Origin of the sequence: Geodermatophilus siccatus, from assembly GCF_900103785.1 — a bacterium.
GTDB lineage: Bacteria > Actinomycetota > Actinomycetes > Mycobacteriales > Geodermatophilaceae > Geodermatophilus > Geodermatophilus siccatus.
This window is the reverse complement of record NZ_FNHE01000003.1, coordinates 1-56,163: the sequence shown is the minus strand read 5'-3', so window position 1 is coordinate 56,163 and position 56,163 is coordinate 1. Positions and strand designations below refer to the sequence as shown.

Here is a 56,163-nt window from a genome sequence, read left to right as displayed (position 1 = left end):
CGGCGAACAGGTCGTCCTCCCAGCCCTCGGGGGTCGCCGCCGGCCCCCGCTGGCCGCGCACCAGCCGGTAGTACTCGGTGCCGAGGACCTCCTGGCCCAGGTTGTTCGACAGCGCGAAGAACGGGCCGTCGACGGTGATCTGGGTGGCGTGCGCGCGCATCGCGGCGTCCTTGCGCCCGGCGTGCGCCCGCCCGTCGACCGCCGCGGCGACCAGCTCGTCGGGGACGGCGAACGGCACGTCCTCCACCTCGCCCAGGAACTCGAACGGCGAGGCCTCCCCCAGCGCGGCCATCGCCTCGACGCCCCGCCGCAGCACCGATCGCGGCATGCAGCACCAGTAGACCTTCGCGACCTCCCACGCCCCGCCGAGGTCGGGACGGTAGGCGGGGTCGGCGGCGGCGTCCACGGCGCGCATGGCGACGCGGTGGGCCTGGATGTGGTCGGGGTGGCCGTAGCCGCCGTTCTCGTCGTAGGTGACCACGACCTGCGGCCGGACCCCGCGGACGACGGCGACGGCGTGCGCCACCGCCTCGTCGAGGTCGGCGTTCCAGAAGGCGCGTGGCTTCTCGTTGGCCGGCGTCCCCATCATCCCGGAGTCCCGGTACCGGCCCGGGCCGCCGAGGAAGCGCCAGTCGCTGACGCCGAGGGCCTCCATCGCCGCCCGCAGCTCGGAGATCCGGTACCCGCCCAGCTGGTCGGCGTGGTCGGCGGCCAGCAGCTCCAGCTCGGGGACGAGCACCTCGCCCTCCTCACCCAGGGTGCAGGTGAGCAGGGTGACCGAGGCTCCCTCGGCGACGTAGCGGGCCATGGTGGCGCCGTTGTTGATCGTCTCGTCGTCGGGGTGGGCGTGCACCAGGAGCATGCGGCGGGAGGGCGTCACGCACTCCATCCTGCAACGCCCGCGATCGAGGACGACGACGCCGTCCCACGAACCCCTCCTCGAGTCGATCATGGGGTTGGAGCAGGCGACGCGGCCGGACACGCCGCGGTGACCGGCGACATCTCCGTGATCAGCTGGGGGACGTCCGTCGTCCGGGGAGGACGACGGACGTACCCCACCTCACTCCACGTCGACGGGGACGACCGTGCGGGCCTCGGCGAAGTGGCAGGCCGAGGGGTGGCCCTGGCCGCGGTCGACGAGCGCCGGCGCCTCCTGGGCGCAGATGTCCTGGGCCTTCCAGCAGCGGGTGCGGAACCGGCAGCCCGACGGCGGGTTGGCCGGGCTGGGCACGTCGCCCTGGAGCAGGATCCGGTCCTTCTGCCCGCGCAGGTGCGGCTCGTGCAACGGCACCGACGACAGCAGCGCCTGCGTGTAGGGGTGCGACGGCGAGCCGTAGACCTGCGCGTCGGTGCCCTCCTCCACCACGCTGCCGAGGTACATCACCGCGACCCGGTCGGAGATGTGGCGGACCACCGACAGGTCGTGCGCGATGAACAGGTAGGACAGGCCGAACTCGTCCTGCAGGTCCTCGAGCAGGTTCACGACCTGCGCCTGCACCGAGACGTCGAGCGCCGACACCGGCTCGTCGCAGACGATCACCTCGGGCCGCAGCGCCAGTGCCCGGGCGATGCCGATGCGCTGCCGCTGACCGCCCGAGAACTGGTGCGGGTAGCGGTTGACGTAGTCGGGGTTGAGCCCGACGCGGTCGAGCAGCTCCTGGGTGCGCTGCAGCCGGCCCTTCTTCGGGGCGACGTCGGTGTGCACCGCCCAGCCCTCGGAGACGATGTCGCCGACGGTCATCCGCGGGTTCAGCGAGGCGTACGGGTCCTGGAAGATGATCTGGACCTCGCGCCGGTAGGCCTTGAGCGCGCGGCCGCTCATCCTGGCGACGTCGCGGCCCTTGTACAGGATCTGCCCGTCGGTCGGCTTCTCCAGCGCCACCAGCAGCTTCGACACCGTTGACTTGCCGCAGCCGGACTCGCCGACCAGACCGACGGTCTCGCCGCGGCGCATGGTCAGGTCGACGCCGTCCACGGCCCGGACGTGGCCGATGGTCCGCTTGAAGACGACGCCCTGGGTCAGCGGGAAGTGCTTCTTCAGGCCGCGGATCTCCAGCAGCTCCTCGCCGGGGGTGGACGCGGTCCGGGACGCGGCGGTCGCGCCGGTCGTGGGTTCAGACAGCGCCGACCGGTCCGACTCCGCGCTCCGGTCCGCTCCTCGCTCGTTCCTCGCTGCGATGCTCCCGGAGCTGTCGTCAGACACCGAGGACCTCCTCGCTGTAGTGGCAGGCCGCCTCGCGGCCCGGGGCGACCAGGCGCAGCGGCGGGACGTCGGTGGCGCACTCGCGACCGGGTGCCGCCGCGGCCCCCAGCCGGCGGCGCGAGCACCGCGGGTGGAACGGGCAGCCGCTGGGGATGGCCGCCAGGTTCGGCGGCTGCCCCACGATCGGCTGCAGCCGGCCGCCCTTGGCCTCCACCTGCGGCACCGAGCTCATCAGGCCGTCGGTGTAGGGGTGCGCCGGGTTGCCGAAGACGTCGTCGACGGTGCCGCGCTCGACGATCCGGCCGGCGTACATGACCGCCACGTTGTCGGCGACCTCGTTGACCACGCCCAGGTCGTGGGTGATGAGGACCAGGCCCATCCCGGTGTCGCGCTGCAGGTCCTTGAGCAGGTCCATGACCTGCGCCTGCACCGTGACGTCGAGGGCGGTGGTGGGCTCGTCGGCGATGAGCACCCGCGGGTCGAGGGCGATCGCCATCGCGATCATGACCCGCTGCCGCATGCCGCCGGAGAACTGGTGCGGGTAGTCGTCCACCCGGGACGCGGCCGCGGGGATGCGGACCCGGTCCATCAGCTCGATCGCGTGCTTCTTCGCGTCCCGCTTGGACATCCCGCGGTGCGCGCGGAACATCTCACCGATCTGGTAGCCGACGCTGTAGACGGGGTTCAGCGAGGACAGCGCGTCCTGGAAGATCATCGAGATCCCCGGACCGCGGACCTTCCGCTGCTCCTCGGGCGACTGCTTGAGCAGGTCCTCGCCCTGGAAGTAGATCCCCCCGCCGGTGATGACCGCGGGCGGGCTGTCGAGGATCCCCATGATCGCCTGCGCCGAGACCGACTTGCCGGAGCCGGACTCGCCGAGGACGGCCAGCGTCTCGCCCTCGGCGAGGCTGTAGCTGATGCCGTTGACGGCGTTCACCACGCCGGAGCGGGTGCGGAACTCGACGTGCAGGTCGTCGACCTCCAGCACCGGCGTGCCGAAGGCGGCGCCGGGGACGGGTGAGGTGGACAGGTCGGGACGGGTCATGCGCGCTGCCTCGGGTCGAGGGCGTCGCGCAGGGCGTCGCCCATCATGATGAAGGCCATCACGGTCAGGGTCAGGACGAGGCTGGGGAACAGCACCAGGTGCGGCGCGCTGCGGATCGAGTCCTCGCCCATGGCGATCTGCAGGCCCCAGGAGATCGCCGGCCGCTGCAGCCCGACGCCGAGGAAGGTCAGCGTCGCCTCCGCGGCGATGAGCACGCCGATCGTGATGGTCGTGTAGACCAGCACCGGCGCCACCGCGTTGGGCAGGATGTGCCGGACCAGGATCCGCCCGTTCGACGCCCCCATGGCCCGGGCCGCCGCCACGTAGTCGGAGCTCTTCACCGCGATGACCTGGGAACGCACCAGCCGCATCGCCGTCATCCAGCCGAACAGCGCCAGGGCCAGGGCGACCGCTCCTGGTCCGCGGCTGTTGATGATCGGGATGTCGGTGGCCGGCCCCACCCGCAGGAGCACCAGGGCGCCGAGGATCAGGGGCAGCGCGTAGAAGATGTCGGCGATCCGGGACAGCACCCCGTCGGTCACCCCGCCGAAGTAGCCGGCGACGGCGCCCACGACGACGCCCAGGACGAGGACGACCACGACGGCGAAGACCCCGATGAGCAGCGAGTTGCGGGCGCCGTGGACGACGTTGGCCAGGTAGTCGCAGCCCTGCACGTCGTAGCCGAACCAGTGGTCGGCCGAGGGCAGCGCCTTGGAGTTGGCCAGGTCGCAGGCCCGCGGATCGGCGCCCCGGGCGAACAGCTGCGGGACGATCGCCATGAGGACGAACAGCAGGCACAGCACGGCGCCGATCCAGAACAGCGGGTTGCGCTTGAGCTCGCCCCAGGCGTCGCTCCACAGGCTGTTCTGGCGGGACTCGGTGACGTCGACCGACGGGGACGCCAGTCCGGTCTGCGTACCGGCCTCGACCTCGTCGTGCCGGAGGTCCATCTGCTGCTGATCAGTCATAGCGGATCCTCGGGTCGAGGACGGCGTAGAGCACGTCGACGACCAGGTTGAAGAAGATGAAGAAGAAGACCATCAGCGTCACGATGCCGACGACCACCGCACCCTCCTGGGCGCGCACGGAGTCGAAGACCTCCCGTCCGATGCCGGGCAGGTTGAAGACCGTCTCGGTGACGATGGCGCCGCCGAGCAGCGTGCCGATGTCGGCCCCGATGAACGTGACGACCGGGATGAGGCTGTTGCGCAGGGTGTGCCGGACGATCACCGTCCGGTTGGGCAGCCCCTTGGCCCGCGCCGTCCGGACGTAGTCGGCGCGCAGGTTCTCCGCGACGCTGGTGCGCGTCAGCCGGGCCACGTAGGCCAGGGAGCCCGACGCCAGCACCAGGCCGGGGAGCAGGTAGCTGTAGAGCCCCTCCCGCGTGCCGGCGATGGGGAACCAGCCGAGCTTGAGGCCGAACAGCAGCTGGGCGACGAAGGCCAGCACCAGGATCGGGATCGAGACGATCAGCGTGGTCGAGACCAGCACCAGGTTGTCGAAGAAGCTGTTGCGCCGGATGCCGGCGAGCACACCGGCGACCAGACCGATGACGGCCTCGAAGACGATGGCCACCAGGGCCAGCTTGACGGTGACCGGCAGGGTCCGCTCGATCGTGTCGAGGACCGGCCGGCCGCGGAAGTCGGTGCCCAGGTCCCCCTGGAACAGCCCCTTGAGGTACTCCCAGTACTGCACCCACAGCGGGTCGTTCAGGTGGAAGCGCTCGCGCAGGACCTCGACGACCGCCGGCGAGACGGGACGGTCCCCGGCGAGCGCCCGGATGGGGTCGCCGGGCAGGGCGTACACCATCCCGAAGATCAGGAAGGACGCGCCGAGCAGTACCGGGATGGTGAGCAAGAGGCGGCGCGCGACGTAGCGGCCCATGTTCCCCCTCGGGTCGTCGTGCCCCCGGGATCCGCCGGTGACACGGGGTCAATCGTGCCCCGCTGGGGGGCACGCGCGCCGCCGGGGGCGACCGTCCTGTCCGGACGGGCGCCCCCGGCGGGTGGTGCGGTCCTGCTCAGCGTCAGCCGGTGACGGTGACCTCGGACCAGACCGGCCGCTGGAACAGGTCGATCCGGACGTTGTCCACGCGGTCGGTGTGCACGCTCTGGATCTCGGTGAAGAACAACGGGGCCATCGGCATGTCCTCGGCGATGAGGTCCTCGGCAGCCTGGTAGTCGGCGACGGCCTCGTCCTCGCTGGCTGCCTGGTCACCCCGGGCGATCAGCTCGTTGACCTGGGGGTTGTCGTAGAAGCTGTAGTTCGAGCCGATCGGCGGGAACGACGACGGCGAGAACAGCGGGGTCAGGTAGCTCTCCGCGGCCGGGTAGTCGAAGCTCCAGCCGTACCGGAACGGGCCGGTCCAGCCCTTCTGCTCTCCCAGCGGCAGGTACTGGGCGAAGTCCAGGTTGCCCTGGAGCGAGAAGTCCACGCCCAGGTTCTGCCGCAGCTGGTTGCCCACGGCCTCCATCCAGGCGTCGTGGCCGGCGCCGGCGTTGAACCACAGGTCGATCGGCTGGCTGCGGTCGAACCCGGCCTCGTCGAGCAGCTGGTTGGCCCGGTCGGCGTCGAACGTGCAGTACTCGCAGGAGCCCTCGCGGTAGCCGTCGACGACCGGCGAGATGAACGAGTCCGCCGGGGTGCGGGTGCCGGAGAAGATGGCGTCGGAGATGGCCTGCCGGTCGACGGCCATCGAGATGGCCTGGCGGACGCGCTTGTCGGCGAACCGCTGGTCGTAGGTCGGGAAGCCGAGGTAGGTGATCTGCGAGACCTCGGTCTCGATGAAGCCGTCCCCGAACGCGTCGCGGGCCGACTCGATGACGTCCGGCGGGATGACGTCGACGATGTCGACGTTGCCGTCCTGGGCGTCGGTGTAGGCGGTGGCGGAGTCCGCGTACACGACGAACTCCATGCCGTCGGCCTGGGCAGCGTCCTCGCCGGCGTAGTCGTCGTACTTGGTCAGGGTGATGCCCTGGCCGGGGACGTAGTCGGTCTCGGCCTGGAACGGGCCGTTGCCGATCGGGCGGGTGCCGAAGCCCTCCGGGTCCTGGAAGAAGGCGTCGGGCAGCGGGTCGAACGAGTTGTAACCGACGACCGCCGGGAAGAGCCGGAACGGTGTGCTCAGCTGCACCGTGAAGGTGCGGTCGTCGACCACCTTCAGCCCGCTCAGCTCCTGGGCGGCGCCGTCCTGCAGCTCCTGGAAGCCGGCGATGCGGGACAGGTAGGAACCGCCGTCCTGCGCGTTGGCCGGGTTGGCGGTGTAGTTCCAGGCGTCGACGTAGGACTGCGCGTCGACCGGCGTCCCGTCGTGGAAGGTCCAGCCGTCCTTGAGCGTGATCGTCCAGTTCTGGTTGTCGGCGGAGTCGATCGACTCCGCGACACCGGTGTACTCGACCTGGCCGTCCTCGGAGTACCCCACGAGACCGGTCCAGAGGGCGGCGATGACCTTGGCACCCTCGCTCTCGGTGGTGTTGCCGGGGACGAGCGGGCTCTTCGGCTCACCGATGTACGCCGTGAAGGTGCCGCCACCCTCGCCGCCGCCTCCGCCGGAGCCGCTGTCGTCACCGCCACCACCACAGGCGGACAGGACCATCGCGCCGGACAGGCCGGTCGCGATGAGCCCAGCGAAGCGCTTGCTCAACCTCACGTGCAATGCCTCCCTCGTCCCGCTGTGCGGGGGGAACGGACTGGTTCGCCGGCAGCCAGGCGTCCGCGGACGGGCGGCCGGGTCGTGCGGGCACACGGGGAACCCGGTACGAGCCGGGACCCTAGGCGCGCTCCGCGAAGGGCGTCCACGACCGTCACCGACTTGTGACCTCGAGTCAGCATCCCACAGGGTGGAATCGCGCTTGCCCACACCCGGGGCCACCCCGTTCTCAAGGACTTCCGCCCGGACGCGGGTCCCGCCGGACGTCTTCCGTCGTCACCGCCCCGGCGTGTCAGGTCCGTCGTCCGCGGGTACCCCGGTCGGACCGACGAGAGGAGTCGACATGAGCGGCATCGACAAGATGAAGAACAAGGCCGAGGAGCTCTCCGGCAAGGGCAAGGAGAGCGTCGGCGAGGCGACCGGCGACCGCGACCTGCAGGCCGAGGGCAAGGCCGACCAGGCCTCGGGCAACCTCAAGCAGGCCGGCGAGAAGGTCAAGGACGTCTTCAAGTGAGCCGTCGGTCCCGTCCGGGCGCCCGCCCGGACGGGACCTGCTCCCCCGCTTCCCAGCTCTCCGCGACCAGCTCCACCTCGAACCCGGCGGCGTCCTCCAGGTAGGCCGCGTAGTGCTCCGGGCCGCCGGCGTGCGGGTGCCGGTCGGCGAACAGCAGCGACCAGCCCCGCCGTCCGGCCGCGGCGGCGAGCGCATCCACCTCGGCGCCGGTCGGTACGCGGAAGGCCAGGTGGTTCAGCCCCGGCCGACGGCGCTCGTGCACCCCCTCGACGACGTCGGGCCCGCTCTCCAGGACGACGTAGGTCTCCCCCAGCCGCCAGGACCGCCCCCGCGGCCACGACCGCTCCGGCACCCAGCCCAGTTCCTCGAGCAGCCAGCCCAGCGACGCCTCCGCAGCGGCGAGGTCGGCGACCCACAGCTCGACGTGGTGCAGCGTCCCGCGCCCGGTCACGGTCCGTCCCCCCGGAGCCGGGCCAGCAGGGCGCGGACGGCGGGCAGCAGCGGCCGGTCGGCGGGGATCCAGTCCAGCGACTCGAGCTCGTCGGCGGCCAGCCAGCGCAGCTCGCTGTGCTCGTGCGCGGTCACCTCGCTGCCGGGCTGCACCCGGCCCCACCACACCCGCAGCGTCGACGCGCCGGGCAGCCCGCCGGCGACCACGCCGTCGAGCACCACCTCGCCGAGGAACGCCTGGGGGACGACGGCCACGCCGAGCTCCTCGCCGATCTCCCGGACCAGCGCGGTGAGCTCCTCCTCCCCCGGCTCGACCTTGCCGCCGGGGAACTCCCAGCAGCCGTCGTAGGGCCCGCCCGACCGCTGGGCCACGAGCACCCGGTCGCCGTCCACCAGCGCGGCGCCGACCACCTGGACGACGTCGAGTGCCCGCCGGGCCGCCGCGGCGGCGTACCCGTCGAGGTGGGCCCGCATCGCGCGGAGCACCCGCCGCCGCAGCAGGGGGTCCACCACCCGCCCCAGCGGGCGCGGCAGCGCGGTGGCCCAGTCGACCTGCTCCTCGACGAGGGTGCCGGCGCCGGTGGCGGTGAACCGGCGGGTGTGGGTGAGCCAGCGCCAGCCGCGGCCGGGTCCCACGGCGTACACGTCGCGGGTCGGACGGACCGACACGACCTCCTCCAGCGGCACCGGCCAGGGGCGCCCGAGGGCGCGCGCGACGTCGAACGCCACGGTCAGCGGCGCCTCCACCACGGTGGTGAAACGCAGCCGGGACACGGTGTCACCCTCCCAGACAGGGCAGACTGGCTGCCGTGCGCATCACCGCCCGGGTCGACTACGCCGTCCGGGCCGCCGTGGAGTTGGCCGCGGCGGCACCCGGAGCCCTGACCTGCGACCGCATCGCCGCGGCCCAGGGCATCCCCTCCCGGTTCCTCCAGTCGATCCTCGGCGACCTCCAGCACGCCCGGCTGGTCACCAGCCAGCGCGGCCGCGAGGGTGGCTACCGCCTGGCCCTGCCGCCCTCGGAGGTCTCCATCGCCCGCGTGATGCGGGTGGAGCAGGGCTTCCTCGCGGAGGTGCACGGCCAGCGTCCGGAGGACGTCGAGTACTCGGGCACCGCCGTCCCGCTGGCCGCGGTGTGGGTGGCCGCGCGGGAGGCCTACCGGCGGGTGCTCGAGCGGGTCACCCTCGCCGACGTGGTCGCGGGCTCGCTCCCGCCGGAGGTCGCCGACCTCGTGGCGCTGGAGGAGGCGTGGCGGTCGTTCGGTGACGCCGCCAACCCCGCCGAGCGTCGGTAGGCCGGCGAGGTGGCGCGCCACGGACCCGGCGTGGCCGCGAGCAGACCGACCGCCAGGAGCGTCACCAGCCCGTGGCCCACCCGCCCGGCCGTGAGCCCGTCCGCCGGGTCCAGCGCGTGGTCCGCCCACCCGTTGGCCACGGCGTCCGGCACCAGCACCGCACCGCCACCGCCACCGCCGGCTCGGGGGCGGGGCGGCGGGGCCGCGAGGCGCTGGGCGAGACTGGCGGCATGCCAGCACAGCCGCGCCCGGGCGTCACCGTGTTCCTCACCGGCCTCTCCGGCGCCGGCAAGTCCACGATCGCCGACGCGCTGGTCGCCGACCTGGAGGCCGAGGGCCGGCCGGTGACGGTGCTCGACGGCGACGTCGTCCGCACCCACCTGTCCAGCGAGCTCTCCTTCTCCCGCGAGGACCGCGACCTCAACATCCGCCGGATCGGCTTCGTCGCCGGCGAGGTCGTCAAGCACGGCGGCACCGTGGTCGTGGCGGCGATCGCGCCCTACGACGCCGCGCGCGAGGAGGCCCGGGCGCTGGTCGAGCGGCACGGCCGGTTCGTGCTGGTGCACCTGTCCACGCCGCTGGAGGTGTGCGAGGGCCGCGACGTCAAGGGCCTGTACGCGCGGGCCCGCGCCGGGCAGATCACCGGGTTCACCGGCATCGACGACCCGTACGAGCCGCCGGCGCGCGCCGAGGTCGTGATCGACACCTCGGTCACCCCGCTGACCGAGTCCGTCGCGCGCATCCGCAGCGCCATGGACGGCGCGACGGCTCCTGTCTCCTGAGTCACACTCCGCAGGTCCCGCCGTGTGTGGGACCATGGAGGGCGTGACCGTGCGCGCCCTGCTCCTCGTCGCGCGCCGTCACATCGACCTCGCGCTGGTCAGCAGCGCGGTCTGTCGCCCCGCGCGCTGACCTCGGTCCCCCGCAGCACCCGCTGCGCCTCCCGATCCGGCAGCGCCCACCCCGTCCGGTCCCGGCGCCGTGACGGTCGGCGCAGAAGGAAGTGCCATCGTGACGACCCCCCGCACCAGCAACAGGCCCCAGCGTGGCCAGGGCCAGTGGGCGCTGGGCTACCGGGAGCCGCTCAACCCCAACGAGCGGATGAAGAAGGACTCCGACGGGCTCGATGTCCGCCAGCGCATCCTCGACATCTACGCGCACACCGGCTTCGGGGGCATCGACCCGAGCGACCTGCGCGGCCGCATGCGGTGGATGGGGCTCTACACCCAGCGGGCCCAGGGCATCCCGGGCGGGAAGACCGCCGTGCTGGAGCCCGAGGAGCTCGAGGACTCCTACTTCATGATGCGGGTGCGCACCGACGGCGGGGCGCTGACCAGCGCGCAGCTGCGGACCATCGGCGGCATCAGCACCGAGTTCGGTCGCGACGTCGCCGACGTCACCGACCGGCAGAACATCCAGTACCACTGGATCCGCATCGAGGACGTCCCCGAGATCTGGCGCCGGCTCGAGGCCGTCGGCCTGACCACGACCGAGGCCTGCGGCGACACCCCCCGTGGCATGCTCAACTGCCCGCTGGCCGGCGTCCTCGAGGACGAGGTCCTCGACGCCTCCGACGTCATGGCGGAGACGGTGGCCAAGTACGTCGGCAGCCCCGAGTTCAGCAACCTGCCGCGCAAGTGGAAGACGTCGATGTCCGGCTGCGTCGACCACTGCACCGAGCCGGAGATCGACGACGTCTCCTTCGTCGGCGTGCGCAACGCCGACGGCGAGGCCGGCTACGACCTGTGGGTCGGCGGCGGCCTGTCGACCAACCCGATGTTCGCCAAGCGGATCGGCGTCTTCGTCCGGCCCGACCAGGTGACCGACGTCTGGGCGGCCTGCACCTCGATCTTCCGCGACTACGGCTACCGCCGGCAGCGCAACCGCGCCCGCATCAAGTTCCTCATGGCCGACTGGGGCCCGGAGAAGTTCCGCCAGGTGCTGCAGGACGAGTACCTGCACGCACAGCTCCCCGACGGGCCGGCCGCGGCGCCGCCCAAGCACGAGTCCCGCGACCACGTCGGCGTCGCCCGGCAGAAGGACGGCACCAACGCCGTCGGCTTCGCGCTGCGCACCGGCCGGATCAGCGGCAGCCTGCTCACCCGGATCGCCGACCTCGCCGACGAGCACGGGCAGGGCCGCACCCGGACGACGACCCAGCAGAAGATGGTCATCCTCGACGTCCCCGACGAGCGGGTCGAGGACCTCGTCGCCGCGCTCGCCGAGCACGACCTGCTGGTCCGCCCGAGCGCGTTCCGCCGCGGCACGATGGCCTGCACGGGCCTGGAGTTCTGCAAGCTCGCGATCGTCGAGACCAAGCAGCACGCCCAGGACCTCTACGCCGAGCTGGAGAAGCGGCTGCCGGACTTCGACGAGCCGATCGGCATCAACGTCAACGGCTGCCCGAACAGCTGCGCCCGGTTCCAGACCGCCGACATCGGCTTCAAGGGCTCGATGGTGCGCGACGACAGCGGTGAGATGGTCGAGGGCTTCCAGGTGCACCTGGGCGGCCACCTCGGCACCGAGGCCGCCTTCGGCCGCAAGTTCCGCGGCCACAAGGTGACCAAGGCCGAGACCGCCGACTACTGCGAGCGGGTGCTGCGCGGCTACCTCGAGCGCCGGGAGCCCGGCGAGCGGTTCGCCGCCTACGTGGCGCGGGCCGAGGAGTCCTGGCTGCTGTGAGCGAGGAGTCCGCGGACACGGGCGGAAGATCGCGGCAGCTGCCCGTGTTCTTCTGCCCGTACTGCGGTGACGAGGAGCTGACCCCGCACGGGGACGGCAGCGAGTGGCACTGCGCCGCGTGCCTGCGGACCTTCACCGTCCGGCTCACCGGGACAGGAGTTCACCAGCCATGACGACCGCCGTCCGGCCCACACCCGAGCTCGCCGCGGAGGCCGACGCCCGCTTCGAGGGGATCGCCGACCCCGTCGAGCAGGCGCTGGCCGTCCTGCGCTGGGCCGGGGAGACCTTCGGGGACGACTTCGCGGTCACCTCCTCCATGGCCGACGGGCTGCTCTCGCACCTGGCGTCGCGGGCGGTCCCCGGCGTCAACGTGGTCTTCCTCGACACCGGCTACCACTTCGCGGAGACCATCGGCACCCGCGACTGGGTCAGCGGGGTCATGCCCATCACGCTGGTCAACGTGCTGCCCGAGCAGACCGTCGCCGAGCAGGACGCCGAGTACGGCTCGAAGCTGCACGACCGCGACCCCGACCTGTGCTGCTCGCTGCGCAAGGTGCAGCCGCTGGCCAAGGCCCTCGCCGGGTACGCGGCGTGGGGCTCGGGCGTGCGGCGCGACGAGTCGCCCACCCGCGCGGACACCAAGGTCGTCGACTGGGACGCCAAGCGCGGCATGGTGAAGGTCAACCCGCTGGCCGCCTGGACCCAGGAACACGTCGACGCCTACGTCGCCGAGCACCAGGTCCCGGTCAACCCGCTGCAGGAGATCGGCTACGCCTCGATCGGCTGCGCCCCGTGCACCCGCCCGGTGGCCCCGGGTGAGGACCCGCGCGCCGGCCGGTGGGCCGGCCGTGGCAAGACGGAGTGCGGGCTGCACCTCTGAAGGACCCCGTCCTCCTCACTGCTCGCGAGCTCGCGGCGAGCCTCCGGACGGGGCCGGAGCATCGGGACGGGGCCGGCGCCGCGGGCCCTGGAACGAGGCCGTTCCAGGGCGGCAGGATGAGCCCGTGCCCCGACCGCCCCGCCTCTCCCCCGACGAGCTGACCGCCGCCCTCTCCGGGCTGCCGCTGTGGTCGGGGGACGGCGCGGGCATCCGCCGCAGCGTCGAGCTGCCCGGCTTCCCGGACGCCGTCGCCGCGCTCGTGCGCATCGCGTTCGTGGCCGAGCAGATGGACCACCACCCCGACGTCGACCTGCGCTGGCGCACCCTGCACCTGACGCTGGTGACCCACTCCGCGCGCGGGGTCACCGACCTCGACCTCCAGCTCGCCCGCCGGATCGACGACCTCTTCCCCGGCTGAGAGACGGCGGTGGCCCCCTGCAGGGTCCCGCCCTGGGCTCGCGAGGGGCGGGGGGCAGGGGGGTCCTTCGTCAGCTGCCGACGCGGCCGCCGTCCTCGCGGGCGACCACGACCACGCTGGGCCGCGGGAACGGTCGCTCGCTCAGCCGGTCGGGCCAGGTGCTCGCGGGGGTGTCCCGCGTCGAGCCGGTGGTCTCGCCCGGGTGCTGGACGGACACGAACACCGATCGTCCGTCCCGGGGGATCATCGGGCCGCTGCACTCGGCACCGATCGGCACGGTGAGGAACGCCTTGAGGTGCCCGCGCTCCGCGCCCTCGGTCGGGACGGCGAAGAGCCCGTCGTTCGTGCCCCCGACGGTGCCCGCCTCCTGGTTGCGGGTCGACAGCACGGTGCCGTCGGTGGAGATCCACAGGTTGCCCGCCGGGTCGAACTCCAGGTTGTCCGGACAGGACATGGCACTGACCTGGGACTTGTCGTAGCCGGCGAAGTAGGTCCCGGGGTCCTCCGGGTCGCCGGCCAGGATGAAGACCCGCCAGGTGAAGGTGTCCCCCGCGATCGAGCCGGTCTCCTCCCACTCGATGACGTGGCCGTTGCGGTTGCCGGGACGCTCCTCGTAACGGCCGTCCTCGGGGTCGAAGGCGAACGACCGGCTCAGCGGGTTGGCCTCGTCCGCCCCGGGCCGGCCGTCCTGGCCGGTCCGGTTCGAGTTGTTCGTCAGGGACGCGTAGACCCGCCCGTTGACCGGGTTGACCTGGATGTCCTCCGGCCGGTCCATCCTCGTGGCCACCAGCTCGGGGTCGACCACCACCGGGTTGGCCGGGTCGGGGAAGTCCCCGTTGGCGTCGAGCTGCTTGCCGAGGCGGTCGGCGGCCAGCCGGGTGAAGGTCAGCACCCAGGCGACGTCCTTGCCGGGGACCATCGAGCGGCCGTCCTGCACCAGCGGGACCCACCGGCCGGTGCCGTCGAACTCGCCGTCGGCGGGCAGGGTGCCGCTGCCGTCGATCTCCGCGGCCGGCGAGTCGCCGCTGAAGTGGGCGACGTAGAGGTCGCCCTCCTCGAGCAGCGTCATGTTGTGCGCCCGCGTCGCGCGGTCGTCGCCCTCCCGGTACCGCTTCCTCGACACGAACTTGTAGATGTAGTCGAAGCGCTCGTCGTCCCCGGAGTAGGCGACGACCCGGCCGTCCTCGGCGATGCGGACGTTGGCGGTCTCGTGCTTGAAGCGCCCCAGCGAGGTGTGCTTGCGCGGGGTCGAGGTGGGGTCGTACGGGTCGACCTCGACGACCCAGCCGAAGCGGTTGACCTCGTTGGGCTCCCGCGCCAGGTCGAACCGCGGGTCGACGGCCTCCCACCGGCGACCGGCGGAGTCCTCGGCGCTGACGCTGTACCGGCCCAGGCGGGGCTCCCGCGGGTCCTCGGTGATCGGCGCGGACGTCCCGAAGTACTGGTTGAAGTTCTCCTCGCCGTGCAGCGTCGTGCCCCAGGGGGTGATGCCGCCGGCGCAGTTGTTGAGCGTGCCCAGGACGGTGCGGCCCTCGGGGTCGGCCGTCGTCCGCAGGTACTCCGACCCCGCGGCGGGCCCGGTGACCCGGAAGGGCGTGGAGGCGGTGATCCGCCGGTTGCGGTCGCGCTCAGGGGTCGGCAGCCACACGCCCGAGTCGCCCTGCCGCTGGATCTGCACCACGGAGATGCCGTGGGCCATCATCGCGACGCGCTTCTGCTCGTCGGTGGTGGGCGCCTCCTCCTCGGCGACGCCCGAGAACATCAGCTGCTCGTTGGTGTACTCGTGGTTGACGACGAGCAGCGCGCGCCCGCGCCCGAGCGGCAGGAACCCGATGAAGTCGCAGTTGTAGCCGAACTGCTTGGCCTGCGCCTCGGCGGTCTGGGCGTCGACGTCGAACTCCGGCGCCCCCTCCTCCACCGGGTCTCCCCAGCGCATCACGACGGCGGAGCGGTACCCGGCCGGGACGACGAGCTCGTCGAGGAAGTTCTGCTCGACCGGCTCGAAGGTGAGGGCACCGTCCCCGGTCGCCCCCCGGCGTCCCGGCGCGGCCACCGCCGGCTCCGGGAACAGCGGGCCCGCGGCCACCACGAGGGCCCCGGCGCCGGCCGCCTTGAGCAGGGTGCGCCGGCTGAGGGCCGTCTGGACGACGGACTCGAACGTGGGGTTGTCCGTCCGGTTCGGGACGGCCGCGTCGCAGGCGTTGCCGCACTTGTAGTAGCAGGTCGTGTGGCTGCGGCTGCCGTGACGGACCGAGTTCAGCAGGGGCAGGAAGAGGCGGCGGCGGGAGTTGGCGATGTCCGTCATCGGGTCCTCGGCTCTGGGAGACGTCGGTGCCCGGACGCTAGTGGGGCGCATCGACGCCCGCATGACGCGCGGGCACGGGTCTCGTGAAGCCGCCCGTCACCTGCCGTTCACCAGCCCGGGGTACGGACGGTCAGGACCCGGTGACGGGCAGCACGAGCAGCTGCAGCAGCCGGTCGGCCTCGGCGTCCGGGTCCTCGGTCAGCCCCGTGTGCACCGGCCCGGCCTGGACCACGGTGCTGCGCGGCGCGGTCAGCCAGCGGAACCGCGAGCCCAGCGCCTCCCGTCCGGCGGCACCCGAGGCGGGGTCGGCGGCGCAGACGTCGGCGGCGGCCTGCAGCGCGCGGCCGATCGCGTCGGGGTCCGCGGTGGGGTCCAGGGCGCGCAGCCGGTCGGTGTCCAGGTGCACCCGCGAGCCGAGGTAGTCGCGCTGCCGGCAGTAGACGAGGACACCGGCGTTCAGCGACTCCCCCCGTTCCACCCGCGGCACCACCCGGAGGACGGCGTACTCGAAGGTCTCCCGGCTCACCGCTGGCTCATCCCCTCCGGCGGTGGCGGGCCCAGCCACGACGGCCGGTTCTCCCCCCGCGGTGCCCTGCGGCGCGACCCGCCCGCGGCCGCGGTGGCCAGCAGCGGCGGCAGCCAGGCGTCGCGGGCGGCCAACCGGGCCAGCAGCTGGTCGACGTAGCGGGCGCGGACCTCCTCAGGGGCAGCCGGCCCGTGCGTGGCCCCGGCCAGGGCACCGCCCCGAGCCTGCGAGGGGTGGGGAGGGCGGGGCCCGTCTTCCTCCAGCCAGTCGTCGGGCACCTGGCGGAGCACCTGCTCCAGCAGCGGACGGGTGACCCGCGGGCCGAGCGCGGCGTCGGCGGCGCGGACGTCGGGGGTGCACTCCGCCAGCGCGTGCTGCGCGGCGTCGTAGGGGCGGGACACCGCGGCGGCCGCGCCGGGCCAGTTGTGGTGGAAGGTCAGCGCGGCCCCGTGGTCGATCAGCTGCAGCCGGCCGTGCCAGAACAGCATGTTGGGGTTGCGCCAGGAGCGGTCCACGTTGCCGACCAGCGCGTCGAACCACAGCACCCGGCCGGCCAGCTCGGACTCGACCGACCCGACGCCGGCCTCGAAGTCCAGCGCCCCGGGCAGGTAGTCCAGCCCGAGGTTGACCCCGGCCGAGCGCTGCAGCAGCTCCTGGACCTCGATGTCCGGCTCCCCCACCGCCAGCTCCGGGGCGACGTCGACGGTCACCAACGCGGGCACCGGCAGCGACAGCGCGCGGGCCAGCTCGCCGCAGACGACCTCGGCGACGAGCACCTTCACGCCCTGCCCGGCAGCCCGCCACTTCACGACGTAGGTGCCCAGGTCGTCGGCCTCCATGAGCCCCGGCAGCGAGCCACCCTCGCGCAGCGGGGTGACGTAGCGGGTGGCGGTGACGGCGGGCAGCACAGTGGCCGCGACCCTACCGGCGGGGACGGCGGGCGGACCGGCGGCCACGACACTGGGGGGATGGGCCTCCTCCGTGCGACCGACCCGGCCGACCTCGCCGACGTCCCGTTCACCTACCCGGAGGTGGGCGCGACGCGGGAGCCGGTGCTGCCCACCGGCTACGACACCGTCGAGCGCTCGGTCGTCGTCGGTTCGGGGACGGCGGCCTTCGAGCGGGCCGCGGCCGCGGTGTTCGACTGGCGGATGCAGCGTGGCGTCGGCCTGCGGGTGCGGGCCACCGGGCCCGCGGGCGAGCCGGGCACCGTCGTCGTCCTCACGGCGGGGCTGCCGCGGCTGGGCTACGACATCCCCTGCCGCGTGGTGTGGGCGCAGACGACCGGCGACGAGCGCGGCTTCGCCTACGGCACGCTGCCCGGCCACCCGGAGAGCGGGGAGGAGGCGTTCCTCGTGCGGCTCGAGCCCGGCGGGGACGTCGTCTTCACGCTGCGCGTGTTCGCCCGGTTGGCCTCGCCGCTGGCCCGCCTCGGCGGGCCGGTCAGCACGCTGGTCCAGCGGCTGGCGACCCAGCGGTACCTGACCGCGGTCCGCCGGGCGGCCGCCGGGCGATGAGTCCGCGGCCCGTCGCCGGTCGGACGACCAGGGACGGGGACCGGGGAGGCGAGGTGGGGCTGGCAGAGGACGTCGAGGCCGCGGTGGCCGGTGCGGTGGCCGCCGGGGAGGTGCCGGGCGCGGCCTGGTGGGTGGCCCGCGGGCGCGAGGTGGCCCGGGGCGCGGCGGGGACGCACACGCCGGGCGCGGACGACCCGGTCCGGCCGGACACCGTGTTCCGCATCGCCTCGACCACCAAGCCCGTCGTGGCCGCCGCCGCTCTGTCCCTGGTGGACGACGGCACGCTGGCGCTCGACGAGCCGGTGGACGCCCACCTGCCCGAGCTGGCCGACCGGGTGGTGCTCGCCGACCCGGCCGACGCGCTCGCGGGCACCGTGCCGGCCCGCCGGGCGATCACCGTGCGCGACGTCCTGACGTTCCGGCTGGGCCTCGGCCTGGACTTCGCCGTCCCCTGGCCGTCGCACCGACGAGCCGGGCGGCCGCTCGGCCGGCTCGTACGGCTGGGACGGCGGCCTGGGCAGCTCCTGGTGGACCGATCCGGCGACCGGGACCAGCGCGGTCCTGCTCACCAACCAGATGTGGTCCTCACCCCAGCCGCCGGAGGTGTTCCGCGCCTTCCGCGCGGCCGCCTCCGGACCTCCGCTGGACGTCCGACGGCGAGCACGGTGACCAGGGCGGCGCGCATCCTCAGGCGCCGGCCGCGGACCGCTCGCGCTCGATGAGCTCCTTGCTGCGCACCAGCCGCAGGAAGGTGACGACGACCAGCCCGCCGACGACGTTGAGCAGCGTCGTGTACCAGAACCAGGCCAGCCAGTCGCCGTAGCCGTACGGGGCGCCGTGGTGGATCGCCCCGAAGAGGATCAGCGAGTCCAGGATCGAGTGGAACAGCACCAGGCCGGCGAGCAGGAACGCCCCGGCCACCGACGCGGCGAGCTTGCCCGCCTCGGAGTCCGCGCCGTGCTGCATGCGGGTCATCAGCGTGATGAAGGCACCGGCCAGCAGCGCCAGCGAGACGGCCTCGAGGTCCAGCGGCGCCTCCACGAAGGTCCGGCCCGACTCGACCGCGGTGGCGCCGAGCTCCGGGAGGCCGTGCACCACCAGCCACATGACCAGCCAGCCACCGACGAGGTTGGCGACCAGCGTCCCGGCCCACAGCTTGACCAGCTGGCCCGCGCTCGCCCGGCCGGCGACCACCGCGGTCACCGGCACGAGGAAGCCCTCGGTGAACAGCTCGCTCTTGGCCAGCACCAGGGCGATGAAGCCGATGCTGAACGCCAGCCCGGCCAGCAGGTGGCTGCCGGTCGCGGCGTAGGTGGCCAGCAGCGCCACCACGCCGGTGGCCACCTCGAGCCCGCCGGCCAGACCGGTGGTGAGCACCTCCCGCCAGCTGCGGTGCAGCCGCTGCGCCCCCTCGTCGACGATCCGGTCGAAGGCCTGCACCACCTGGTCCTCGACCGGGGCGTCGGTCTCGCCCAGCTCCTCGCGTGCGGTCCGCGCCACGGCGGGTCTCCTCTCGGGCGGCCCGCCGGCTCCCCCGGGTCCGAGGCGGAGGCGTGACCGGACGAGGGCTACCCGGGCCGCCCGCGGCTGTACACGTCGGCGCCTCTCAACCCGGCCGGGCGACGGCGGGTGCGTCATCGATGAAGGGGATCTTGGTGACGTACTGCTGGTAGAGCTTCACCCCGTCCTCGACGGAGAGGGTCCCGAACTCCAGCAGCGTGGCGAGCCCCTCGAGCTCGGCGTCCGCCGCTTCGACCGCGCTGAGCTCCGCGACGGGGTCGCGCGCCTTGCTGATGTTGGTCAGGACCGTGGCGCCGACCGAGACCAGCAACGCCAGGAAGCAGAGCGTCCGCCACACCGCCGACGTGCTGTCGAGGCCCAGCACGTTCTGGACCGCCTCGGCGAACGGGATGCCGCCGAGCGCGGGTCCGGCGGTGAAGACCGCCGACAGGGACGTGAGCACCAGCGTGACGGTGGCCCACCGCTGGACGCGGGGCCGCCGCTGGCGCAGGTAGGCCTCGACCCCCGCCCGGCGGGCGTTCACCCGCCGGAGCAGGTCCTGCCGGCGATCGACCTGGTCACCCATACCGGCCTCCCCCCGCTCTGCAGCACAGGAAGCACGCAGCGTAGCGACGATCGCGCCTCCGCAGGGGCCCGTGACGTCGGCCGCGACGCGGCACGGACCGTCCGCAACGGGGAGGATCGGACCCGTGACCACACGACGGCTGGCGACCTTGCACGTGTGGGGCGTGCCCGGCCGATCGGTCCCGGCCGCGCTGCTGCGGATGGCGACCGACCGGCGTCCGCTGCGCCGCAGCCCCGGGCTGCGGTTCGCGAAGCTGCTGGGCACGGGCAGCGGCCGGAGCTTCACCGTGCGCGACGCCGACCCCCGCCGCTGGGCCCTGCTCGCGGTGTGGGACGACGAACGCGCGGCCACCGCCTTCGAGACCGGCGACGTCGTCGCCCGCTGGCAGCGGATCGCCGACGAGCAGTGGAGCGCCCGGATGCGGCCGCTGGCCGCCCGCGGCCGCTGGTCGCGGCAGGAGCCGTTCGGGAAGCCCTGGCCGCAGCGGTGGGACGGCCCGGTCGCCGCGGTCACCCGCGCCCGGCTCACCCCGCGCAAGGCGGTCACCTTCTGGCGCGCCGTCCCGCCGGTCTCGGCCGACCTGCACGAGAGCCCGGGGCTGCGCGTGGCCCTGGGCATCGGGGAGGCGCCGCTCGGGCTGCAGGGCACCTTCAGCGTCTGGGAGTCCGCCTCGGCGCTGAACTCCTTCGCCTACGACCGCGCCCCGCACGCCGCCGTCGTCACCCGCACCGCACAGGAGGGCTGGTACGCCGAGGAGCTGTTCGCCCGGCTGGCGCTGCTCTCGGCGGAGGGGACGCTGGACGGCCGCGACCCGCTGGCCTGACGACGGTCGCGGGGTGCACCGGTCCCCGGGACGGCGGTGGCCGTGGGGGCGGGATCGGTCCGCGGTGGGTGCAGCACCTCCTCCGGCCCCCTCTGCTCACAGGAGGGAGGAGGGGCGGAGGCGCCGGCGGGACACCGGGCGACCCGCTGCGGGGTCCCGACCGGCGCTCGTGATCACAGCCGGCAGGTCAGGTGCAGCTCGTCGCGGTCGTCGCCGGGCGCCACGCGGATCGCTCCCGGCATCCGCCCGAACTCGCGGTAGCCGAAGTCCGCGTAGAAGGCCTCGAGCCCGGTGCCGCCGCGCACGGTGAGGTGCAGGAACTCCAGGCCGCGCGCCCGGGCGATGTCGTGGACGCCGGCCACCAGCACCCGGCCCAGGCCCCGTCCCTGCCACTCGGGGCGCACCTGCACCCGCAGCACGGTGGCCCAGTGCCGCCGCAGCGGGCTGACCGACAGCGACAGGACGGCGAACCCGGCGACCTCGCCCTCGACGCGCAACAACGCGATCAACTCGCGCCCCTGGTGCACCCGCTCGATGACCGCGTCGAGGTAGGGCGCGAGGCCATCCTCGGTCACCGGGGGGACGAAGCCGACCGACCCGCCGGCGTTGGTCACGTCGGTCCAGCAGGCGAGCAGCCGGGCCCGGAGCTCGTCGTCGACGGCCTCGACCGGGCAGACCTCGGTGTGCACGTCGCCATCCTCCCCGGGGAGCCCGCTGGCGGGCGCCCCCGGAGGAGCAGGTTCACCCGCTCGCGCCGAACCGCTCCACCCGGATGTCGGTGGCGGGGACGCCGAGGTCGACGAGCAGCTGGCTGGCCGCCTCGGCGAACCCGGCCGACCCGCACACGTACCCCGTCCGGCCCGGTTGCCACAGCGGCACGAGGTCGGCGGCGGTCAGCCGCCCGGCCGGGCGCACGCCGCGCGGCTCCCGGGTGGTGACGACGAGCGCGCCGGCCTCGAGCAGCTCGTCGGCGTAGGGGAGCTCGGCGAGCGTGCGCGTGGAGACGGCGATGCGCAGCAGGTCGGTGCGGCCGAGCTCGCGGGCGGTCCGCAGCATGGCCACCAGCGGGACGACGCCGGTGCCGCCACCGACCAGCAGCGCCGGCCGTTCGCCGTCCCACACGAACCAGCCGCCGATCGGGCCGCGCACCTCCAGCCGGTCGCCGGGCTCCACGACGTCGGCCAGGTGGGTGGAGACCTCCCCGTCGTCCAGGCGCTCGACGAACAGCTCCACCTGGGGCTCGCCCGGCGCGGAGGCGACCGAGTAGGACCGCTGCGCCGTGTAGCCGTCCTCGGCGGTCAGCCGGACGACGTAGTGCTGGCCGGCCAGGTGCTGCACCCGGTCGGGGACGTCGAGCCGCAGCTCCACGGCCCTCGGCACCGGCCGCCGCACGCCGGTGACCGTCGCCCACCGCCACCCTCGTGCGGCCCCGTCCCGGGACCCGGCCCCGTCCGGGTACCGCCCCGAGCGTGCGAGGGGTGGGGGGACGGGGTCCTCCTCCGAGGGGTCCGACGGCCTCGGTGCAGGGTCCCGCCGCGAGCTCGCGAGCGGTTGGAGGGCAGCGAGGTCCTCCCGGGGGTCCTCCATCAGTCGCCCTGGTAGCGCTGCTCGCGCCAGGGGTCGCCGCGGTCGTGGTAGCCGTTCTGCTCCCAGAAGCCGGGCTGGTCGCGTTGCAGCAGCGTCAGCCGGGTGACCCACTTGGCGCTCTTCCAGAAGTACAGGTGCGGGACCAGCAGCCGCACCGGGCCGCCGTGCTCGACCGGCAGCGGGCCGCCGTCGTACTCCCACACCACCCAGGCCCGGCCGCCGGTGACGTCCTCGAGCGGCAGGTTGGTGGTGTAGCCGGTCTTGGACGTGGCGACGACGAAGTGCGCGTCGGCGGTCGGGCGGGCGACCTCGAACAGGGTGTCGACGCTGACGCCGGCGAACCAGGTGTCGAACTTCGACCACGTGGTGACGCAGTGGATGTCGCCGCGGTACTCCGAACGCGGCAGCCGGTGGGCCTCGTCCCAGGTCCACGTCGTCGGGTTCTCCACCCGGCCGTCGACGGTGATGCTCCAGGTCTCGGGCGAGATGCGCGGCGTCGGCTCGGCGGTCAGCACCGGCCAGTCGCGACCGGCGTCGTACTGTCCCGGCGGCAGCCGGGGGTCGCGCTCCCGGCGGCGGCCGAGGAATCCTCGCGTGGGTCCAGCCATGTCCTGTCCCTCCCCCGTGCGGACGCCCGCCAACCCCGCAGCCGGTGTCGGGCGGCGCACGCGACCGCGCACCTTAACCGCCCGATCCGGTAAGGGCACCCTTACGAGAGCTGTGTCACCACGTGTTCACGTGGTCGTGGACCTGGTAGAGGCATACCTTCGGTGGCTGTGGTGACGGTGACGCAACCCGGCCAGCGCAGAGCGCCCAAGGCCGCGAAGACGAGCTCGGTCTTCAAGAAGGTCGTGATGGCGGTCAGCGGCATCATCCTGGTGCTGTACCTGATCGCGCACATGATCGGGAACCTCAAGGTCTTCGCGGGCCGGGAGTCGTTCAACGGCTACTCCCACTGGATCCGCACGATCGGCGAGCCGGCCGTGCCCGCGCAGACGACCCTCACGATCATCCGCATCGTGCTGCTGGCCGCCGTGATCGCCCACATCTGGGCGGCGATCGCGCTGTGGCGGCAGGCCAAGCGGGCCCGGCCGAACGGCTACGTCACCAAGAAGGCGGTGGCCCAGAGCTACGCCTCGCGGACCATGCGCTGGGGCGGCGTGATCGTCGGCCTGTTCGTCGTCTACCACATCCTCGACCTCACGATGGGCGTCGCCAACCCCGAGGGCCCGGGCACCACGCCCTACGACCGCCTGGTCGCCGGGTTCTCGAACCCGCTCATCACCGCGGTCTACGTGATCGCCCTGATCCTGCTCGGCATGCACCTGCGGCACGGCATCTGGAGTGCCACGCAGACCCTCGGGCAGAGCAACAAGCGCCGGGAGAGGACGGTCAACCTCTTCGCCCTGGTCTTCTCCGTGGTGCTGATCGGCGGGTTCCTGCTCGTCCCCTTCAGCGTCCTCTTCGGGCTCGTCGGCTAAGGAGCTCAACGCGATGCCTCTCGACCTCTTCACCGTCGGCGACCCGATCGCCGACACCAAGGCGCCGATGGACGTGCCGATCGGCGAGCGGTGGAGCACCCGCCGGTTCCGCGCCCGTCTGGTCAACCCGGCCAACCGCCGCAAGCTGACCGTCATCGTCGTCGGCACCGGCCTGGCCGGCGGCTCGGCCGCCGCGACGCTCGGCGAGGCCGGCTACAAGGTCAAGAACTTCTGGTTCCACGACAGCCCGCGGCGGGCGCACAGCGTCGCCGCGCAGGGCGGCATCAACGCCGCGAAGAACTACCGCAACGACGGCGACAGCGTGCACCGGCTGTTCTACGACACGGTCAAGGGCGGCGACTTCCGCTCCCGCGAGAACAACGTCCACCGCCTGGCCGAGGTCAGCGTCAACATCATCGACCAGTGCGTCGCCCAGGGCGTGCCCTTCGCCCGCGAGTACGGCGGCCTGCTCGACAACCGCTCCTTCGGTGGCGCGCAGGTGTCGCGCACCTTCTACGCCCGCGGCCAGACGGGCCAGCAGCTGCTCTACGGCGCCTACCAGGCGCTCGAGCGGCAGATGGCGGCCGGCACCGTCGAGCAGTTCGCGCGGCACGAGATGCTCGACCTGATCGTCATCGACGGCCGGGCCCGCGGCATCGTGGCGCGCAACCTCATCACCGGCGAGGTCAGCACCCACTTCGCCGACGCCGTCGTCCTGGCCACCGGCGGGTACAGCAACGTCTTCTACCTGTCCACGAACGCCAAGGGCTCCAACGCCACGGCGATCTGGCGGGCGCACAAGCGGGGCGCGTACTTCGCCAACCCCTGCTACACGCAGATCCACCCGACCTGCATCCCGGTCAAGGGTGACTACCAGTCCAAGCTCACGCTGATGAGCGAGTCGCTGCGCAACGACGGCCGCGTGTGGGTGCCCAAGGAGCGCGGCGACACCCGTGACCCGCGGGACATCCCCGAGGGCGAGCGCGACTACTACCTCGAGCGGATCTACCCCGCGTTCGGCAACCTGGTGCCCCGCGACATCGCCTCGCGCCAGGCCAAGAACGTCTGCGACGAGGGCCGCGGGGTGGGCCCGGGTGGGCTGGGCGTCTACCTGGACTTCGGCGACGCGATGAAGCGGCTGGGCCGGCCGGCCATCGAGGCCAAGTACGGCAACCTCTTCGACATGTACGCCCAGATCACGGGCGAGGACCCCTACGAGACGCCGATGCGGATCTACCCGGCGGTCCACTACACGATGGGCGGGCTGTGGGTCGACTACGACCTGCAGTCGACCATCCCCGGCATGTTCGTGATCGGCGAGGCCAACTTCTCCGACCACGGCGCGAACCGCCTGGGTGCCAGCGCGCTGATGCAGGGCCTGGCCGACGGCTACTTCGTCCTGCCGAACACCATCAACGACTACCTCGCCGACGGCCCGTTCGAGAAGGTCGACGACAGCCACCCGGCCGTCGCCGAGGCCCTGCAGGAGGTGCAGGGCCGGGTGCAGAAGCTGCTGTCGATCAACGGCAACCGCACCCCGGCCTCGTTCCACCGCGAGCTCGGCCGCCTGATGTGGGACCTGTGCGGCATGGAGCGCTCGGAGGAGAGCCTGCGCAAGGCCCTGGACCGGATCCCCGAGATCCGCCAGGAGTTCTGGACCAACCTCAAGGTCTCCGGCGACGAGAACACGATCAACCCGACCCTGGAGCACGCCGGCCGCGTCGCCGACTTCATCGAGCTCGCCGAGCTGATGTGCGTCGACGCCCTCCACCGCGCCGAGAGCTGCGGCGGGCACTTCCGGGCCGAGAGCCAGACCCCCGAGGGCGAGGCGCTGCGCGACGACGAGAACTTCGCCTACGTCGCCGCGTGGGAGTGGACGCCGGAGGGCGCTCCCCCCGTCCTGCACCGCGAAGCCCTCGAGTACGAGTACGTCCACCTCGCCCAGCGGAGCTACAAGTGACTGCGACACGTGAGGGCGCGACCTTCGCGTCCGGCACGGCGACCGACCCGGCCATGGCCCCTCACAACATGACCCTGACGCTGCGCATCTGGCGGCAGAGGGGCCCGGCCGACAAGGGCCGCATGGTGACCTACCAGGTCGAGGACATCTCCCCGGACATGTCGTTCCTGGAGATGCTCGACGTCCTGAACGAGAAGCTGATCCTCGCCGGCGACGACCCGGTGGTCTTCGACCACGACTGCCGCGAGGGCATCTGCGGCAGCTGCGGCCTGATGATCAACGGGACGGCGCACGGCCGTGGCACGTCGGGTGGTCCCACGACCACCTGCCAGCTGCACATGCGCAAGTTCAAGGACGGCGACACGATCGACATCGAGCCGTGGCGCGCGACGGCGTTCCCGGTGATCAAGGACCTGTCGGTCGACCGCAGCGCCCTGGACCGGATCATCCAGTCCGGCGGCTACATCAGCGCCCCCACCGGCACCGCGCCGGAGGCCCACTCGATCCTGGTGCCCAAGAAGGACTCCGACGCGGCCTTCGACGCGGCGACGTGCATCGGCTGCGGCGCCTGCGTGGCGGCCTGCCCGAACGCCTCCTCGATGCTGTTCACCGCGGCCAAGGTCAGCCACCTGGGCCTCCTGCCGCAGGGCCAGCCCGAGCGCAACGAGCGGGTGGTCAACATGGTCGCCCAGCAGGACCGCGAGGGCTTCGGCGGCTGCACCAACATCGGCGAGTGCTCGGCGGCCTGCCCCAAGGGCATCTCGATGGAGAACATCTCCCGGCTCAACCACGACCTGCTCGGCGCGCTGCGCGCCGGGGCGCGGCCGAAGAGCTGACGACGGACCGATGACATCGTCGTCCTCCGGATGACACCGCGGCCACGTGCCGTCCCCGACGAGGGCTGAGCATCCAGAGCCCTCGTCGGGGAGGCCTCCGGCCCCCCGCTCCGCGTGCTCAGTCGCCGGCGGCCTCGACGTCCTGCCGGCCCAGCGCACCCGCCTCGACCAGGACGTCGAGCGCGGGCTCGAGCCCCTGCAGCGCCCGGGCGAGGTCCTCGGGCCGGGCGATCGTCCAGGCCTGGCTCTCCACGTAGCAGCGCACCGCCGCGTCGAACGCCTGCTCGCCGGCCGCCTCGCGGGCGGCCGCCAGCGCCGCGGCGCCCTTGCCGTACACCAGCGCCTCGTACTCGTCCTGGTCCGCGAAGTCGGCCATCGAGCCGCCGACGGCACCTGCCCGGTCCAGGTCGTCGGTGTCCCCGTGTCCCTGGGCGTACGTCGCGAAGGCCTCGTCCAGCCAGGGGTCGCGGAACTGCGAGTTGCCGACCATGCCGTAGAACCACATGTGCGCCACCTCGTGGACGAGGAGGTCCTCGTCGGCGTCCCCCATGAGGATCGCCGAGGAGTACTCCTCGCCACCGCCGTCGTCGGAGACGAGCGGCACGGCCAGGGTCGGGTACGGGAACGGGCCGAACCGGCCCTCCAGCGCCCGGACCGCCTCGGCGGTGGCCTCGGCGAGCTCCTCGGCGGAGGTGTCGGCGCCGGCCAGCACCCCGGCCGTGACCCTCGTGCCGCCGACGTCGACGGTCGCGGTGTCGAACTCGCCCACCGCGACGGCCACGTCGCGGGCGACCGGGTCGTGCGACTCCCAGACCCGGCGGCCACCCGGCTCCTCCCGCGGCGGCGCCTGGTCCCCCGACATGAGGACGACGAGGTCGCCCGGTGCCGAGATGTGCAGCGTGGTGTCGGCGGCGGGCGCGGCGGTCGTCTCACCGCTGACCTCGACCATCGGGTCCCTCCCCCAGCCGTGCCCCGGCTCCCACGTCAGCAGCGGGACCCCGCTCCCCCACCACGTCACGTCGTCCGCGGCACCGAGACGGTCGAAGCCGGCCGGCGTCCACTCGTCGGTGAGCCGCAGCCGCAGGTCCAGCTCCACCGTGACGGTGCGGCCCGCCGGCACGGGTTCGCGCAGGTCCACCCGGTAGAGGCCGCCCGGCGTCCCCGGGGCGGCGCCGGCGTCGACGTACCCACCGCCGGCCACCAGGTCCCCGCGCACCGCCTCGACGGTGAGCCGGTGCCCGGCCGACTGCGGTGCGTTCGGGACCAGCCGGAACCACAGGTCCTCCACCGGGAGGTCCGGGGTGAGGACGACGGTCTCGGTGCCGGTCACCGTGCGCCGGTCGTCGGCGAGGCGGAGGTCGAGGTCGACGACCGGCCGGTCCGGGTCGGGAGCGGCCCGTTCGGTCACCGGGCAGCCGGCTCCGGGCTCGGGCGCCGCCGTCGGCCCGTCGGCGGACGTGCAGCCGGCGAGCAGGACGAGCGCGCCGCACACCGCGGCCGCGCGGACCGCCGCAGCGCGCACCGGCCACCCCCGTCCGGCAGGTCGGCCCGCGCCCGACGGGTCCCGTCCCCGGCCGCTCCGCTCGCGGCGACCCTAGGGAAGCGGGGTCGTTCCGCAACAGGCCCCGGCGTGCGGCGTCAGCCGACGGGGGCGGCGCTGCGAGCCTCGAGCCACGCCTCCAGCTGCTCGGGCGGCAGCGCCCGGCTGAGGTGGTACCCCTGGACGACGTCGCAGCCCAGCGCGGCGAGCGCGTCGACGGTCGCCTGGTCCTCGGCACCCTCGGCGACGAAGACCAGGCCGAGGGCGTGCGCGAGCTGCAGCGTCGAGGTGACGATCGACGCCGACCGGTCGCTGCCGGTCATCGCGCCGACGAAGGCGCGGTCGAGCTTCAGCTCGGTCACCGGGAGGGTGGCCAGGTAGGCGAGGCTGGACCAGCCGGTGCCGTAGTCGTCGATGGCGATGCCGACGCCGGCCTCGCGCAGTCCGGCGAGGACGCGGACGGCGCGCTCCCGGTCCTCCATGAGCAGGCTCTCGGTCACCTCGAGCACCAGTGCGGTCGCGGGGACGCCGTGCCGCGCCAGCAACCCGGCCACCTCGTCGGGGAAACCCTCGTCGACCAGGTTCGAGGGGCTGACGTTGACGGCGACGGTCAGCTCTCGCCCGCGGTCGGACCACGCCCGCCGCTGCGCCAGGGCGGTGTCCAGCACCCGCCTGGTGAGCGCCGCCATGAGCCCGGCGGACTCGGCCAGCTCGACGAAGGCGTCGGGGAACAGCAGCCCGCGCTCGGGGTGCCGCCAGCGCACCAGCGCCTCCACGCCGTCGACCCGGCCGGTCGGCAGGGTCAGCTTCGGCTGGTAGTGCAGCACCAGCTCGCCCTCGTCGACGGCTCGCCGCAGCTGGGCGACGGCCTCGAGGCGGTGCCGGCCCGAGCCGTGGCGCTCCTCGTCGTAGACGACCGGACCGCTGCGGCCGGCCTTGGCCGCGTACATGGCCAGGTCGGCCATCTGCAGCAGCTCCTGGGCCTGCCGGGAGTGCCGCGGGCCCAGGGCGATGCCCACGCTGGCGTCCACGCTCAGCACCATGCCGGCGAGCTGGAACGGCCGCTCGAGCGTGGCGCAGAGCCGCCGGGCCAGCGCCAGGGCGCCGTCCTCCCCCAGCCCGTCGGCGAGGACGACGAACTCGTCGCCGCCCAGGCGTGCGAGCAGGTCACCGGAGCGCAGGTGTCCGGCCAGCCGCGGCCCGACCTCGCGCAGCAGCGCGTCGCCGACGCCGTGGCCGAGGGAGTCGTTGATCTCCTTGAACCGGTCGAGGTCCAGCACGAGGACGGCGGTGCCGCCTCCGGACGCCATCCGCGCGTCGGCCTCGGAGAGGGTCTCGAAGACCTGGCGGCGGTTGGGCAGGCCGGTGAGCTCGTCGGTGCGCGCCTGGTGCCGGCTGTCGGCCAGCGCCCGCACCTCGCGGAAGGTCAGCGCGGTGCGGGTGAGGGCGGCCACCACCGCGCCGAAGGCCAACCCGCCGGCCAGCGGGTCGCCGTCCTGCAGGTAGCCCCGCAGCAGCAGGACCAGCGCGCCGATGGCGCACAGCCCCGGGACGACGAGCGCGCGGACGCCACGCAGTGGGGCGGAGGTGCGCGGCCGGGGCGCCTGGCAGGCGGCCAGGCCGTAGCAGAGGAACGCCAGGCCCCAACCCACGTCCAGCGGGCCGCCGACGACGTAGGTGCCGTGCGCGACCTGGTAGGCGTAGAGGGTGTCGGTGACCACGAACAGCGCCGTCCCGGCGGTGAGCCACCACCAGGCGGCGCCGGCCCCCCGGCCGATGACGACGAGGGCGCCGGCGATGAGCACGAGCAGCAGCAGGTCGGCGACCGGGTAGGCGGCGATGAGCACGGCGCCGCGCAGCGCGAGGTCGAGGTAGGCGCCGAACGCGAACGCCGCCGCGAAGGCCGCGGCGGTCAGCCCGGTGACGACGGCGTCGAGCCACATGCTCGACGTCAGCCGCGGCGCCCGTGCCCGGAGCAGCCGGAACAGCGCGGCGCAGGCGAGCGGGTGGAAGCCGACGAAGGCGAGGTCGAACCAGTCGGGGCGGACGATCGGCCCGGGCGCGGCGTCGGCGATGGCGTAGCCGAGCGAGCCGACCGTGTAGGAACCGACCGCGGCGGCGAAGAGCAGCCAGGCGCCGCGGTCCTCCCGCACGGTGACCCCGCGCAGCACCAGGAGTGCGGTCAGGCCGACGAGGAACACCCACTTGCCACCGACGGCGAGGGCGCCCAGCACGCCGGAACCCCCGAGCGCGTGCGCCGCCAGCGAGAGCACGTAGGCCGACGCCAGGACGGCCGCGCAGACGCGGACGACCCGCAGCGGCCGGTCGACCGGCTGCCGGGTGCGGCCGCGCCGGGCGCGCGGGAAGACCTGGACCACGGGGACAGCATCGGCCACCCGGCGGCGGAGCTTCAGCCCTCGGCCGCGAGCACCGGGCCTGCCTCACCGAGCGGAGGGGAACGGTCACAGGGCGTCCGGGCTGCCGCACTGCCCGCGTGCGGCCCGCCCGCCCCTCCTCCGAGCCCTGCCGCACGGCGTCCTGGCCTGGTCGTGGTCCGGGTGCTCGCCGCGCTGGTGGGGCCGGCAGCGTGGCCGTCGTCGCCGTCCCGCGGGCCGGTCGCCGCAGCGCACCGGCACCGACCTGCTGTGGACCCCCTGCCTGCCGGCCGACGGCGCCTCCGGCCCGGTGCTGTGGCTGTCCCGCCAGGGCGACACCGGGATGCCCCCGACCCGTGCACGGCCACGGCGCTCTGGACGCCGGAGGGCGACCAGCCGACGACCGCCTGCACCCGCGTCGACGGGGACCGCGGGCTGCGGACGGCCGGCCGCTGGCAGGAGCTGCTGCCCCGGCGGGACGGCGTCCGGGTCGGCGTGACCGCGCCGCGCGACGTCCCCCGGGCGCTGCTCGACCAGGCGCGGTCGCGGGCGCCCGCAGCTCCCCGAGCACGAGTGCCGGGGCTCCCTGCTGCGGCGCGACCGGCTGGCTATGCTCCCCGGCAGTCCAGTCAGGCGTCGAACACCCGGCACCAGGCACCAGGCACCAGGCCGACGAGCGACGACGACTGGCATCGGGGGATCGATGACGACCGGCACACCCAGGCCGGGGCAGCGGGGGTCCGGAGCAGCTGAGCCGCGGGACACGGCGACCCGGCACGCCGACGCGATGCGCTCCCTCGCCTCCGAGGTCGACCGGCTGCAGCGCAACCTGGACACCGCCAGCCGGCAGTCGGAGAACCTGCAGGCGGCACTGGAGAGCAACCGCCGCATCGGCATGGCCATCGGCATCCTCATGGTCACGCGGCAGCTCACCGACGACGCCGCGTTCGACTGCCTGCGTCAGGTGAGCAACCAGCGCAACGTGAAGCTGCGCCTGGTGGCCGAGGAGGTCATCTACAGGGGCGCGCTGGACTAGCGGCTCTGCAGCGCGTCGAGCGCGACGGCCATGGACGCCGCGACGCGGAAGTCCAGCCGCGGATCGGGCACGCTGACGGTGTAGCGGTCCCGGATGGCCTTCTGCCGCTCGCTGCTCATCACCGGGGCGCCGGTCGCGGTGTCGACGAAGTCGAAGTGGAAGACGAACGGCACCCAGACGTCCCCGAGGTAGGGGATGAAGTCCCAGACCCGGCGCAGGATGGCGATCGACTGCCGGCGCTCCCGCCCGACGGCGTTGACCGTCGGGGTCGACAGGGCCCAGGTCGAACGCAGCAGGCTGGCGCCGAACTCCTTGCGGAAGTACCCGATGACGTTGCCGTACTCGTCGAAGACGTCGTGCTCGGCGGCGACGTCGAGCCGCTGCCGCGCCTTGAACCGGAAGACCGCGCGGCTCTTGGCGGTGTCGGCGTAGAAGACGACCTCCTCCTTGAGCTTCATGCGCTTCTGCTCCGCGAACGCGAGCAGCGGCCCCTCGGAGCCGTCGGGGTTCATCCCGACGACCTCGTAGCGGTTGACCATCAGCGTGATCCGCTGCCGCACGAAGAAGGCCGGCACGACCATCGGGGCGGGCGGCTGCTGCGGTCCGGGCGGAACGGTCACGTCGGGTCTCCCGTACGGGTCTGAGGTCGGTGGTCGGGCGTCATCGTGTCCCATCGCAGGCCGTCTGCGCTGGTCGACGGTGCGGGGCCTCACGCGTGGTCGGTCGGCGCGGGGCCGGACCGGGTGCCGACGAGGGCCGTGTGCAGCCGCTCGACGAGCCCGTCGAGCACCGAGGGACGGCGATCGGGGGGCAGCGGAGCCGACGGCACCAGCACCCACAGCAGCAGGTAGACGACGACGCCGGCGCCCCCGGCCACGGTGAGGCCCACCATGCCGACCCGCCAGAGGACGGCGTCGATGCCGCTGTACTCGGCGAGGCCGCCGCAGACGCCGCCGAGCAGCCGGTCGGTGCCGCTGCGGCGCAGTTCGGGTCGGGTGGGCGCGGGGAGCGGGGAGGGAGTGGTCATGGCACGAGCCTGGCCCCGCCAGGACGGCGCCGGAACCCGGGAAAGCCCGGATCGCTCCCGGGTTCCGGTGGTCCGGGTGGTCCCCGGTACGGGCTCCGGGTCCGGGGACCGAGCCGCTGCGCGCGGGTCAGGAGCCGGCGGGCGTGCGGCTGCGCTGCTCGGCGCCGACGTCCCCGTACGGGTAGTCGGCGCGGCCGGGGTCGCTGACGGCGTCCAGCCGGGCGACGTCCTCGGGCGCCAGCGTCACGTCGACGACGCCCAGGTCGTCGCGCAGCTGCTCGGCGGTGCGGGCACCCAGGATGACCGAGGTGACGGCGGGCCGGTCGACCAGCCAGGCGAGCGCGACCTGCGGCATCGAGGCGCCGCGGGCCTCGGCGACGTCCTGGACGACCTCCAGCACGTCCCAGGTGCGCTGCCGGGAGCCGACCCGGTCGTAGGCCTCCATGCCGCGGCCGGGGTCCTCCCCCAGCCGGGTCGCCCCCTCGGGGCGCTGGTCGCGGGTGTACTTGCCCGACAGCCAGCCGCCGCCGAGCGGACCCCACGGCAGCATGCCCAGGCCGTTGTGCAGGCACGCGGGGACGATCTCGAACTCGATGTCCCGGACGAGCAGGCTGTAGCTCGGCTGCAGGGTGACCGGGACGGCGAGGTGCTGGTGCTCGGCGAGGTCGACGGCCTTCTGCACCTGCCAGGCGGTGAAGTTCGACAGGCCCGGGTAGCCGATCTTGCCCGCGGAGACGGCGTCGTCGAGGAAGCGCAGCGTCTCCTCGAGCGGGGTCAGCGGGTCCCAGGCGTGCAGCTGGTAGAGGTCGACGTGGTCGACGCCGAGCCGGCGCAGGGAGTCGTCGAGGGCGCGCCGCAGGTGGCGGCGGGAGGTGCCGAGGGCGTTGGGGTCCTCGCCCATCGGGAAGCGGCCCTTCGTGGCGAGGACGACGCGGTCGCGCACGTCGCCCGGGCGGGAGGCCAGCCAGCGCCCGGTGATCTCCTCGGCCGCGCCGGCGGAGTAGACGTCGGCGAGGTCGACCAGCGTGCCGCCTGCCTCGACGAAGAGGTCGAGCTGCTCGTGCGCACCCGCCTCGTCGGTCTCGGCGCCGAAGGTCATCGTGCCCAGGGCGAGGGCCGAGACCGCGCAGCCGCTGCGGCCGAGCGTGCGGTACTCCACGAGGTGCTCCTGTTCGTCGGGGTCCGGGAGCACGGTGCCCCACTCGCCGGGCGGTCACCACCGCAGCGGCCGGGTGACGCACGAGCCGAGCGCGGCGTCGGTCCGCGGTTCCGGGCCCCACCGGCCGGGCACTCCCGCCAGTCCTGCCCCGTTCGCCTCACGCGGGCCGGGACCGATCCCCGCGTCCCGGGTGACCGACGCCGTTCCGCATGCGGTCCGGGCATGGAGTTGACGGTGGACCAGCTGATCCAGCTGTTCGGCCAGCAGGTGGCCGGGCTCTACGGACGGTCCTTGCAGGACATCGATGACGAGCGGCAGCGGGCAGCGCTGCGCAGCACCGCGGCCTTCGTCGAGCAGCACATGCCGCGCGCCCGCTCGTTCACCGGCGCCTCCGCCTACGACGCGAAGATCGAGCTCCTCGAGGCCGCGGTCGACCTGGCCCCGGCGGAGGGCCTGGTCCTGGAGTTCGGGGTCGCCACGGGCGACACCCTGAGCCGCATCGCGGCGAAGCGGTCGCCCGCCCACGGCTTCGACTCCTTCGAGGGCCTGCCCGAGGACTGGCGGACCGGTTTCACGAAGGGCGCCTTCGCCCAGGTGGCGCCCACGGTTCCCGGAGCCACCCTGCACGTCGGCTGGTTCGAGGACACCCTGCCCGGCTCCTTCGCCGCGCACCCCGGGCCGATCGCCTTCGCGCACATCGACGCGGATCTCTGCAGCTCGACGGTGACCATCTTCCGTGAGGCGGAGGACCGCTTCGTCGCGGGCTCGGTGCTGCTCTTCGACGAGTACTCCCACTTCCCCGGCTGGGAGCAGCACGAGCACGAGGCGTTCACGGAGTTCATCGAGCGGACCGGTCACGGCTTCGAGCACCTGGCCTACGACTCCCTGCACGAGCAGGTGCTCGTCCGGCTCACCAGCTGACCCGCCGGCTCCCCGGGCTCGCCCGAGCGGGCCGCGGGCGCTCGCCCGGTCGGTCTCGACGCCCGGTCGGCGTCGTCAGCGGCCCCGGGGGTCGGCTGCCGCCCTGAGGAGGTCGGCGACCTCCGGCCGGGCGGCGTACGCGCCGGCGGCGAGGAAGGACAGCTGGATGACCCCGTTGAGGTCGTGCCGCGACATCATGTCGTTGCCCATGGCGCGCTGCTCGTCCTCACCCGGCGCGAAGACGACCGTCCGGGTCCCCGCCCGCTGCAGTGCCCTGACCTCGTGCTTCAGCAGGCGGGCGGCGTGCCGACGCGAGGCCGCGTAGACGTCGGGGAGCCAACCCGCGGGGCCGCTCATCGGCGAGATGACGATGACGAGGTCCAGCCCCCGACCGCGGAGGACCGCGGCGTTGGTGGGCGAGTGCACCCCGCCGTCGACGTACTGGTGACCGCCGATCTCGACCGGGGCGAAGTACCCGGGCACGGCACAGGACGCCGCGACGGCCAGGTGGACCGGCACCTCGGGCGTACCCGGGCGACCGAACACGACCCGGCGCCCGTCGCGCCGGCGGACGGCGCAGATCCACAGGTCGGGGTCCGGCCACCCCGGCCCCTCCAGCTCGCGGAGGGCGGCCAGTTGTTCGGCGATGTCGTGCCGTCCGGGCGCGATGAGGGCCATGCCGGCCGCCAACGGCCGGAACCGCCACGGCCGGGTCAGCGCCCGCTGCACCATGTGCCGCCCCGGCAGCCGCAGGGGCCGGCGCAGGACGTGCAGCGGGTTGAAGGGCGCGAGGTCGGGGACGGGGGTGCCGGCCACGTGACGCAGGACCTCGTCCTCGTCCGACAGCGGGGCCTTCACCGTCCAGGCGGCGAGGTCCTCGGCCGAGACGCCCAGCCGCAGCAGCGTGCCGGTGATGGAGCCGGCCGACGTCCCGACGATCACGTCGACCGTGCGGGCGTCCAAGCCGAAGTCGTGCTCGAGCACCGCCAGCACGCCCGAGTGGTACGCCTGGCCCACGACGCCGCCACCGCCCAGCACCACGCCGACGCGCATCACGCAGCGAGCCTGCCAGCCCCCCGGTCCGGTGCGCGACCGACTCCGCGGTCCGGCCCGCTCAGCGTGCCGGTCGGTGGAGGCGGTGCTGCGCCCGCCTCCACCGGCCGCTGCGGGTCAGGTGCGGCTGCCGCCACCGATCATGGGGTCGTCGCCGCCGTCCCGGACACCCTTCTCGACGCCCTCGGTGGAGGACGGCGCGGTGTAGCCCGCCGGGTCCGACTCCGTGGTCAGCGCGTCGTCCCGCACCACGTCCGGGGGCGGCTGCTCGACGACGGTGACCTCCTGGGGCTGGCGCACGCCCGCCTCCGGCTGCTGCTCCTGCTCCCTCCCCTGCGACGCGGCCACGGCGGCACCTGCCGCGGCGACGCCGGCCACGGCCGCGACACCGGCGGCGACGGCCTTCCCCGACACCCCGGCCTTGCCGCTGTCACCGTGCGAGCCGACGGCGTCCCCGACCCCGGGCGTGCCGACGTCGAGGTCCTCGTTGATCGAGCCGCGCCAGGCACCGGTGGCGTAGCCCTCGTCCTCGATCAGCCTCTTGAACCTCTCGAGGTCGGAGTTGACCTGCCGCTCGACGATGCCGAGCTTGTCGCCGACCTGCTCCACGACACCCTCGGGCTCGTACTCCAGGGTCAGGTACACGATCGTCGAGCTCGGGCCGGCGGCCTCGAAGCGGACCGCCCCGGCGTTGGTGGCCCCGCTGGTCGCGGCCCAGGCGACCTTGCGGTCCGGTTCCTGCTCGAGGACCGAGGCGTCCCACTCCCGACGGACGCCGGCGATCTCGGCGACCCAGTGCAGGCGCCGGTCGTCGAGCTGGCGGACCTCCTTGACCCCGCCCATGAAGTGCGGGAAGTCCTCGAACTGGGTCCACTGGTTGTAGGCCTGGTTCACCGGTACGTCGACCTGGATCGACCTCTCGACCTTGGTCGTCATGGCTGGTCCTCCCTCGTCGCGGGCAACGGAACACCCCCGCTACCCCGGGGTGCGACAGGTGATGCACGTCACCGCTGGGCGTGCTGCGACGGGCGAGGCAGCTGTGACGTGCGGGTTCGCGCCGGCACGTCGTCCGCCGATGAGGCGGGCATGCGCGCCAGCCACGTCGCCACCGCCCTCGCCGCCTTCCTCGCCGGTTCGACCGCCGCCACGGTCCTGCACCGCCGGGCCGCCCGCCCGACCCCGACCCCCACTGCCCTCCCGGCCGCCCCGGTCGAGGAGCAGGACGCCGTCGTCCTGCCCTTCCCCCGCCCCGTGGTCGAGCAGCCGGCGCCGGCCGTCGTGGCTCCGGCCCGCTGCGGTGAGAGCGGCGGCCGCACCAGGGCCGGTGCGCCGTGCGCCGCCCGTGCAACCGTCGGCGGCCGCTGCCACCACCACCCGCTGGCCGCCTGAGCCGGTCCACGTCCCCGCGGGGGCGTCTCGTCGGCGGACGCAGGGTCGGAGGAGGACCACCCGGCCCGTCTCGCCGACCCCGCGGCACCGGTGTGCGCGGGTGCTCAGTTCCCGGGCCCGTGGGCTGCACATCCGCGCACACCGTCGAGCCGTGTCGGCCCTGTCCGACCGACGAGGGCGGATTGCCGCGCCACCTGCTGGGTAGCTGCGGGCGACGGCCGTCGACGTGGCGGCCTGGTCGCTGACGACAGGACGCAACCATGACACTGCCGGATCGGGACGCGGCGAGGGACTGGATCGGCCGCACGGTGCTCGACCGCGACGGCGCCGAGATCGGGGTCTGCGCCGCCCTGCTGGCCGACGAGGCCACCGGGCTGCCGGAGTGGATGTACGCCGAACGCGACGAGGGAACGGTCGTGGTCCCGCTCCTGGACGCGACCGACAGCGGTGGCCGGGTGCAGGTCACGGTCACCCGGGCCGACGCCGACCGCGCGCCACGCTTCGGTCCCGCGCGTGAGCTGTCCCAGGACCAGGAGGCGGAGCTCTACCGCCACTACGGGATCGAGTACTCGACGGCCACCTCGGACAGCCTGCTGCCGGCCGCCGAGCCCGAACCGACCGGGGCCGCGCCGACCGGGGCCGCGCCGACCGGGGCCGATGCCGGCGTGTCCGAGCCGGCCGCGCCGGAGCCGACCGAGGCCGCGCCGATCGAGCCTCCGCCGACCGGGTCCGCACCGACCGCGGCCGTCGGTCAGCTGGCCGCGAGCGGCGACGCGCGGCGCGGTCGCGGGGTGGCGGCCGCCGTGGCCCTGCTCGCGGGCCTGGCAGCAGCCGTCGTCGCGGCGGCACGCCTGCGCCGGGGCTCGTCCCTCGGGTCGGTGCGCCTGCTGCGCCGCCGCCCTCCCCCGCCGAGGTCGGCCGCGCAGCGGGCCCTCGCCGGAACGTCCGCCGTCCGCGCCCGGGCCGTGCAGGTCGCGGCGGCCGCCGGACCGGCACTGGAGGCCTCGAGCCGCCTGGCGCAGCACGGCGCCGCCGCGGGTGCTCAGGTGGTCGGCCGTGCGGCCGTCGACGCCGCCCAGCGCGCCCGCGAGGCGTCGACGGCGGCCAGGACCTACACCGACGCGGCGGCGACCCGGCTCACGCCGCTGCTCACAGCGACGGGACAGGCGGCCTGGCAGGCCGCCCGCGCCCGGACGGACTCGGCCCTGCGGGCGACCGATGCAGCCACCCTGGCGGTCGCGGCAGCCGTGCCGCGGGTGACCGCCGGCATCGGCCGTGCCGGGACGACCGTCCTGCACGCCGTGCTCACCGTGGGCGCGGCGGCCGAGGCGGCACCCGAGGCGATCGCCGAGACCGCAGAACGACTGGAGAAGGGCTGGAGGAGAGTCATGGGCAGGTTGTCGTTGGGGCTGGGCTTCGGTGTCGGGTACGTGCTCGGCGCGCGCGCCGGGCGGGCCCGGTACGAGCAGATCAGGCAGGCCGCGGCCGGCGTCATGGAACGGCCGGAGGTCCAGCAGGCCGTGGACCAGGTCAGGGCCGCCGCGCCGGCTCCCCTGCAGGGCAGCATCGACAAGCTGTCCGGGCGCGGGTCCGCTCGCCAGGACACCAGCGCCGACACGGTCGACGTCGAGGCGCTCGTCGTCGAGGAGGTCGACGTCGTCGTGACGCCGCCCCCGGTGTCCGGCACGGGCGGCCCCGTCGGGACGGGCACTCCCGTGCCGGACCCGCTGGTCCCGCCCGCCAAGTCGGACGACGACCCCACCGGTCGGCCGTGACGTCGGCGTAGCCGCACCGCCCACTGCGGGTGCCGGCCGCTGGGTCGGATCGCCAGGGGCGGGCGGGCGTCCTCCAGCCGCCCGCCCCTGCGACCGCCGGGCTCAGCGGTAGACGAGCGTGCCGTCCTCGAGGTCGGCCTTGGGCAGCAGCTCCGCCTCGTCCGCGTGCTCCAGCATGTGGGTCCACGGCTCACGGTCGCCCTGCTTGAACAGCACGTGCTGCGAGCGCATGACGTACCCGGCGTTGAAGTTCTCCGGGTCCGACCACGGCCGGATCTGCATGTCGGCGTCCTCCGGCCGCAGGGTCGGGACGACCATGGTCGCGCCCTTCGCCTCCATGGTCTCGAACAGCCGGCAGACCAGGTCGCTGACGAGGTCTGCGCGCAGCGTCCAGCTGTGCCGGAAGTAGCCGAACACGTAGGCCATGTTCGGGATGCCGCTGATCATGATGCCGCGCCAGGTGACGCGTTCGGGGAACTCGACCGGTTCGCCGTCCACGGTGAAGGAGACGTCGCCGAAGGCGGACAGGTTGAACCCGGTGGCACTGACGACGACGTCGGCCTCGAGCTCCTCGCCGGAGCTGACCCGGATCCCCTTCTCGGTGAACGTGTCGATGGTGTCCGTGACGATCGAGGCCTTCCCCTCGCGCAGTGCCGCGAACAGGTCGCCCTCCGGGACGATGGCGATGCGCTGCTGCCACGGGCGGTAGCGAGGGGTGAAGTGCTTCTCGATGTCGAAGCCCTCGGGCAGCAGTGGCGTCAAGGACTCCATGAGGAACGTGTGCAGCTCGTCGGGCGCCTCGAGCGACATCCGCGCCAGCTCGTTGAACTGGGCGGCGTAGGCACGGCGGAGGATCTCGTGCGTCCAGTCCTCGGGGATGTCCAGCTGGCGCAGCGTCACGGCCAGCTCGTGCGTCAGGGGCGGGGCGAGGAAGTAGGAGGGCGAGCGCTGCAGCATCGTCACGTGCTCCGCCTCCTGCGCGATCGCCGGGATCAGCGTGGCGGCCGTGGACCCGGAGCCGACGACGACGACGCGCTTGCCGGTGAGGTCGAGGTCCTGGGGCCACTGCTGGGGGTGGACGACCAGGCCCTGGAACCGGTCCAGGCCCTCCCACTGCGGCTGGTAGGGCTTGTCGTGGTTGTAGTAGCCCTGGCACATCCACAGCCAGTCGGTCGTGAACTGCAGCTGCTCGCCGGTGTCGCCGCGGGTGACGTCCACGGTCCACCGGCGGTCCTCGGTCGACCAGCTGGCCGCGGTGACGCGGTGGTGGTAGCGGATGTGCCGACCGAGGTCGTCCTCCTCGATGACCTCGTCGAGGTAGTTGAGGATCTCCTCCCCTGCGGCGATCGACGGTCCACGCCAGGGCTTGAACCGGTAGCCGTAGGTGAACAGGTCGCTGTCGGAGCGCACGCCCGGGTACCGGTGGGTCCACCAGGTGCCGCCGCGGTTGTCCTGCGCGTCCAGGATGACGAACGACCGGTCGGGGAACTGTTCCTGGAGGTGGTGCGCGGCGCCGATCCCGGAGACCCCCGCCCCGACGATGAGGACGTCGACGTGCCGGGGCTCGGGGTTGTCGCTGCGCGGCTCCTGGGCGGTTGTCGGTTCCGTGGTCGTCGTCATGGTCGGGCCTCCAGGGTCTGGGGAGTGACGCAGGCCACACTAGCGTCCGGCCGGAGCGCTTCCGGAACCGCAGCGATCCGTGGGGCGGCTCACCGGGCCTGGACGGGTCGTGCCCGTCGTGACGCCCCTCCACGGGGTCAGGGAGGCGGGCGCCGGACAGTGGCCGAGGCGCGGCACGTCCGGGAGGGGCCGATCCGCCGCCCCCCGCGCACGTCCGTGCCGCGCACCCGTCACCCGGCAGGCCGGAGGGGATCCGTTCAGCGGTGCCGGATGGGGCCCGGCGGAGCGGTCGACCCCTCCGGCGCTCGTCAGGAGACCCGCTGCTGGGCGAGGAAGTCCTGCACCAGGGGCAGGAACTCCTCGGCGCGCTCGACGCCGAGGGCGTGGCTGGAGCCCGGGCCGGTGAACAGGTGCAGCTGCGCCCCGGGGATCGACTCGGCCACCTGCCGGCCGTGCCACGGCGGGGTGAGCAGGTCCTGCTCGCCGGCGATGACGAGGGTGGGCGCCGTGATGCCGCCGAGCCGGTCGAGCGTGTCGTGGAGCAGGTCGGCGTCCCACTGCTCCACGGTGGTCCTGACCTGCTGCTCGGTGTTCGGGAACAGCGGCAGCAGCTGCTCGACGAGCTCGCCGAACTCCGGGCTGTCGAGCAGCTGCGGGGAGAAGGCGATGCCGAGGGCCGTGAGCGCGGCCTCGATGTCGCCGGTGCGCCACGGGTGCGCCAGCCCCGTGATGACCGCGCGCTGGAAGCCGTCGGTGCGGGCCCAGGTGCAGTAGAGGACGAGCGAGGCGACCCGCTCCGGCGCGGCCAGCGCCAGCTCCTGCGCGATGGCGCTGCCCAGGGAGTACCCCAGGACGTGTGCCCGCTCGATGTCGAGCGCCTCGAGCAGCCCCCGGGCGTCCGCCGCCAGCGAGGCGACGCTGATCTCCCCCGACCCTCGCTCCGACCCGCCCATGCCGCGCAGGTCGTAGGTGACCACGCGGTGGCGGCCGGCCAGGACCGGCGCGCTCTCGGCCCAGAAGCCCAGTGACTGGGTCGTCCCGTTCACGATCAGCAGCGGTTCGCCCTCGCCGTACTCCTGGACCGCGACGGAGATGTCGCCGACCTGGACGGTCCGTTGTGGGTGCGTGGTGGGAGTGGTCACGGCGTCTCCGTCGCTGGTCCGTGGCGGGAACAAGGGGGGGTGAGCACACCACAGGGGTGATCCGGTCCGGAAGAGCGCACGTGGTGGCGGGCCGGCACAGGCCCACGACCCGGGACCGACTGCCCGCGGATGGGCGGTGTCGGCACCGGGCCGATCTCCCTCGCGCGGGACCCCGCTCGCCGGACCGTCCCAGGACGCCCTAGAACCCCAGGGCCCGCCAGGTCGCAGGCCCGACGATGCCATCGGCCACCAACCCGGCGCGCTGTTGGAAGTACCGCACCCGAGCATCCGTCCTCGGGCCGAAGTCACCGTCGACCACGAGTGGCGGGAGGCTCGGATACCAGCGGTTGAGCGTCTCCTGGAGCCTCCGCACCGCGTCCCCCTGGCTCCCCAGCCGCAGCACCGGCATGGGTGGCGGGGGTGGCGGCGGTGGTGTGCCGCCCCCCATGACCTGGTTGAGCAGGTCCACGGTCAACCCGCCGTTCGCGGCCCACCACAGCAACTCGACGTGTCCGTGATCGAGGTGCGGCGAGGACCCGGAGTACGGGCGCCAGTCCGGCGCGATCGACGACCAGATGCTCCGGTTGTGGATGACGCACTGCAGACCGAGTTCGTACGAGTAGAGGCGGAGGGTGTCCATCACCCCCCAGGACCAGGTGTTCCCGACCGGGGTCCCCAGGTCAGCGGCCCGTCCCTCGGCATGCACGCTCAGCACGGACCCGCCGCTCACCGGGCGGCAGTTGTAGATGCCTAGGTTCCTCGCCCCTCGGTTCCCGTAGGCGCCGAGCCACCACGACATCAGGTTCCGCGCGCCCGGGGTGGGGCCTCCGGTGCAGCTGCGCGCCCCCTGGTACCCCTCGATCTGGATGGTCACCGGCCGGTGTCCTCCGGTGCGGGCACCGCGTACGGCGCCGGCTCGACGTAGTCCGGGTGCCCCGGGTCCACGATCGGCTCAGGGAGGGGCTCGGCGCCCTCCTCGCCGGGTCCGAGCGCCACCTCCGGGTCGACGTCCAGCTCGTTCGGCGAGCCGGGGCCAGGATCCGACACCGAGCACCTCCTCCGCCTCGTGGGGGCGGGTTCGTGGCGCGGCCCTCCCGACAGCGTCGTGCACCGAGGACGGGCCGTTCCGCATCCGCGGCGCTCACTCTGCCCACCCCGCCCGGACGTCGACCAGAGCCGGGCGCCGCCGCGCCGGCCCCGGCGCGCCGGGCGACGGCGCGGCAGACACGGGGCGTCCGCATCGCGCTCCCCGCCGACTCGGCGACTCTCCTACCGGAGGACGACTCGACGAGGACCCCTCCACGTCGATCCGCCCGGCCGCAGCGGCGGCGCACGCCCGGCGCTCCAGCCCCCTCGCAATTGAGCCGGACGGCTGCCCGTGGATCCAGCCCGCACGGCCGGCCGCGGGCCTGCACCCACAGCGGGAGCTACACGTTGAAGCGGAACTCCACGACGTCGCCGTCCTGCATGACGTAGTCCTTGCCCTCCATGCGCACCCAGCCGCGGGCGCGGGCCTCCTGCATCGAGCCGGCCTCGACCAGCTGGTCGTAGGAGACGATCTCGGCCTTGATGAAGCCGCGCTGGAAGTCGGTGTGGATGACGCCGGCGGCCTGCGGGGCGGTCGCGCCGACCGGGATGGTCCAGGCGCGGGCCTCCTTGGGGCCGGCGGTCAGGTAGGTCTGCAGGCCGAGGGTGGCGAAGCCGATGCGGGCCAGCTGGTGCAGGCCGGGCTCCTCCTGGCCGATGCCGGCGAGCAGCTCGGCGGCCTCGTCCTCGGGCAGCTCGGCGAGCTCGGCCTCGATCTTGGCGTCCATGAGGATCGCCTCGGCCGGGGCCACCAGGGCACGCAGCTCGGAGATGAGCTCCTCGTTGGCCAGCTCCTCCTCGTCGACGTTGAAGACGTAGAGGAACGGCTTGGTGGTCAGCAGGGTCAGCTCGCGCAGCGGCTCGGGGTCGACGCCGGAGGAGAACAGCGTCTTCCCCTCGTCCAGCACGGTCTGCGCGGCCCGGGCCGCGTCGAGCAGGGCGGCCCGCTCCTTGTCCTTGCGGGCCTCCTTCTCCAGCCGCGGGATCGCCTTCTCCAGCGTCTGCATGTCGGCGAGGACGAGCTCGGTGTTGATCGTCTCGATGTCGTCGGCCGGGCTGACCTTGCCCTCGACGTGCACGACGTCGGGGTCGGTGAAGACCCGGATCACCTGGCAGATCGCGTCGCTCTCGCGGATGTTGGCCAGGAACTTGTTGCCCAGCCCCTGCCCCTCGCTGGCGCCGCGCACGATGCCGGCGATGTCGACGAAGGACACCGTCGCCGGGATCGTCTTCTGCGACGAGAACAGCTCGGCCAGCCTGTCCAGGCGCGGGTCCGGCACCCCGACCACGCCCACGTTCGGCTCGATCGTGGCGAACGGGTAGTTCGCCGCCAGGACGTCGTTCTTGGTCAACGCGTTGAACAGCGTGGACTTGCCGACGTTGGGCAGCCCGACGATGCCGATGGTGAGACTCACGCGCACTTCCTCGCTTCGCTCGTCGTCCGCGTTCGTCGGACTGCTGTGCTCGTCGCCGAGCTCGCACGCTCGCTCGGGCAGGGTCCAGCCTACGGGCCGCCGGCCGGCCCCGGCCGCGGCCTCGGGGGCCTCCTCCGGCCCCGCCACGGGTCGTGCGAGGCCCGTCACACCCCGCACGCCAGGAGGCCCGCCCGGGGCACCGCGCGGAGGACCATGGCCGCATGACCGGCCCCGTCGACCTCGCCGCCGTCCTCTCCCGGATCGACCGGCCCTGGCAGCCGCGCACGGTCGCCGTCCTCAACGACTACGACGTGCGGGTCGTCAGGACCCACGGCGAGTTCACGCGGCACAGCCACCCCGAGACCGACGAGGTGTTCCTCGTCCTCTCCGGCTCCCTGACCATCCGCATGGACGACGGTGACGTCGCCCTCGGCCCCGGCCAGCTCTACGTCGTCCCGCGCGGCACCCCGCACCAGCCGTTCTCCCCGGACGGCGCGGAGGTGCTCCTGGTCGAGCCGAGCGCGACCGTCAACACCGGGGACTCGCCCGGCGAGCTGACGGCCGAGCGCCGGCTCGCGTGAGGGGCCCCGCATGCCCCCGGGGCCGCTCGACGACGAGTACCTCGACCGCGTCGTCGTGGGCCCCCGCGACACCACGCCGAAGCGCGTCGTCCTCGTCGACCCCGACCCCGACTGGCCGCGGCAGTTCGCCGCGCACGAGGCCCGCATCCGCGCCGCCCTCGGCAGCGACGCCCTGCGCGTCGAGCACGTCGGGTCGACGTCGGTCCCGGGGCTGCGGGCCAAACCGCGCGTCGACGTCCTGGTGACCGTCGCCGACCCGGAGGACCCGGACGTCGTCTCCCGGTTGGAGGCCGCCGGCTACCGGCTCCACGTCCGCGAGCCCGGACACCGGTGCCTGGTCGTCCCCGGGGGCCGCGGCCCCGACGCGAACGTCCACGTCTGGGCTGCGGACGACCCCGAGGTCGAACGGTGCCTCCTGTTCCGCGAGCAGCTGCGCGCGGACCCGGCCGACCGCGCTCGGTACCAGGCGCGCAAGGAGGAGCTCGCCGGCGAGCTGTGGACGGACGTCAACCACTACGCCGCGGCCAAGGGCGAGGTGATCGACTCGGTCATCGCCCGGGCACGAGCGGTGGGCCGCCGTCCTCCGGCGCCGTGATCGCCGCTCCTCTTGGACCTCAGTCCAATCTTGGACTGATTCCAGGTTCGGGCTGCGGACTCCTGTGACGCGTGCCACGGTAGGTCGTGCGTCATGGTGTCGAGTGCGAGGGGGATCCGTTGTCCGCTGCACCACGTCGGGTCGGGATGGCCGTCGTCGGCCTCGGAGGAGCGGTCGCCACGACCGCCGTGGCGGGGCTGGAACTGCTCCGCAACGGCACGGGTGACACGACCGGGCTGCCACTGGCGGGGCTGGAGGTCGAGGGCCGCCCCCTCGAGGAGGTGACCGGGATGGCCGGGTACGCCGACCTCGTCGTCGGGGGCTGGGACCTCGACGGCACGGATCTGCGCAAGGCCGCCGAGCTGCACGGCGTCCTCGACCCCCACCAGCTGGAGCAGGCCGGGCCGCACCTGTCCTCGGTGACGCCCTGGCCCGCTGCCGGCGACGCCGACTTCTGCCGCAACGTCACTGGCGGCAACGTGGTGCTGGCCGAGACCCGCCGCGCCCAGGTCGACGCCGTCCGGGCCGACCTGCGCCGGTTCCGCGAGGAGCACGACCTCGACGGGCTCGTGCTGGTGAACCTGGCCTCCACCGAGCGCTGGCCGGACCCGGAGGCGCCCGCGCTGCAGACGGTCGAGGCGTTCGAGGCCGGGCTGGACGCCGACGACCGGGCCATCACCCCGGCGATGGTCTACGCCTACGCCGCGATCGCCGAGGGCGTCGGCTACGTCAACTTCACGCCGTCGCTGGCCGCCGACGTCCCCGCGCTGGTGGCCCTGGCCGGGAGCCGCGGCGTCCCGGTCGCCGGCAAGGACGGCAAGACCGGCCAGACGATGCTCAAGACGGTGCTCGCCCCGGCCTTCCGCAGCCGCTCGCTCACCGTCGAGGGCTGGTACTCCACCAACATCCTCGGCAACCGCGACGGCCAGGCCCTCGACGACCCGGACTCGCTGGCCAGCAAGCTGAACACCAAGGGCAGCGTGCTCGACTCGATCCTCGGCTACCCGGTCGAGGACCACGTCGTGCGGATCGACTACTACCGCCCGCGCGGCGACCAGAAGGAGGCCTGGGACGCCATCGACCTGGTCGGCTTCCTCGGCCAGCGCATGCAGGTCAAGGTCGACTTCCAGTGCCGCGACTCGATCCTGGCCGCGCCGCTGGCCATCGAGCTGGCCCGGCTGACCGACCTGGCCCAGCAGCGCGGGGAGGGCGGCGTGCAGACCCAGTTCGGCTGGTTCTTCAAGGCGCCGATGTCCCCGGACGGCAGCACCCCCGAGCACGCCCTGCACCGGCAGGAACGTGTGCTGCTCGACTGGGTCGCCGGCGCGCCGGCCGGCCGGTGACGGGCGGCTCCCCCGCCCTCGCCGAGCTCCGCCCGCTGCTGACCGAGGTCGGCGACGCCAAGCGGGTCCGTGTCGCCGACGCTCCCGGGTCGCTGGCCGAGCGGGCCTTCGCCCGCGCCTGGGGGCGGCTGGTCGCGGGTGAGGACGCGGCCGCGGTCGCGCTGTCGGAGACGGCGGCGGCCGTCGCCCGCGCCCGGCTGGCCGGCATCGACGGTGCGGTGCTCCGGACGGCGGGCCTGACCGGCGACGACGCGCGCGACGTGCTGCGCCGCGGCTTCGACGAGGTCGCCGGCCCGCTGGACGCCGGCCTGCGGGCCCGGCTGCGCGAGGCCCTGCCGCTCGCCGTCCCGACGCCGCAGCCGCCTCCGCTGGCCGAGCGGCTCAACCGCCAGCCGCGCGCCGGGGCCACCGCCCCGGGGAGGCCGCGGGTGGTCGTCGAGCCGCCGGAGAGCCACGGCGACCACTGCCTGACCGTCGCCGTCTACGGCGTGCTCGTCGCCCCGGTGTTCGGTGCCGACCCGGTGGCGCCGTTCCTCGTCGGGCTGGCCCACCACCTGCACAACGTGGTGCTGCCCGACGCCGGGTTCGCCGGCGAGGTGCTGCTCGGCTCGGCGCTCGACCGGGTCGTGACGACGCTGGAGGAGCGCGAGCTGGCCGCCCTGCCCGGCCCGCTGGCCGAGCGGCTGCGCACGGTGCTGAGGCTGCGGGCGGACGCCGGCGCGCCGGAGTCGCAGGCCTTCCACGCCGCCGACGTCCTCGACCGGGTGCTGCAGGTGCACCACCACGCGCGCGCGGCGGCGTTCACCGCGTCGCAGGCGCTCGACGACCTCGAGCTCGTGCACGCGGGGCCGGTGCAGGCCTTCCACCTCGACGTCCTGGCGGCGGCCGGGCTGTGAGCACAGCGGCTCCGGCGGTCCCGGTGGTCGACGGCATCCCGTACGCCCGGGCCGGACGCGACGAGCTGCGCGCGGAGGTGGCCGGCCTGCTGGCGCGCGGCGAGGTCGACCGCGCCCGCGTGGCGCTGCTGGCCGACGCCGACGACTGGTGGACCGAGCCGGCCCCGCCGCCCGAGCAGCTGGCCCGCGTCCCGGCGGCGCGCACCCTGCGCGAGGCGATGGACCTGCTCGGCATGGGCCGGGTCGCCGACTACTTCGCCCACCGCTGGTCGGACCCCACCCACCTGGCCGGGCTGGCGCTGCTGCAGCAGCACTGGCCGGGCAGCAGGCCGGTGGTGGACGTCGCCTGCGGCACGGGCACCCACCTGCGCGAGCTGGCCCGACGCGGCTGCACCGACCTGCTGGGCGTCGACGTCGTCTGGGCCAAGCTGTGGCTGGCGCGGCGCTTCGTCTGCCCGTCGGCGCGCTACGTCTGCGCCGACGTGACCGGCGTGCCCGACCTGGGCGTGCCTGCGCCGGCCTACGTGCTGTGCCACGACGCCTTCTACTTCCTGCGCGACAAGCCGGCCGCCGCCGCGGCGATGCACGAGCTCGCCGGGGACGGTGGCACCGTCGTCGTCGGGCACGCGCACGTCGCCGACCCGCACGGGGAGCCGCTGACGCCGGAGGGCTACGCAGCGGTGCTCGGCACCGACCTGCTCTACGACGACGCCGATCTGACCGGCGCGCTGCTCGAGGGCCGGCCGCCGCGCCCCGCCCCGGCCGCCGCGCTGCACAGGAGCGAGGCGGTGGCGCTGGTGGCCGGCGACCCGCTGTCCCCCGCCCCGGCCGACCTGGGCGAGCCGCTGCCGCCGCTGCGCCCCAACCCGCTGTACGCCGACGGGGAGCTGCGCTGGCCGAGCGAGCGCTACGCCGGTGAGTACGGCCCGCGCTCGGCGTACCTGCCGGCCCGCTGGCCCGACCCGCTGCCCGCCGACGCCGCCCGCCGCCGGCTGCTCGTCGACCTCCCGGAGGCGTGGTGAGGACGCGAGATCTGCACAGTGGCGCCCATCGAGGCCCTGATGGGCGCCACTGTGCAGATCTGGCGCCGAGGAGGTGTGCGGTGAACGGCGTCGGGTGGGGCGTCGCCGGCTGCGGCTGGGTGGCCCGTGACCACGCGCTGCCCGCCCTCGCCGCGACACCGGGCGCCCGGATCGTCGCGCTGCACGACCGCGATCCCGGTGCGCTGGCCCGAATGCCCGTCGACGCCCCGGCGCACGCCGACCTCGGCGCCTTCCTCGCCACACCGGGCCTGGACGCGGTCTACGTCGCCGTCCCCAACGCCGCGCACCGCGAGGTGGTCGAGGCGGTGGCCGCGGCCGGCAAGGCGGTGCTGTGCGAGAAGCCGCTGGCCGCCGACGTCGCCGACGCGCGGGCGATGGTGACCGCCGCCCGCGACGCCGGCGTCCTCCTCGGGACGGCGTACGACCAGCGCTGGCACCCCGCCCACGTGCGGCTGCGCGAGCTGCTGCCGGAGCTGGGCACGGTGACCGCGGTGCGGATCGTCTACTGCTGCTGGCTGCCCGCCGACTGGACGCCCGACGGCCGGCCGCACGACAACTGGCGGGTCGACCGGGCGCGGGCCGGCGGCGGCGCGGCCATCGACCTGGCCCCGCACGGCCTCGACCTGGCCGGCGTGCTGCTCGGGGAGGACGTCGTGGAACTGCGCGCGCTGCTGCAGCGGCGGGTGCAGGACTACCCGGTGGACGACGGCGCGCTGCTGTCCGGGCGCACCGCCACCGGCGTGCTGGTCGACCTGCACGTCGCCTTCAACACCCCCGACGCGCTCCCCCGCCGCCGGCTCGAGGTCGTCGGCACACGCGGGATGGCCGTCGCCGTCGACACGATGGGCCAGACCGCGGGCGGGTCGCTCAGGCTGCACCGGCCCGACCCGGTCGACGTCCCCTTCGCCGACGACTCCCCCTTCGCCGCGCAGTTCGCCGCCTTCACCGCCGCGGTCGCCGGGCGGGTGCCCTGGCCGTACGACGCCGCCCGCGACCTGGCGCTGCACCGCCTCCTCCTCACCGCCCTGGGAGACGCGAGATGACCAACCCCTACCGCGGGCTGCTGCCCGACCTGCCCGCCTACGCCTGCACCAACTGCGGGCACTGGCAGCGCTGGCCAGAGCCCGGGCCGCTGGTCTGCCCGGTCTGCGCCGACGTCCGCAACGCGCTGCCCGAGAACGGCTTCGAGTTCGTGACGCCCGCGCAGGTCGAGGAGCTGGTCCAGGGCTTCTGCCGACCGACCGCCGTCGAGGGCGTCACCGAGTTCGGGACGCACCCGCGCTTCGGCCTGGACAGCCGCGGCTGGGTGATCGAGAGCGACGCCGGCCTGGTCGGCTTCGAGTGCGCCCCCTGGTACACCGCCGACGTGCTCGCCCAGCTGCGGCGGATGGCCGAGGCCAAGGGTGGGTTCGACGTGCTGGCCTCCAGCCACGTGCACGGCTACGGCGCGCTGTGGCAGCTGCAGCAGGAGCTCGAGCCGCGGGTGGTGTGCGTCGGCGTCCGGGACCTGGAGTGGACCAAGGCCTTCCGGGTCACGTGGCCGGCGGACGACGAGCTGGAGCTGGCCCCCGACCTCACCCTGCACCGCACCGGCGGCCACTTCCCCGGGCACTCGGTGCTGCACGACCGCCGCCGCGGCGTGCTCTTCTGCGGCGACTCGCTCAAGGTCGACCTCGACGAGGCCGGCGCCCCGGTCGCGCTGAGCGCGCACAAGGCCTTCCACGCGCAGATCCCGCTGTCGCACGGCGAGCTGCGCGAGTACCTGACCGTGGTCGGCGCACTGGACTTCGAGGCCGTCGCGACGCCGTTCGAGCTGGTCCGCGGGGTGACCACCGACCACGTCGTCCACCTGGTGCAGCGGCTGCTGTCCGGGCCGCCGGACGCTGCCCCCGTCGCGCTGGAGGAACTGTGACGTCCACCCTGACCGCCGCCCAGCGGTACCTCGACTCGTTCCCGGGAACCGTCGAGGAGTTCGCCATCGAGGGCCTCGACGTCCTCGACGTGCCGCTGCACAGCGCGGTCCTGCCGCCCGGCCCGCGGCACCCCGGCGGCAGCGGTCTGGGCTACGGCGCCACCCGCGAGGAGGCGCGCACCGGGGCGCTGGGCGAGATGGCCGAGATGGCACTGTCGCTGCGCGCGCACCGGGGCGTCGAGCGGGAGCAGGGCTCCTACGCGGAGATGACCCGGAGGCACGGCCGCGACCGGGTGGCCGACCCGCGCACCCTCTGCCTGGAGGCCGGCAGCGCCTACGACGACGACCGGCCGCTGCAGTGGCTGCCGATGACCCGGCAGCGGGACGGCGAGACCGTGCTGGTGCCCGCGGAGCTGGTCGCCTCCGCGCCCGACGACCTGCCCGGCGCCCCGCCCCCCGGTGGCTGGCTGACCACGGTGATCACCAACGGGCAGGGCGCGGCGTTCGACGCCGACCGGGCGGTCGCGCACGCGCTGCTCGAGGTGCTGCAGCGCGACGGGAACGCCACCTCCTTCCGCGCGATGGACCGCGGCGTCGTGGTGGACCTCGCCGGGCTCCGCGACCCCGACGCGCTGGCGCTGCTCGACCGGCTCGACGCCGCGGGCATCGACGTGGTGGTGAAGCTGGCGGCGACGGAGTTCGGCGTGGCCGACGTGTACGCGGTCGGCTGCTCGCGCGACCTGTCCGAGCCGGTGCCGGTCATGGCGACGGCGTGCGGCGAGGCGGCGCACCCCGACCGCGACACCGCCGTCCGCAAGGCGCTGCACGAGTTCGCCTCGGCGCGCAGCCGCAAGGCGTTCATGCACGGTCCGTTCGACGTCGTCCTGCCGGCGACCCCGCCGGGCTACCTCGACTCCTGGCGCGGCGGGCACCCGCCGGAGCGGCTGGTCGAGGAGGACCGCGCGCTGGAGGCGATGCTGGCCTGGACCCGGATGGGCACCGGCGCGCTGGTCGGCCTGCTGCAGGGCAGCGTGCTGTCCCGCCGGGGGACCGTCGCGCTGACCGACCTGCCGACCTGGTCCGGCGACGACCTGCACGGAACCGTCGTCGACGCCCTGCACGCCGCGGGGCACGACGTCCTGGTGGAGCTGCAGCCCTCCGTCGGCGACGCGGTCGCGGCCAAGGTGCTGGTGCCGGGCCTGGAGGTCGAGACGATGTCCTACGGGCGGATCGGCGAGCGCGGTGTGCGCCGGCTGCTCGAACGCGGCGACCCGCTGGTGGCCGTCGGCGCCGACCCCGGCGGCTGGGCGGGGGTGCACCTGGCCGCGGAGGCCGAGGATCGGCTCGGGGGGCCGGCCTGGTTCGACCGCGCGGGCGCCGACCGGCGGGTGGGCGGGCTCTACGCCCTCTACCGCGAGCCCGGCCGGCACACGGTCGCGGAGGTGCTGGCGCAGTGACCGAGCTCGCGAGGTCACCGAGGGAGCTGAGGTACGCCTACAACACCAACGGGCTGACCTCGCACCGGCTGTCCGACGCGCTGTCCCTCCTCGCCGACACCGGCTACGCGGGGGTCGCGCTCACGCTGGACGTCGTCCACCTCGACCCGTTCGCGCCCGACGCCCTCGCGCAGGCCGAGAAGACGCGGGCGCGCTGCGACGAGCTGGGGCTGGGTGTCGTCGTCGAGACCGGCGCCCGCTACCTGCTCGACCCGCGGGGAAAGCACGAGCCGACGCTGGTCACCCCGGACGCCGCGGGCCGGGCGCGGCGGCTGGCCTACCTGCGGCTGGCCTGCGACCTGGCCGAGGTGCTGGGCGCCGAGGCGGTCAGCTTCTGGGCCGGCGTGCCGCGGCCGGGGGTGGACCGCGACGAGGCGTGGGGCTGGGTGGTCGACGGCGTGCGCGCGCTGGTCGACAGCCACGGCGGGCGTTCCTACGCCCTGGCCGTCGAGCCCGAGCCCGGGATGCTGGTCGAGGACTGCGACGGCTGGGCCCGGCTGGCCGAGGAGGCGCCGGGCATCACGCTGGCGCTCGACACCGGCCACTGCGTCGTCGCCGGGGCGTACGAGCCGCAGGAGGCGGTCGCCGCGTTCGCCGCGCACCTGGGCACGGTCGCCGTCGAGGGCATGCGCCGCGGCGTGCACGACCACCTGCCCCTCGACGAGGGGGACGTCGACCTGCCCGCCGTGCTGCGGGCGCTGCGGGACGTGGGCTACGAGCGGCTGGTCACCCTCGAGCTCTCCCGCGACGGGCACCGCGCGCACGAGATGGTGCCGCGCGCGATCGCGACGCTGAGAGAGGCCGAACGGGCATGAGGACCTGCTTCGTCAGCCGCCGCTACTGGCCGGCGGTCAGCGGCATGAGCGTCTACGCGGAGAACCTGCTGCGCGAGCTGGTCGCCCTCGGCTCCGAGGTCACGCTCGTCAGCCAGTACCGCGACGACGAGGCCGGCACCCGCGTCTACGGCGGCGGCCCGCCCCCGCCCGACCGCGTCCCGGCCGGCGTCGAGGTCGTCGCGCTGCCCAGCCGCGGCGAGACCGTCGTCCCCGCCGACTGGGAGGGCGACATCGACGAGATCGTGCGCACCGTCGTCGGGCTGCACGCCGAGCGGCCCTTCGACGTCCTGCACGCCCAGTACGGCTACCCGCCGGGCCTGGCGGTGCTGGCCGCCGCCCGGGAGACCGGGCTGCCGGCCGTGGTGAGCATCCAGGGCGGCGACGGCCACTGGTTGGGCACCTGCTGCACCACCCACGCCGAGGCGATGCGCACGGTGGTGGACTCCTCGAGCGCGGTGCTGATCGGCAGCGCCAGCTTCCGCGACGAGGTGGTCGGCAACCTCGGCAGCGACCCGGCGCGGTTCACGATCGTCCCCGGCGCCACCGACACCCGGCGGTTCACGCCGGCCGAGCGCCCGCTGGGCGCGCTGCGCGAGCCGCCGGTGCTGCTCTTCCACGGCCGGGTGGACCGGCGCAAGGGCGTGCTCGACCTGCTCGAGGCGCTGCCCGACGGCGTCCGCCTGGTCGTCTCGGGCATCGGCCCGGACCTCGACGAGGCCAGGGCCCGCGCCGACGAGCGGACGACGTTCCTCGGCTACGTCCCGCCCGACCGGGCACCGGAGGTCTACCGCTCGGCCGACGTCTTCGTCAGCCCCACCTACAGCGAGGGGTTCAGCAACACGCTGCTCGAGGCGATGGCCAGCGGGCTGCCGACGGTGAGCACCGACAGCGTCGGCGTCGTCGACTGCCTGCGGCACGAGGAGAACGGGCTGCTGCACGCGCCCGGGGACGTCCCGGGGCTGCGGGCCGCGCTGACCCGCCTGCTGGACGACGGCGCGCTGCGCACCCGGCTGGCGACGACGGCGCTCGAGGAGGTGCGGCGGCTCTACTCCTGGCCGGTGCTGGCGGCCTCGATCGACGCCGTCCACCGCTCGGTGGTGGGGACGACGCCGTCCGCCGGCTGGTCGATGCCCTCGGACGTCGACCTGTCCTGCCGGTTCCGCTCCGCGGCGCACCTGCTGTGAGGGTGCTCGCGGTCAGCCCGCACCTCGACGACGCCGCCTTCTCCGCCGGCGGCACGCTCGCGGCGCTGGCCGCGACCGGCCACGAGGTCACCGTGGTCACCTGCTTCACCGCGAGCGTGCCCGACCCGGCCGGCTTCGCGCTGGCCTGCCAGCTGGACAAGGGGCTGCCGGCCGACGTCGACTACCTGGCCCTGCGCCGCGACGAGGACGCCGCGGCGATGGCCGTGCTGGGCGCCAGCCCGGTCTACCTGGGCCTGCCCGAGGCGCCGCACCGCGGCTACACCAGCGCCGCCGACCTCTTCGCCGGCGCGCACGAGGACGACCAGGTGTGGCGGTCGCTCGGCGCGGCGCTGGAGGGACACGACGCCGACCTCTGGCTGGCCCCGCAGGCGCTCGGCGGGCACGTCGACCACCTGCAGGTGCTGCGGGCCGTGGCGGGCCTGGACCGGCCGGTGCTGTGGTGGCGCGACAGCCCCTACGTGCTGCGCGACCCGGCCGCCGTCCCCGGCCCGGCGCTGCCCGGCGGGCTGGCCGAGGTGCACCTGCCGCAGGACCTCGACCGGCGCGCCGACGCCTGCGCCTGCTACCCCACCCAGCTGGGCTTCCAGTTCGGCGGCGTGGAGCAGATGCGCACCGCGCTGGCCGGCCTGCCCGAGGTGCTGCTGGCCGGCGACCGGGCGCGGGAGGTGCTCGCGACCGCCGCCGTCCCGGCCGGCTGAGCCGCCGGCATCCTGCCGACCCGGGGCCGTCCCCACCCGCCGCGTGCTCGACCGCTCGCGGAGCTGCCGGGGGCTGCCAGGCTGCCGCGCATGCAGCAGGCCTTCGGCATGGCCGTCCCTGAGACGGTGGGCGAGATGTGCCGTCCGACGACGTCGGCGGTGCTCGTGTACGACGCGCAGGTGGGCATCCTGGCCCACGTCCAGGACAGGGACCGGTTGGTCGAGCGGATCGGCGCGGTCCTGCGGGCGGCCCGGGCATCGGGTGTCCCGGTGCTGTACGTGCGGCACGTGTCGCTCCCGCCGACGCACATGGGCGTGGCGGCGCTGCGCACCGCCATGGCGTGGCAGCGGCTGGGCGATGCGGCCGCGGTGACCGCCGCCTTCCCGCCGGACGCGCCGCACACCCAGCTCGCCGGCGAGCTGGCGCCGGTGGACGGCGAACCGGTGCTCGACAAGCTCGGCATGTCGGCGTTCGTCGGCACCCCGGTCGAGCAGGTGCTGCGCGACCGGGGTGTGACCACGCTGGTCCTGGTCGGCGCCGTCCTCGAGATCGGGATCGAGCCGACCGCCCGGCACGCCGCCGACCTCGGCCTCCTGCCGGTGGTGGTGCAGGACGCCTGCGGGGTGGTCGACCCGGAGGCGGCGCAGCGCTCGCTGGCGAGCCTCGACTACAGCCTGCTCACCTACCGCTGCAGCAGCCGGGACGTCGTGGACGCCTTCGGCGCGGTCGGAGTGCCCCGGGGGGCACCGTCGGCCTAGCCTGTTCCGGGTGGCGGACGACGACCTGCAGCGGCTGGTGCAGCGACGCCTGATGGAGCTGTCCTCGAGCGCCCAGGCGGCATCGCGGAGGGCCCAGTGGGCGATCGCGCCCGAGACCATCGCGCGCATCGCGGCCGGCCGGCACTCGGGGATGGTGAGCGAGCGCCTGGCTGCGGCGCTGGCCCGCGCCCTCGACGTCCCGGAGAACCGGGTCCGCCGCGTGGTCGGCCTGCCGCTCGTCGAGGACTCCCGCGCCGACGTCTGCACCGGCCCGCACCTGCGCGTCGTCCGTGACGACGGCCGGCTCGCCTAGCTGTACTGACCTGAGACGTTGGTGCAGTGGGTGATCGGCGGGAGGTTGCCCAGGGCGGTGTGTGGCCGGTGGTGGTTGTAGTGGTGCAGCCAGGCTGACAGGGCCGCCCGGCGGGCGGTCTCTGAGGTGTAGAGCCGTCGGTAGGCCCATTCCTCCAGCAGGGTGCGGTTGAGCCGCTCGACCTTGCCGTTGGTCTGCGGTCGGCGCACCCGGGTGCGGGAGTGCCGGATGCCCAGCCGCCGGTGTTCCTCGCGCCAGGCGTGGCTGCAATAGGCACTGCCGTTGTCGGTGAGCACCCGCTCGACGGTGATGCCGTGGCCGGCGAAGAAGCTGCGGGCGCGGGCCCAGAAGGCCAGTGCGGTGGCGGCTGACTCGTCGTCGAGGGCTTCGGAGTAGGCCAGCCGGCTGTAGCCGTCGATGGCCGAGTGCACGTAGCAGTAGCCCAGGTTGGCGCGGCCGTGCACCTTGCGCGGTCGGGCGGGATTGCGATGGGCCTGGCTGTTGCGGCTGCCCAGCGCCCGGCCGTGGATGCGCCAGCCGCCGCCGTCGGGGATGTTGCCCAGCTTCTTGACATCGACGTGCACCAGCTCGCCGGGCCGGGTCATCTCATAGCGGCGGATCGGTTCGCCGGTGACCCGGTCGACATGCCAGAGCCGATTGATCCGGCAGCGCACCAACACCCGGTGCACGG

General features: G+C 74.1%; 59 protein-coding genes (1 of these 59 only partly in view). 30 read left to right on the top strand and 29 right to left on the bottom strand.

Features of this window, described 5'->3' with window-relative positions:
* The 6 genes from mshB to BLS21_RS06130 form a co-directional block, all read right to left on the bottom strand.
* Positions 1-880 carry the 5' portion of an N-acetyl-1-D-myo-inositol-2-amino-2-deoxy-alpha-D-glucopyranoside deacetylase gene (gene mshB / locus BLS21_RS06155; protein ID WP_091216406.1) on the bottom strand. Its footprint begins 14 nt before the window's first position, so only the first 880 of its 894 coding nucleotides appear in the window; the start codon lies at positions 878-880; its stop codon lies off the left edge, out of view.
* Between the two features lie 180 nt (positions 881-1,060).
* On the bottom strand, positions 1,061-2,203 hold the full coding sequence (locus BLS21_RS06150) for an ABC transporter ATP-binding protein (protein WP_091215278.1): 1,143 nt from the start codon (positions 2,201-2,203) through the stop codon (positions 1,061-1,063).
* A complete protein-coding gene (locus tag BLS21_RS06145; RefSeq protein WP_091215275.1) occupies positions 2,196-3,248 on the bottom strand; it encodes an ABC transporter ATP-binding protein in 1,053 nt (350 codons plus the stop codon). Before BLS21_RS06145 ends, BLS21_RS06150 begins: the two co-directional genes overlap by 8 nt.
* Complete coding sequence (locus BLS21_RS06140) at positions 3,245-4,216, bottom strand: ABC transporter permease (protein WP_091215272.1); 972 nt, start codon at positions 4,214-4,216, stop codon at positions 3,245-3,247. The genes BLS21_RS06145 and BLS21_RS06140 overlap by 4 nt, the downstream gene beginning before the upstream one ends.
* Positions 4,209-5,132, bottom strand: a complete 924-nt coding sequence (locus tag BLS21_RS06135) for an ABC transporter permease (protein ID WP_091215270.1) — start codon at positions 5,130-5,132, stop codon at positions 4,209-4,211. The genes BLS21_RS06140 and BLS21_RS06135 overlap by 8 nt, the downstream gene beginning before the upstream one ends.
* A gap of 142 nt (positions 5,133-5,274) precedes the next feature.
* A complete protein-coding gene (locus tag BLS21_RS06130) occupies positions 5,275-6,897 on the bottom strand; it encodes a peptide ABC transporter substrate-binding protein (protein WP_091215267.1) in 1,623 nt (540 codons plus the stop codon).
* Positions 6,898-7,240: 343 nt separating this feature from the next.
* Between BLS21_RS06130 and BLS21_RS06125 the strand changes: the two genes are divergently transcribed.
* Entirely contained in the window at positions 7,241-7,411 is a 171-nt protein-coding gene (locus BLS21_RS06125) for a CsbD family protein (RefSeq protein ID WP_091215265.1), read from the top strand.
* Here the strand turns inward: BLS21_RS06125 and BLS21_RS25040 are convergent.
* A complete protein-coding gene (locus BLS21_RS25040) occupies positions 7,404-7,862 on the bottom strand; it encodes a VOC family protein (RefSeq protein WP_217636018.1) in 459 nt (152 codons plus the stop codon). The two genes, BLS21_RS06125 and BLS21_RS25040, sit on opposite strands and share 8 nt — an antisense overlap.
* The gene (locus BLS21_RS25035; RefSeq protein ID WP_175479450.1) at positions 7,859-8,635 is read right to left on the bottom strand and encodes an NUDIX domain-containing protein; all 777 of its coding nucleotides are present in this window, start codon (positions 8,633-8,635) and stop codon (positions 7,859-7,861) included. Before BLS21_RS25035 ends, BLS21_RS25040 begins: the two co-directional genes overlap by 4 nt.
* Before the next feature lie 35 nt (positions 8,636-8,670).
* Between BLS21_RS25035 and BLS21_RS06115 the strand changes: the two genes are divergently transcribed.
* From BLS21_RS06115 to BLS21_RS06095, 6 genes are all read left to right on the top strand, one after another.
* The gene (locus BLS21_RS06115; RefSeq protein ID WP_091215257.1) at positions 8,671-9,156 is read left to right on the top strand and encodes an RrF2 family transcriptional regulator; all 486 of its coding nucleotides are present in this window, start codon (positions 8,671-8,673) and stop codon (positions 9,154-9,156) included.
* Between the two features lie 230 nt (positions 9,157-9,386).
* Positions 9,387-9,938 carry an adenylyl-sulfate kinase gene (cysC, locus tag BLS21_RS06110; RefSeq protein WP_091216403.1) on the top strand — a complete coding sequence of 184 codons (552 nt, stop codon included), beginning with the start codon at positions 9,387-9,389 and terminating at the stop codon, positions 9,936-9,938.
* Between the two features lie 229 nt (positions 9,939-10,167).
* Positions 10,168-11,838: a nitrite/sulfite reductase gene (locus BLS21_RS06105; RefSeq protein ID WP_091215254.1), complete on the top strand. Its 1,671-nt coding sequence runs from the start codon at positions 10,168-10,170 to the stop codon at positions 11,836-11,838.
* Positions 11,835-12,011, top strand: coding sequence for a hypothetical protein (locus tag BLS21_RS25030; protein ID WP_175479449.1), 177 nt, complete (start codon positions 11,835-11,837; stop codon positions 12,009-12,011). Before BLS21_RS06105 ends, BLS21_RS25030 begins: the two co-directional genes overlap by 4 nt.
* The gene (locus BLS21_RS06100) at positions 12,008-12,718 is read left to right on the top strand and encodes a phosphoadenylyl-sulfate reductase (RefSeq protein ID WP_091215251.1); all 711 of its coding nucleotides are present in this window, start codon (positions 12,008-12,010) and stop codon (positions 12,716-12,718) included. The genes BLS21_RS25030 and BLS21_RS06100 overlap by 4 nt, the downstream gene beginning before the upstream one ends.
* Before the next feature lie 124 nt (positions 12,719-12,842).
* Positions 12,843-13,136, top strand: coding sequence for a 4a-hydroxytetrahydrobiopterin dehydratase (locus tag BLS21_RS06095; RefSeq protein ID WP_091215249.1), 294 nt, complete (start codon positions 12,843-12,845; stop codon positions 13,134-13,136).
* 70 nt (positions 13,137-13,206) lie between these two features.
* On the opposite strand, the gene BLS21_RS06090 is transcribed toward BLS21_RS06095, so the two are convergent.
* From BLS21_RS06090 to BLS21_RS06080, 3 genes are all read right to left on the bottom strand, one after another.
* A complete protein-coding gene (locus BLS21_RS06090) occupies positions 13,207-15,441 on the bottom strand; it encodes a PhoX family protein (RefSeq protein ID WP_091215246.1) in 2,235 nt (744 codons plus the stop codon).
* Positions 15,442-15,571: 130 nt separating this feature from the next.
* Positions 15,572-15,967 (bottom strand): DUF3037 domain-containing protein, encoded by a 396-nt coding sequence (locus tag BLS21_RS06085; RefSeq protein ID WP_091215240.1) that lies wholly within the window; start codon positions 15,965-15,967, stop codon positions 15,572-15,574.
* Positions 15,964-16,875 (bottom strand): HipA family kinase, encoded by a 912-nt coding sequence (locus tag BLS21_RS06080; RefSeq protein ID WP_091216401.1) that lies wholly within the window; start codon positions 16,873-16,875, stop codon positions 15,964-15,966. Before BLS21_RS06080 ends, BLS21_RS06085 begins: the two co-directional genes overlap by 4 nt.
* 60 nt (positions 16,876-16,935) lie before the next feature.
* Between BLS21_RS06080 and BLS21_RS06075 the strand changes: the two genes are divergently transcribed.
* Together BLS21_RS06075 and BLS21_RS25520 are read left to right on the top strand one after the other, a co-directional pair.
* Positions 16,936-17,484 carry a DUF1990 domain-containing protein gene (locus BLS21_RS06075; RefSeq protein ID WP_091215237.1) on the top strand — a complete coding sequence of 183 codons (549 nt, stop codon included), beginning with the start codon at positions 16,936-16,938 and terminating at the stop codon, positions 17,482-17,484.
* Between the two features lie 53 nt (positions 17,485-17,537).
* On the top strand, positions 17,538-18,206 hold the full coding sequence (locus BLS21_RS25520; protein ID WP_217636016.1) for a serine hydrolase domain-containing protein: 669 nt from the start codon (positions 17,538-17,540) through the stop codon (positions 18,204-18,206).
* On the opposite strand, the gene BLS21_RS06065 is transcribed toward BLS21_RS25520, so the two are convergent.
* Together BLS21_RS06065 and BLS21_RS06060 are read right to left on the bottom strand one after the other, a co-directional pair.
* Positions 18,172-18,984, bottom strand: coding sequence for a formate/nitrite transporter family protein (locus BLS21_RS06065; RefSeq protein WP_091215231.1), 813 nt, complete (start codon positions 18,982-18,984; stop codon positions 18,172-18,174). The two genes, BLS21_RS25520 and BLS21_RS06065, sit on opposite strands and share 35 nt — an antisense overlap.
* A 106-nt stretch (positions 18,985-19,090) precedes the next feature.
* Entirely contained in the window at positions 19,091-19,570 is a 480-nt protein-coding gene (locus BLS21_RS06060; RefSeq protein WP_091215229.1) for a hypothetical protein, read from the bottom strand.
* 124 nt (positions 19,571-19,694) lie between these two features.
* On the opposite strand from BLS21_RS06060, the gene BLS21_RS06055 reads away from it, so the two are divergent.
* Positions 19,695-20,393 (top strand): monooxygenase, encoded by a 699-nt coding sequence (locus BLS21_RS06055; protein ID WP_091215225.1) that lies wholly within the window; start codon positions 19,695-19,697, stop codon positions 20,391-20,393.
* A 173-nt stretch (positions 20,394-20,566) separates the two neighbouring features.
* Here the strand turns inward: BLS21_RS06055 and BLS21_RS06050 are convergent, their stop codons facing one another.
* The 3 genes from BLS21_RS06050 to BLS21_RS06040 all read right to left on the bottom strand — a co-directional run bounded on the left by BLS21_RS06050 (position 20,567) and on the right by BLS21_RS06040 (position 22,588).
* Positions 20,567-21,082: a GNAT family N-acetyltransferase gene (locus tag BLS21_RS06050; protein WP_091215222.1), complete on the bottom strand. Its 516-nt coding sequence runs from the start codon at positions 21,080-21,082 to the stop codon at positions 20,567-20,569.
* Positions 21,083-21,134: 52 nt separating this feature from the next.
* Positions 21,135-21,785: an FAD-binding oxidoreductase gene (locus tag BLS21_RS06045; protein WP_245700100.1), complete on the bottom strand. Its 651-nt coding sequence runs from the start codon at positions 21,783-21,785 to the stop codon at positions 21,135-21,137.
* 194 nt (positions 21,786-21,979) lie between these two features.
* A complete protein-coding gene (locus BLS21_RS06040; RefSeq protein WP_091215219.1) occupies positions 21,980-22,588 on the bottom strand; it encodes a sulfite oxidase-like oxidoreductase in 609 nt (202 codons plus the stop codon).
* A 171-nt stretch (positions 22,589-22,759) separates the two neighbouring features.
* Here BLS21_RS06040 and BLS21_RS06035 point away from each other — a divergent pair, with 171 nt between their 5' ends.
* From BLS21_RS06035 to BLS21_RS06025, 3 genes are read left to right on the top strand one after another with little or no spacing between them, the layout of a single operon-like run.
* On the top strand, positions 22,760-23,461 hold the full coding sequence (locus tag BLS21_RS06035) for a succinate dehydrogenase cytochrome b subunit (RefSeq protein WP_245700098.1): 702 nt from the start codon (positions 22,760-22,762) through the stop codon (positions 23,459-23,461).
* 13 nt (positions 23,462-23,474) lie between these two features.
* A complete protein-coding gene (locus BLS21_RS06030; RefSeq protein ID WP_091215217.1) occupies positions 23,475-25,421 on the top strand; it encodes a fumarate reductase/succinate dehydrogenase flavoprotein subunit in 1,947 nt (648 codons plus the stop codon).
* Positions 25,418-26,257, top strand: coding sequence for a succinate dehydrogenase/fumarate reductase iron-sulfur subunit (locus BLS21_RS06025; RefSeq protein WP_245700097.1), 840 nt, complete (start codon positions 25,418-25,420; stop codon positions 26,255-26,257). The genes BLS21_RS06030 and BLS21_RS06025 overlap by 4 nt, the downstream gene beginning before the upstream one ends.
* Before the next feature lie 118 nt (positions 26,258-26,375).
* Here the strand turns inward: BLS21_RS06025 and BLS21_RS06020 are convergent, their stop codons facing one another.
* Positions 26,376-27,779 (bottom strand): gluzincin family metallopeptidase, encoded by a 1,404-nt coding sequence (locus BLS21_RS06020; protein ID WP_091215214.1) that lies wholly within the window; start codon positions 27,777-27,779, stop codon positions 26,376-26,378.
* Between the two features lie 116 nt (positions 27,780-27,895).
* Positions 27,896-30,175, bottom strand: a complete 2,280-nt coding sequence (locus tag BLS21_RS06015) for a putative bifunctional diguanylate cyclase/phosphodiesterase (RefSeq protein ID WP_091215211.1) — start codon at positions 30,173-30,175, stop codon at positions 27,896-27,898.
* Positions 30,176-30,959: 784 nt separating this feature from the next.
* Here BLS21_RS06015 and BLS21_RS25025 point away from each other — a divergent pair.
* Positions 30,960-31,208, top strand: a complete 249-nt coding sequence (locus tag BLS21_RS25025) for an ANTAR domain-containing protein (protein ID WP_175479448.1) — start codon at positions 30,960-30,962, stop codon at positions 31,206-31,208.
* Here the strand turns inward: BLS21_RS25025 and BLS21_RS06005 are convergent.
* The 3 genes from BLS21_RS06005 to BLS21_RS05995 all read right to left on the bottom strand — a co-directional run bounded on the left by BLS21_RS06005 (position 31,205) and on the right by BLS21_RS05995 (position 33,394).
* The gene (locus BLS21_RS06005; protein ID WP_091215206.1) at positions 31,205-31,828 is read right to left on the bottom strand and encodes an LURP-one-related family protein; all 624 of its coding nucleotides are present in this window, start codon (positions 31,826-31,828) and stop codon (positions 31,205-31,207) included. The two genes, BLS21_RS25025 and BLS21_RS06005, sit on opposite strands and share 4 nt — an antisense overlap.
* A gap of 89 nt (positions 31,829-31,917) precedes the next feature.
* A complete protein-coding gene (locus BLS21_RS06000) occupies positions 31,918-32,235 on the bottom strand; it encodes a PspC domain-containing protein (RefSeq protein ID WP_091215204.1) in 318 nt (105 codons plus the stop codon).
* A 127-nt stretch (positions 32,236-32,362) separates the two neighbouring features.
* Positions 32,363-33,394 carry an aldo/keto reductase gene (locus tag BLS21_RS05995; protein WP_091215201.1) on the bottom strand — a complete coding sequence of 344 codons (1,032 nt, stop codon included), beginning with the start codon at positions 33,392-33,394 and terminating at the stop codon, positions 32,363-32,365.
* Between the two features lie 222 nt (positions 33,395-33,616).
* Here BLS21_RS05995 and BLS21_RS05990 point away from each other — a divergent pair, with 222 nt between their 5' ends.
* Positions 33,617-34,315, top strand: coding sequence for a class I SAM-dependent methyltransferase (locus BLS21_RS05990; protein ID WP_139177031.1), 699 nt, complete (start codon positions 33,617-33,619; stop codon positions 34,313-34,315).
* Positions 34,316-34,390: 75 nt separating this feature from the next.
* Here BLS21_RS05990 and BLS21_RS05985 read toward each other — a convergent pair whose 3' ends face one another.
* Both BLS21_RS05985 and BLS21_RS05980 read right to left on the bottom strand, forming a co-directional pair.
* Entirely contained in the window at positions 34,391-35,368 is a 978-nt protein-coding gene (locus BLS21_RS05985) for a patatin-like phospholipase family protein (RefSeq protein WP_091215196.1), read from the bottom strand.
* 117 nt (positions 35,369-35,485) lie between these two features.
* Entirely contained in the window at positions 35,486-36,304 is an 819-nt protein-coding gene (locus tag BLS21_RS05980; protein WP_091215193.1) for an SRPBCC family protein, read from the bottom strand.
* A gap of 150 nt (positions 36,305-36,454) precedes the next feature.
* Here BLS21_RS05980 and BLS21_RS05975 point away from each other — a divergent pair, with 150 nt between their 5' ends.
* Positions 36,455-36,757 (top strand): hypothetical protein, encoded by a 303-nt coding sequence (locus tag BLS21_RS05975; protein WP_091215192.1) that lies wholly within the window; start codon positions 36,455-36,457, stop codon positions 36,755-36,757.
* Between the two features lie 260 nt (positions 36,758-37,017).
* Positions 37,018-38,532 carry a hypothetical protein gene (locus BLS21_RS05970; protein ID WP_091215189.1) on the top strand — a complete coding sequence of 505 codons (1,515 nt, stop codon included), beginning with the start codon at positions 37,018-37,020 and terminating at the stop codon, positions 38,530-38,532.
* Positions 38,533-38,634: 102 nt separating this feature from the next.
* Here the strand turns inward: BLS21_RS05970 and BLS21_RS05965 are convergent, their stop codons facing one another.
* From BLS21_RS05965 to ychF, 5 genes are all read right to left on the bottom strand, one after another.
* The gene (locus tag BLS21_RS05965) at positions 38,635-40,152 is read right to left on the bottom strand and encodes a flavin-containing monooxygenase (RefSeq protein WP_091215187.1); all 1,518 of its coding nucleotides are present in this window, start codon (positions 40,150-40,152) and stop codon (positions 38,635-38,637) included.
* A gap of 308 nt (positions 40,153-40,460) precedes the next feature.
* Positions 40,461-41,294: an alpha/beta fold hydrolase gene (locus BLS21_RS05960; protein WP_091215184.1), complete on the bottom strand. Its 834-nt coding sequence runs from the start codon at positions 41,292-41,294 to the stop codon at positions 40,461-40,463.
* Between the two features lie 199 nt (positions 41,295-41,493).
* Positions 41,494-42,093: a peptidoglycan-binding domain-containing protein gene (locus BLS21_RS05955; protein ID WP_175479495.1), complete on the bottom strand. Its 600-nt coding sequence runs from the start codon at positions 42,091-42,093 to the stop codon at positions 41,494-41,496.
* 71 nt (positions 42,094-42,164) lie between these two features.
* Positions 42,165-42,341 (bottom strand): hypothetical protein, encoded by a 177-nt coding sequence (locus tag BLS21_RS25020; RefSeq protein WP_175479447.1) that lies wholly within the window; start codon positions 42,339-42,341, stop codon positions 42,165-42,167.
* Between the two features lie 380 nt (positions 42,342-42,721).
* A complete protein-coding gene (gene ychF, locus BLS21_RS05950; protein ID WP_091216392.1) occupies positions 42,722-43,795 on the bottom strand; it encodes a redox-regulated ATPase YchF in 1,074 nt (357 codons plus the stop codon).
* Between the two features lie 221 nt (positions 43,796-44,016).
* On the opposite strand from ychF, the gene BLS21_RS05945 reads away from it, so the two are divergent.
* From BLS21_RS05945 to BLS21_RS05885, 13 genes are all read left to right on the top strand, one after another.
* Positions 44,017-44,376, top strand: a complete 360-nt coding sequence (locus BLS21_RS05945; protein WP_091215179.1) for a cupin domain-containing protein — start codon at positions 44,017-44,019, stop codon at positions 44,374-44,376.
* A 10-nt stretch (positions 44,377-44,386) separates the two neighbouring features.
* Entirely contained in the window at positions 44,387-44,971 is a 585-nt protein-coding gene (locus tag BLS21_RS05940) for a GrpB family protein (RefSeq protein ID WP_091215176.1), read from the top strand.
* 119 nt (positions 44,972-45,090) lie between these two features.
* On the top strand, positions 45,091-46,314 hold the full coding sequence (locus BLS21_RS05935) for an inositol-3-phosphate synthase (RefSeq protein ID WP_245700096.1): 1,224 nt from the start codon (positions 45,091-45,093) through the stop codon (positions 46,312-46,314).
* The gene (locus tag BLS21_RS05930; RefSeq protein ID WP_091215170.1) at positions 46,311-47,210 is read left to right on the top strand and encodes an HD domain-containing protein; all 900 of its coding nucleotides are present in this window, start codon (positions 46,311-46,313) and stop codon (positions 47,208-47,210) included. Before BLS21_RS05935 ends, BLS21_RS05930 begins: the two co-directional genes overlap by 4 nt.
* Positions 47,207-48,232, top strand: a complete 1,026-nt coding sequence (locus tag BLS21_RS05925) for a class I SAM-dependent methyltransferase (protein WP_091215168.1) — start codon at positions 47,207-47,209, stop codon at positions 48,230-48,232. The genes BLS21_RS05930 and BLS21_RS05925 overlap by 4 nt, the downstream gene beginning before the upstream one ends.
* 80 nt (positions 48,233-48,312) lie before the next feature.
* A complete protein-coding gene (locus BLS21_RS05920; RefSeq protein ID WP_091215165.1) occupies positions 48,313-49,296 on the top strand; it encodes a Gfo/Idh/MocA family protein in 984 nt (327 codons plus the stop codon).
* Positions 49,293-50,165 (top strand): MBL fold metallo-hydrolase, encoded by an 873-nt coding sequence (locus BLS21_RS05915; protein ID WP_091215162.1) that lies wholly within the window; start codon positions 49,293-49,295, stop codon positions 50,163-50,165. The genes BLS21_RS05920 and BLS21_RS05915 overlap by 4 nt, the downstream gene beginning before the upstream one ends.
* A complete protein-coding gene (locus tag BLS21_RS05910) occupies positions 50,162-51,622 on the top strand; it encodes a YcaO-like family protein (RefSeq protein WP_217636014.1) in 1,461 nt (486 codons plus the stop codon). The genes BLS21_RS05915 and BLS21_RS05910 overlap by 4 nt, the downstream gene beginning before the upstream one ends.
* A complete protein-coding gene (locus BLS21_RS05905; protein ID WP_245700094.1) occupies positions 51,619-52,476 on the top strand; it encodes a sugar phosphate isomerase/epimerase family protein in 858 nt (285 codons plus the stop codon). Before BLS21_RS05910 ends, BLS21_RS05905 begins: the two co-directional genes overlap by 4 nt.
* The gene (locus BLS21_RS05900; RefSeq protein WP_091215160.1) at positions 52,473-53,681 is read left to right on the top strand and encodes a glycosyltransferase family 4 protein; all 1,209 of its coding nucleotides are present in this window, start codon (positions 52,473-52,475) and stop codon (positions 53,679-53,681) included. Before BLS21_RS05905 ends, BLS21_RS05900 begins: the two co-directional genes overlap by 4 nt.
* Positions 53,678-54,400 (top strand): PIG-L deacetylase family protein, encoded by a 723-nt coding sequence (locus BLS21_RS05895; RefSeq protein WP_091215159.1) that lies wholly within the window; start codon positions 53,678-53,680, stop codon positions 54,398-54,400. Before BLS21_RS05900 ends, BLS21_RS05895 begins: the two co-directional genes overlap by 4 nt.
* Before the next feature lie 90 nt (positions 54,401-54,490).
* The gene (locus BLS21_RS05890; protein WP_091215157.1) at positions 54,491-55,159 is read left to right on the top strand and encodes a cysteine hydrolase family protein; all 669 of its coding nucleotides are present in this window, start codon (positions 54,491-54,493) and stop codon (positions 55,157-55,159) included.
* A 10-nt stretch (positions 55,160-55,169) separates the two neighbouring features.
* A complete protein-coding gene (locus tag BLS21_RS05885; protein ID WP_091215155.1) occupies positions 55,170-55,472 on the top strand; it encodes a hypothetical protein in 303 nt (100 codons plus the stop codon).
* On the opposite strand, the gene BLS21_RS05880 is transcribed toward BLS21_RS05885, so the two are convergent.
* The coding region (locus tag BLS21_RS05880; protein WP_139177030.1) for an IS481 family transposase at positions 55,469-56,163 on the bottom strand (695 nt) is incomplete at its 5' end. The genes BLS21_RS05885 and BLS21_RS05880 overlap by 4 nt on opposite strands.

Coding starts and splice junctions, on each gene's coding strand:
- BLS21_RS06145 (WP_091215275.1), bottom strand. CDS start 3,248: ATGACCCGTCCCGACCTGTCCACCTCACCCGTCCCCGGCGCCGCCTTC.
- BLS21_RS06140 (WP_091215272.1), bottom strand. CDS start 4,216: ATGACTGATCAGCAGCAGATGGACCTCCGGCACGACGAGGTCGAGGCC.
- BLS21_RS06135 (WP_091215270.1), bottom strand. CDS start 5,132: ATGGGCCGCTACGTCGCGCGCCGCCTCTTGCTCACCATCCCGGTACTG.
- BLS21_RS06125 (WP_091215265.1), top strand. CDS start 7,241: ATGAGCGGCATCGACAAGATGAAGAACAAGGCCGAGGAGCTCTCCGGC.
- cysC (WP_091216403.1), top strand. CDS start 9,387: ATGCCAGCACAGCCGCGCCCGGGCGTCACCGTGTTCCTCACCGGCCTC.
- BLS21_RS06100 (WP_091215251.1), top strand. CDS start 12,008: ATGACGACCGCCGTCCGGCCCACACCCGAGCTCGCCGCGGAGGCCGAC.
- BLS21_RS06090 (WP_091215246.1), bottom strand. CDS start 15,441: ATGACGGACATCGCCAACTCCCGCCGCCGCCTCTTCCTGCCCCTGCTG.
- BLS21_RS06075 (WP_091215237.1), top strand. CDS start 16,936: ATGGGCCTCCTCCGTGCGACCGACCCGGCCGACCTCGCCGACGTCCCG.
- BLS21_RS06060 (WP_091215229.1), bottom strand. CDS start 19,570: ATGGGTGACCAGGTCGATCGCCGGCAGGACCTGCTCCGGCGGGTGAAC.
- BLS21_RS06040 (WP_091215219.1), bottom strand. CDS start 22,588: ATGGCTGGACCCACGCGAGGATTCCTCGGCCGCCGCCGGGAGCGCGAC.
- BLS21_RS06030 (WP_091215217.1), top strand. CDS start 23,475: ATGCCTCTCGACCTCTTCACCGTCGGCGACCCGATCGCCGACACCAAG.
- BLS21_RS25025 (WP_175479448.1), top strand. CDS start 30,960: ATGCGCTCCCTCGCCTCCGAGGTCGACCGGCTGCAGCGCAACCTGGAC.
- BLS21_RS06000 (WP_091215204.1), bottom strand. CDS start 32,235: ATGACCACTCCCTCCCCGCTCCCCGCGCCCACCCGACCCGAACTGCGC.
- BLS21_RS05990 (WP_139177031.1), top strand. CDS start 33,617: ATGGAGTTGACGGTGGACCAGCTGATCCAGCTGTTCGGCCAGCAGGTG.
- BLS21_RS05985 (WP_091215196.1), bottom strand. CDS start 35,368: ATGCGCGTCGGCGTGGTGCTGGGCGGTGGCGGCGTCGTGGGCCAGGCG.
- BLS21_RS05980 (WP_091215193.1), bottom strand. CDS start 36,304: ATGACGACCAAGGTCGAGAGGTCGATCCAGGTCGACGTACCGGTGAAC.
- BLS21_RS05975 (WP_091215192.1), top strand. CDS start 36,455: ATGCGCGCCAGCCACGTCGCCACCGCCCTCGCCGCCTTCCTCGCCGGT.
- BLS21_RS05970 (WP_091215189.1), top strand. CDS start 37,018: ATGACACTGCCGGATCGGGACGCGGCGAGGGACTGGATCGGCCGCACG.
- BLS21_RS05965 (WP_091215187.1), bottom strand. CDS start 40,152: ATGACGACGACCACGGAACCGACAACCGCCCAGGAGCCGCGCAGCGAC.
- BLS21_RS05955 (WP_175479495.1), bottom strand. CDS start 42,093: ATGTCGTGGTGGCTCGGCGCCTACGGGAACCGAGGGGCGAGGAACCTA.
- BLS21_RS05945 (WP_091215179.1), top strand. CDS start 44,017: ATGACCGGCCCCGTCGACCTCGCCGCCGTCCTCTCCCGGATCGACCGG.
- BLS21_RS05940 (WP_091215176.1), top strand. CDS start 44,387: ATGCCCCCGGGGCCGCTCGACGACGAGTACCTCGACCGCGTCGTCGTG.
- BLS21_RS05915 (WP_091215162.1), top strand. CDS start 49,293: ATGACCAACCCCTACCGCGGGCTGCTGCCCGACCTGCCCGCCTACGCC.
- BLS21_RS05900 (WP_091215160.1), top strand. CDS start 52,473: ATGAGGACCTGCTTCGTCAGCCGCCGCTACTGGCCGGCGGTCAGCGGC.
- BLS21_RS05890 (WP_091215157.1), top strand. CDS start 54,491: ATGCAGCAGGCCTTCGGCATGGCCGTCCCTGAGACGGTGGGCGAGATG.